44 protein-coding genes, 2 tRNA genes, 1 rRNA gene and 1 riboswitch (1 of these 48 running past the window's edge) are annotated in these 57,671 nt (G+C 50.1%); of the genes, 36 read left to right on the top strand and 11 right to left on the bottom strand.

The window, feature by feature from the left end; all coding sequences use genetic code 11:
* From GON22_RS15310 to GON22_RS15325, 4 genes are all read left to right on the top strand, one after another.
* Positions 1–124, top strand: a 23S ribosomal RNA gene (locus GON22_RS15310); the annotation flags it as partial.
* A 100-nt stretch (positions 125–224) separates the two neighbouring features.
* Positions 225–299: transfer RNA gene (locus GON22_RS15315), tRNA-Glu, on the top strand.
* Between the two features lie 7 nt (positions 300–306).
* A tRNA-Met gene (locus GON22_RS15320) sits at positions 307–383 on the top strand.
* Positions 384–552: 169 nt separating this feature from the next.
* Positions 553–1,812 (top strand): MFS transporter, encoded by a 1,260-nt coding sequence (locus GON22_RS15325; RefSeq protein ID WP_160396974.1) that lies wholly within the window; start codon positions 553–555, stop codon positions 1,810–1,812.
* A gap of 153 nt (positions 1,813–1,965) precedes the next feature.
* Here the strand turns inward: GON22_RS15325 and GON22_RS15330 are convergent, their stop codons facing one another.
* Positions 1,966–2,988 (bottom strand): lipoate--protein ligase, encoded by a 1,023-nt coding sequence (locus GON22_RS15330; RefSeq protein WP_160396975.1) that lies wholly within the window; start codon positions 2,986–2,988, stop codon positions 1,966–1,968.
* A gap of 190 nt (positions 2,989–3,178) precedes the next feature.
* Between GON22_RS15330 and GON22_RS15335 the strand changes: the two genes are divergently transcribed.
* From GON22_RS15335 to GON22_RS15360, 6 genes are all read left to right on the top strand, one after another.
* Complete coding sequence (locus GON22_RS15335) at positions 3,179–4,018, top strand: AraC family transcriptional regulator (RefSeq protein WP_160396976.1); 840 nt, start codon at positions 3,179–3,181, stop codon at positions 4,016–4,018.
* A gap of 73 nt (positions 4,019–4,091) precedes the next feature.
* The gene (locus tag GON22_RS15340; RefSeq protein WP_237179179.1) at positions 4,092–5,855 is read left to right on the top strand and encodes a sensor histidine kinase; all 1,764 of its coding nucleotides are present in this window, start codon (positions 4,092–4,094) and stop codon (positions 5,853–5,855) included.
* Position 5,856: 1 nt separating this feature from the next.
* A complete protein-coding gene (locus GON22_RS15345; protein ID WP_336604321.1) occupies positions 5,857–7,401 on the top strand; it encodes a response regulator transcription factor in 1,545 nt (514 codons plus the stop codon).
* Between the two features lie 285 nt (positions 7,402–7,686).
* Positions 7,687–8,628: an ABC transporter permease gene (locus GON22_RS15350; protein ID WP_237179184.1), complete on the top strand. Its 942-nt coding sequence runs from the start codon at positions 7,687–7,689 to the stop codon at positions 8,626–8,628.
* A gap of 15 nt (positions 8,629–8,643) precedes the next feature.
* A complete protein-coding gene (locus tag GON22_RS15355; RefSeq protein WP_160396980.1) occupies positions 8,644–9,549 on the top strand; it encodes a carbohydrate ABC transporter permease in 906 nt (301 codons plus the stop codon).
* Between the two features lie 90 nt (positions 9,550–9,639).
* A complete protein-coding gene (locus GON22_RS15360; RefSeq protein WP_160396981.1) occupies positions 9,640–11,364 on the top strand; it encodes an ABC transporter substrate-binding protein in 1,725 nt (574 codons plus the stop codon).
* A gap of 295 nt (positions 11,365–11,659) precedes the next feature.
* Here GON22_RS15360 and GON22_RS15365 read toward each other — a convergent pair whose 3' ends face one another.
* A complete protein-coding gene (locus GON22_RS15365; protein WP_160396982.1) occupies positions 11,660–12,502 on the bottom strand; it encodes a hypothetical protein in 843 nt (280 codons plus the stop codon).
* Between the two features lie 194 nt (positions 12,503–12,696).
* Between GON22_RS15365 and GON22_RS15370 the strand changes: the two genes are divergently transcribed.
* Both GON22_RS15370 and GON22_RS15375 read left to right on the top strand, forming a co-directional pair.
* Positions 12,697–15,120: an S-layer homology domain-containing protein gene (locus GON22_RS15370; protein ID WP_160396983.1), complete on the top strand. Its 2,424-nt coding sequence runs from the start codon at positions 12,697–12,699 to the stop codon at positions 15,118–15,120.
* A gap of 517 nt (positions 15,121–15,637) precedes the next feature.
* The gene (locus GON22_RS15375) at positions 15,638–16,951 is read left to right on the top strand and encodes a homocysteine synthase (protein ID WP_160396984.1); all 1,314 of its coding nucleotides are present in this window, start codon (positions 15,638–15,640) and stop codon (positions 16,949–16,951) included.
* Positions 16,952–17,226: 275 nt separating this feature from the next.
* On the opposite strand, the gene GON22_RS15380 is transcribed toward GON22_RS15375, so the two are convergent.
* Positions 17,227–17,811, bottom strand: a complete 585-nt coding sequence (locus GON22_RS15380) for a thioredoxin family protein (RefSeq protein ID WP_160396985.1) — start codon at positions 17,809–17,811, stop codon at positions 17,227–17,229.
* Between the two features lie 236 nt (positions 17,812–18,047).
* On the opposite strand from GON22_RS15380, the gene GON22_RS15385 reads away from it, so the two are divergent.
* From GON22_RS15385 to GON22_RS15400, 4 genes are all read left to right on the top strand, one after another.
* A complete protein-coding gene (locus GON22_RS15385) occupies positions 18,048–19,484 on the top strand; it encodes an HNH endonuclease (RefSeq protein WP_160396986.1) in 1,437 nt (478 codons plus the stop codon).
* Positions 19,485–19,609: 125 nt separating this feature from the next.
* Positions 19,610–20,299 carry a response regulator transcription factor gene (locus GON22_RS15390; protein ID WP_160396987.1) on the top strand — a complete coding sequence of 230 codons (690 nt, stop codon included), beginning with the start codon at positions 19,610–19,612 and terminating at the stop codon, positions 20,297–20,299.
* A complete protein-coding gene (locus GON22_RS15395; RefSeq protein WP_160396988.1) occupies positions 20,296–21,726 on the top strand; it encodes a sensor histidine kinase in 1,431 nt (476 codons plus the stop codon). Before GON22_RS15390 ends, GON22_RS15395 begins: the two co-directional genes overlap by 4 nt.
* A gap of 113 nt (positions 21,727–21,839) precedes the next feature.
* Positions 21,840–22,991, top strand: coding sequence for an LpqB family beta-propeller domain-containing protein (locus GON22_RS15400; RefSeq protein WP_160396989.1), 1,152 nt, complete (start codon positions 21,840–21,842; stop codon positions 22,989–22,991).
* A 145-nt stretch (positions 22,992–23,136) separates the two neighbouring features.
* Here GON22_RS15400 and GON22_RS15405 read toward each other — a convergent pair whose 3' ends face one another.
* Positions 23,137–24,117 (bottom strand): aldo/keto reductase, encoded by a 981-nt coding sequence (locus tag GON22_RS15405; RefSeq protein WP_160396990.1) that lies wholly within the window; start codon positions 24,115–24,117, stop codon positions 23,137–23,139.
* A gap of 280 nt (positions 24,118–24,397) precedes the next feature.
* Between GON22_RS15405 and GON22_RS15410 the strand changes: the two genes are divergently transcribed.
* The 17 genes from GON22_RS15410 (at position 24,398) to GON22_RS15490 (ending at position 46,353) form a co-directional block, all read left to right on the top strand.
* Positions 24,398–26,017, top strand: coding sequence for an ABC transporter ATP-binding protein (locus tag GON22_RS15410; protein WP_160396991.1), 1,620 nt, complete (start codon positions 24,398–24,400; stop codon positions 26,015–26,017).
* Positions 26,017–27,120, top strand: a complete 1,104-nt coding sequence (locus tag GON22_RS15415; protein WP_160396992.1) for an ABC transporter permease — start codon at positions 26,017–26,019, stop codon at positions 27,118–27,120. The genes GON22_RS15410 and GON22_RS15415 overlap by 1 nt, the downstream gene beginning before the upstream one ends.
* A 1-nt stretch (position 27,121) precedes the next feature.
* The gene (locus tag GON22_RS15420; RefSeq protein ID WP_160396993.1) at positions 27,122–28,051 is read left to right on the top strand and encodes an ABC transporter permease subunit; all 930 of its coding nucleotides are present in this window, start codon (positions 27,122–27,124) and stop codon (positions 28,049–28,051) included.
* A 275-nt stretch (positions 28,052–28,326) separates the two neighbouring features.
* The gene (locus GON22_RS15425) at positions 28,327–31,185 is read left to right on the top strand and encodes a DNRLRE domain-containing protein (protein ID WP_160396994.1); all 2,859 of its coding nucleotides are present in this window, start codon (positions 28,327–28,329) and stop codon (positions 31,183–31,185) included.
* A gap of 123 nt (positions 31,186–31,308) precedes the next feature.
* Positions 31,309–36,177 carry an RHS repeat-associated core domain-containing protein gene (locus tag GON22_RS26580; protein WP_160396995.1) on the top strand — a complete coding sequence of 1,623 codons (4,869 nt, stop codon included), beginning with the start codon at positions 31,309–31,311 and terminating at the stop codon, positions 36,175–36,177.
* Positions 36,178–36,188: 11 nt separating this feature from the next.
* Positions 36,189–36,509, top strand: coding sequence for a hypothetical protein (locus tag GON22_RS15435; RefSeq protein ID WP_160396996.1), 321 nt, complete (start codon positions 36,189–36,191; stop codon positions 36,507–36,509).
* Positions 36,510–36,853: 344 nt separating this feature from the next.
* Complete coding sequence (locus GON22_RS15440; RefSeq protein WP_160396997.1) at positions 36,854–37,171, top strand: hypothetical protein; 318 nt, start codon at positions 36,854–36,856, stop codon at positions 37,169–37,171.
* Positions 37,168–37,476, top strand: coding sequence for a hypothetical protein (locus tag GON22_RS15445; RefSeq protein ID WP_160396998.1), 309 nt, complete (start codon positions 37,168–37,170; stop codon positions 37,474–37,476). Before GON22_RS15440 ends, GON22_RS15445 begins: the two co-directional genes overlap by 4 nt.
* Positions 37,477–37,612: 136 nt before the next feature.
* Positions 37,613–38,089, top strand: coding sequence for a hypothetical protein (locus GON22_RS15450; protein ID WP_160396999.1), 477 nt, complete (start codon positions 37,613–37,615; stop codon positions 38,087–38,089).
* A 16-nt stretch (positions 38,090–38,105) separates the two neighbouring features.
* The gene (locus GON22_RS15455) at positions 38,106–38,279 is read left to right on the top strand and encodes a hypothetical protein (protein ID WP_160397000.1); all 174 of its coding nucleotides are present in this window, start codon (positions 38,106–38,108) and stop codon (positions 38,277–38,279) included.
* A 301-nt stretch (positions 38,280–38,580) separates the two neighbouring features.
* Complete coding sequence (locus tag GON22_RS15460) at positions 38,581–38,871, top strand: hypothetical protein (protein WP_160397001.1); 291 nt, start codon at positions 38,581–38,583, stop codon at positions 38,869–38,871.
* 723 nt (positions 38,872–39,594) lie between these two features.
* On the top strand, positions 39,595–39,972 hold the full coding sequence (locus tag GON22_RS15465) for a hypothetical protein (protein WP_237179180.1): 378 nt from the start codon (positions 39,595–39,597) through the stop codon (positions 39,970–39,972).
* A 156-nt stretch (positions 39,973–40,128) separates the two neighbouring features.
* Entirely contained in the window at positions 40,129–41,160 is a 1,032-nt protein-coding gene (locus GON22_RS15470; RefSeq protein ID WP_160397003.1) for a hypothetical protein, read from the top strand.
* Between the two features lie 21 nt (positions 41,161–41,181).
* Positions 41,182–42,324 carry a hypothetical protein gene (locus GON22_RS15475; protein ID WP_160397004.1) on the top strand — a complete coding sequence of 381 codons (1,143 nt, stop codon included), beginning with the start codon at positions 41,182–41,184 and terminating at the stop codon, positions 42,322–42,324.
* Between the two features lie 3 nt (positions 42,325–42,327).
* Entirely contained in the window at positions 42,328–43,200 is an 873-nt protein-coding gene (locus GON22_RS15480) for an ABC transporter ATP-binding protein (protein ID WP_160397005.1), read from the top strand.
* 5 nt (positions 43,201–43,205) lie between these two features.
* Positions 43,206–44,459, top strand: a complete 1,254-nt coding sequence (locus GON22_RS15485) for a hypothetical protein (RefSeq protein ID WP_160397006.1) — start codon at positions 43,206–43,208, stop codon at positions 44,457–44,459.
* A gap of 1 nt (position 44,460) precedes the next feature.
* A complete protein-coding gene (locus GON22_RS15490; RefSeq protein WP_160397007.1) occupies positions 44,461–46,353 on the top strand; it encodes an ABC transporter permease in 1,893 nt (630 codons plus the stop codon).
* An 87-nt stretch (positions 46,354–46,440) separates the two neighbouring features.
* Here GON22_RS15490 and GON22_RS15495 read toward each other — a convergent pair whose 3' ends face one another.
* The 3 genes from GON22_RS15495 to GON22_RS15505 form a co-directional block, all read right to left on the bottom strand.
* On the bottom strand, positions 46,441–47,937 hold the full coding sequence (locus GON22_RS15495) for a methyl-accepting chemotaxis protein (protein WP_160397008.1): 1,497 nt from the start codon (positions 47,935–47,937) through the stop codon (positions 46,441–46,443).
* A gap of 44 nt (positions 47,938–47,981) precedes the next feature.
* Positions 47,982–48,545 (bottom strand): GNAT family N-acetyltransferase, encoded by a 564-nt coding sequence (locus GON22_RS15500; RefSeq protein ID WP_160397009.1) that lies wholly within the window; start codon positions 48,543–48,545, stop codon positions 47,982–47,984.
* Between the two features lie 400 nt (positions 48,546–48,945).
* Positions 48,946–49,572 (bottom strand): DUF1796 family putative cysteine peptidase, encoded by a 627-nt coding sequence (locus tag GON22_RS15505; protein ID WP_160397010.1) that lies wholly within the window; start codon positions 49,570–49,572, stop codon positions 48,946–48,948.
* Between the two features lie 142 nt (positions 49,573–49,714).
* Between GON22_RS15505 and GON22_RS15510 the strand changes: the two genes are divergently transcribed.
* From GON22_RS15510 to GON22_RS15520, 3 genes are all read left to right on the top strand, one after another.
* Positions 49,715–50,098: a hypothetical protein gene (locus GON22_RS15510; RefSeq protein WP_160397011.1), complete on the top strand. Its 384-nt coding sequence runs from the start codon at positions 49,715–49,717 to the stop codon at positions 50,096–50,098.
* A 33-nt stretch (positions 50,099–50,131) separates the two neighbouring features.
* Positions 50,132–50,911, top strand: coding sequence for an FkbM family methyltransferase (locus GON22_RS15515; protein WP_160397012.1), 780 nt, complete (start codon positions 50,132–50,134; stop codon positions 50,909–50,911).
* A gap of 165 nt (positions 50,912–51,076) precedes the next feature.
* Complete coding sequence (locus GON22_RS15520) at positions 51,077–51,742, top strand: CAP domain-containing protein (RefSeq protein WP_160397013.1); 666 nt, start codon at positions 51,077–51,079, stop codon at positions 51,740–51,742.
* A gap of 115 nt (positions 51,743–51,857) precedes the next feature.
* Here GON22_RS15520 and GON22_RS15525 read toward each other — a convergent pair whose 3' ends face one another.
* The 4 genes from GON22_RS15525 to GON22_RS15540 are packed head-to-tail and all read right to left on the bottom strand — an operon-like array spanning position 51,858 to position 57,407.
* Positions 51,858–53,195 (bottom strand): glycosyltransferase family 4 protein, encoded by a 1,338-nt coding sequence (locus GON22_RS15525; protein WP_160397014.1) that lies wholly within the window; start codon positions 53,193–53,195, stop codon positions 51,858–51,860.
* Positions 53,192–55,366 (bottom strand): glycosyltransferase, encoded by a 2,175-nt coding sequence (locus tag GON22_RS15530; RefSeq protein ID WP_160397015.1) that lies wholly within the window; start codon positions 55,364–55,366, stop codon positions 53,192–53,194. Before GON22_RS15530 ends, GON22_RS15525 begins: the two co-directional genes overlap by 4 nt.
* Before the next feature lie 44 nt (positions 55,367–55,410).
* Positions 55,411–56,364: a GDP-mannose 4,6-dehydratase gene (locus GON22_RS15535; protein WP_160397016.1), complete on the bottom strand. Its 954-nt coding sequence runs from the start codon at positions 56,362–56,364 to the stop codon at positions 55,411–55,413.
* A gap of 8 nt (positions 56,365–56,372) precedes the next feature.
* A complete protein-coding gene (locus GON22_RS15540; RefSeq protein ID WP_202113257.1) occupies positions 56,373–57,407 on the bottom strand; it encodes a mannose-1-phosphate guanylyltransferase in 1,035 nt (344 codons plus the stop codon).
* Positions 57,408–57,600: 193 nt separating this feature from the next.
* Positions 57,601–57,671: riboswitch (cyclic di-AMP (ydaO/yuaA leader) on the top strand (it continues 111 nt past the right edge of the window).

A 57,671-nucleotide genomic window follows, 5' to 3' on the forward strand; every position in this document is an offset into this window, starting at 1 on the left:
CCCCCTCAAGATGAGATTTCCCAATTCGTAAGACCCCTGGAAGACGACCAGGTTGATAGGCTCGAGGTGGAAGCGCAGCAATGCGTGCAGCTGACGGGTACTAATAGGTCGAGGGCTTATCCTAAGCGTTTTGGCGAATGCCAATATCGCAACTTCGTGAGCAAGACAAAGCTAAGGATTCATCATTCGCATCCAGTTTTGAAGGTGTAACCTTTTTACATCTGGGCCCGTTGGTCAAGGGGTTAAGACACCTCCCTTTCACGGAGGTAACAGGGGTTCGAATCCCCTACGGGTCACCATTATTGACGCGGGGTGGAGCAGTTCGGTAGCTCGTCGGGCTCATAACCCGAAGGTCACAGGTTCAAATCCTGTCTCCGCAACCAATTCATAAATGACAAGTCGCCTAATTGGCGGCTTTTTTTGTTGTCATAATCGCATAAGCGTTGGTCAATATATGCTATTGACCCTGTAAGGGAGTAGGGCTACACTAACGAGAGAAAATGATAATGGATGGCATGGAAGCCAATTGCCCGAAGAGAGGAACCGATCACCATGAAACAACAAGAGTCGAGCCGGCGTCATGACAACGTTGTAAAATTCGGCTTGGCAATGACGGCACGTGTTTGGTATAATGCGCGGATCGATTTTGGAGCCTCTATGTTATTCGCAATTTTCAATGTCGTGTTAAACCAATTTTTTATGCCATTTGCGATACGTGAAGGGGCTTCAAATTTGCAGGTCGGATTATTATCTGCGTCACCTGCAATTGGGTTAATCTTCTCGCCATTGTGGGCGAGCTTAATTGAACGAAGAGGGAAACCACGGCCATTCTTTTTTATACCGAATACGATTGGCAGGCTGTTGCTCGTTTTGCCGGCGCTAATGCCCCATCCATCTGTGTATGTCATCACAGCGATAGCGTTTCAATTGTTAATGGGCATCCAGGCTCCTGCGTATGCGACGCTAATCTCCCGTATGTACCCAGGTGAAGTTAGAGGGCGCTTAATGGGCTATGTACGTGTGGCAATGGGAGCATTAATGATTCCATTAGCATATGTGGTGGGCAGTTGGTCAGATGCAGCTGGACCTACGGGACCGTTGCTAACGGCTGCATTGTTTGGAGCGGTATCGATTGTGATCTTCAGTACGATCCGACTGCCTAAGCAAGCACCGGTGGCTGTAACTATGCAGGAACAGAGCAAGCCAGCAGCCAAGTTCTCGATTTCGGAGCAGTGGAAGCTTGTGAGGGGAAACCGGATATTGGCTGTTTTTCTGCTGGCGACATCGTTCGCGGGGTTTGGCAATATGCTTGCTAATCCGCTCTATCAGATCATTCAAGTTGATGAGCTAGCGCTGACGAATGTGCAGATTGCTTTTGCTCGAATCGCTTATTATATTGCACTGTTGTTCACTTATTTGTTCGCTGGATGGATGATTGACCGGTTTGATATCCGTTATACGTTAATGGCCGGGATATGTGCCTATGCGATTGTTCCAATGTTGTATGGGCTGTGGGGGACGTATAGTGCTGTCATTATCGGCAATGGCGTTCAAGGCATGGGTGAAGCAATTTGGGATATAGGGATTTTGTCATTTATTTTCAGGCTAGTGCCGGGGCGTGAAGCGACTGTGTTCGGGCTTCATCTAATGTTATTCGGATTTAGGGGCACAATCGGCCCTCTTCTAAGCGCAGGGTTATCGGAATCAGTCTCGTTGACAGGGTTGCTGGTGGCAGCATCAATTTGCGGCTGGATTGGGACGATGTTATTCATTCTAGGCAGCAGGGGGAAAAGATTAAAAGCTAGTGGATAAGGTGATGGATACTGTGTTTGCTTGCGTTGGTTAAGGAAGAGCCAAATCTAGCAGTGAGCGTGTTGAATAGCCTTTAGCTGTTGTAAAAGCGGCGCAATGTTTGGCGAGATATCGCCTTGCATTGCGCCGCTTTTTTGACGGGGTGAAATGTAGTTAGCCAACAGTCACTTCAGGTTGCTCTTTGAGCAATAGGAGGTCGATCAACTGCTGTTTGGACACATTGCCGAAATAGTGAGTGGTGTCAATCGATTCGAGTGCAGCGGATAACGCGGATTCCTCATACCGGGTTCCTTGCAGCAGTTGCTCGACTTCCCCAACGTCGCCGACGCCGAAGTAATCTCCGAATATGCGAAGAGTGGCAATAAGCCCATCTTCGACATCTAGCCGAACATCGAGAATGCCAGCCTGGAATTTATAAGCATTTTGAATATTGCATTTGGGCGAGCGTCCATAGTTCCAATCCCAGTTGCGGTATTGGTTGTCAGCTAGTTCATGGACGGCCTTCCAATCGGCTTCTGTGAGCTCATATTGAGGAACGGATGCAACATCTGTGCCAAAAATATGGTTGAGCAGCTCGCTTCGGAATTGCTCAATCGTCATCGGCTCATGCAAAAACTCGGTGATGTTCGCAACGCGTGAACGAACAGATTTTGTCGCTTTGGAGGCGACTTTGATCGGCTTCACCTTCAGCGCGGAGGCAACATGGTCCATCTCCGATTGGAAAAGCAGTGTTCCATGGCTGAATAGCCTGCCGCGTGTTGCGAACATGGCATTGCCGGACACTTTGCGCTCTCCGATCTGAATGTCGTTACGCCCTGTAAGCTCCGCATTCACGCCGAGGCTCTGAAGCGCATCAATGATGGGCTGCGTAAATTTTCGGAAGTTATGAAAGGACTGGCCGTCATCTTTGGTCAAAAAGCTGAAGTTGAGGTTGCCTGTATCGTGATAGACGGCCCCACCTCCAGATAAACGGCGAACGACATGAATGCCGTGCTTTTCTACATATTCGGCATTGATTTCTTCGATCGTGTTCTGGTTTTTGCCGATGATGATGGACGGTTCGTTGATATAAAATAGCAGGTAGCTGTCAGTCATAGGCAGTTGCTTGAGGACATACTCCTCAAGGGCTAAATTAATGGCTGGATCAGTGATGCCGCGATTATCGATGAATAACATGGGTTCCCTCCTTGAATGTAATCGATAAGACGATGGTATCACATTCTGGGAAGAGGAGCGAATTATACAGGCCACTCCGCATCTAGTCATAGGAGCACGGGGTGACGTTTCGCGTGAAGCATAAGCAGTGGAAGGTGACTGTAGGAGTTAAACAACCAAATATGATATGCTAGGCAGCGGAGGGGTCCAGATGAATCGATCCGAAAAACAAAAACGGCATTTTTTGTTCGCAGGAGCTGAGCCGTCGCTGCCGATCTTTGTCGAGAGCATTGGTTATAATCCGACCCAGGAGACGTTGGAACGCAAGGATGGCTATCCTTGTTTCCATTGGTTGCAGACGGTGCAAGGTGAAGGGGTTATTGAGGTTGCAGGCCAAAAGCTTGCGCTGCCGGTTAACACAGGCATACTGCTTTTTCCGCATGTGAAGCATTATTACGCCTCTTCGAGCGATGAATTGTGGTCTACGGTGTATGTAACGTTCGAAGGGCCACAAGCGGCCGCTTTTGTAACGAAGCTGGGGTTCCGCCATTCCGAGTGGTTTCGATGGGACGAAGGCAATGAGCTGGGCGCCCATCTTGAAGGCATGCTCACTGCGATGCAACAGGCAGATGACCGGTCGGGGCTGGATGCGTCAAGCGGGCTTTACCGCTTTCTTATTCTATTAAAAAAATATGGTCAAATTCGGACAGGAGCTTCGCTGTTCCAGCATATGGAGAAGTTAAATCCGCTCTTGCAATGGCTCGACGGGCACTTTCATGATCCAGCGCTAGGGCTGCCGGAGATGGCGGAATGCCTAGGCGTAAGCGCACGATATTTGAATGTGCTGTTCCGGCGAGCATTTGGCATGACAGCGTATACATACTTGATCCGTCTCCGCTTGACGAAGGCCAAGGAGCTGATAAGCGGACCGGAACGCAAGTCCATTACCCAGATTGCACAACTTGTTGGGTATCGGGATGTTAGCCATTTTATCGCGGTATTCGGCAAAACAGAAGGCATGACACCGGAGCAGTTTCGTAAGCTTCATTAAGCTCTTAATCCGAACTCGAATAGGCAGGTTACCTCATATGCGTATGCTCCCAGTGTCTAAATGGCTTAATAATATGAAAATCAGGTCGAAGCTGTTTCTGTCGCTTGTATTGGTCATAGCGGTTCCAGTGCTCATTGTTGGGCTGATTCTAACGACACAGTTCCGTGAGAAAGCGCTGGACGACGCGGTTGCGCAATCGTTGAACAATGTTGACCGCATTAAACAACGGACGTCGGATCTGCTCACTATTCCAATTGATGTGTCTAATAGCCTGATGTATGATGAACAGCTTAAACGAATCGTGAATACATCGTTTATGAGCTCGGTAGATGTTTTTCGCGCCTATCGGGATTTTACGGCATTTCACAGCGCGATGGATTTGCATACAGAGATCAAGAGCATCCGGTTCTATATCGATAATCCGACGCTGCTCAACAACTGGGAGTTTATGCAGGCAGATGCGCCGGTACAGCAACAATTTTGGTACAAATCGGCGCTAGACCATTCGCTTGCCCAGTGGTTTTATTTTGATGATGAAACGACGGGCGGCACTAAATATTTAAGCTTAGTGAGGCGCGTAGATTTTTTGGAATACCGGACCAGCGGCGTTTTAATTATTTCGCTCAATCGAACGGAATTGACATCGATGCTTATGAATGAGCCGTTCGATACGATGATTATGGACGAGAACAACTATATCGTGGCATCGACTCGCCCCTCGGATGAGGGCTTGAAGCTGGCTGACGCTAATATTTGGAAAGTGCTTGGCTCTTATAAAGATGGCACCTATGATACGGAAGTAGAAGGCAAGCGATCGAAGGTCGTCGTGAAATCGTTGCATCCATCTTCAAGCCGCAATGGGCTGCGAATCGTTTCGGTGATTCATATTGATGGCATCGTCAAGGATGCGAACCGAATCGGCATGCTCGGGTTCATCATTATGTCTATTGGCTTCATTATTGCCGTTATCATTATTTCGCTAGTTTCGAAGCTGTTGTCTAATCGCCTGCTTGTGCTAAGCAGAGAGATGAACAAGGTGACGACTGGCAACCTGAACGTATCGTTGCGTATCGATGGGAACGATGAGGTGGGCCAGCTGTCGCGCCAGTTCAACGGCATGATGCATAGCATTCGCGATTTGATGGAGGAAGTGAAAGAGTCGAATCGCCAAAAAAATATGCTGGAGATCAAACAAAAAGAAATTAAGCTGCGAATGATGGCCAGCCAGATTAATCCGCATTTCCTGTTTAATGCGCTTGAATCGATTCGCATGAAGGCCCATATGAACAAGCAGACGGAAATCGCACAGACGGTGAAGCTGCTCGGGACGCTTATGCGCAAAAACCTCGAAATTGGCGGATCGAGCATCTTGCTAAGCGACGAAATCGAAATTGTGCGTTGCTATCTGGAGATCCAGCGATTCCGATTCGGCGAACGGCTAGCATTTGAGCTTGATATCGATCCATCGTCGTTATCTATGAGAGTGCCGCCGCTCATCGTACAGCCACTGGTGGAGAATGCGGTAGTTCATGGGTTGGAATGCAAAGAGGAAGGCGGCTGCGTCCTTATTCGAACGCATGTGTCAGAGGATGGAGAAACGCTTCTGCTAGAAATAAAAGATAACGGGCAAGGAATGGACGAGCAGCGGAAACAGCAATTGCTTGCTTCCCTCGAAGATATGGAGGATCGTGAAGGATATCGGATCGGCATGCGAAATGTCCATCAGCGATTAGTGTTAACCTATGGAGAGGCTTATCAGATGACACTAGAGACCGATCCCGTGAACGGGACTTACATTGGGCTGATGCTGCCAACGGGGAGGGATTCCTTTGTATAAAGTGTTAATCGTAGATGATGAGCCGGCGATTCGGGAAGGAATGACGACGCTCATTACTTGGGAAAACTATGGATTCGAGGTGTGCGGCACGGCTGCTAACGGTCGTGAGGCGCTGGAGAAAGCAAATCGCCTAGAGCCTGATTTGATGCTGGTCGATATCCGGATGCCGGGCATGACAGGCCTTGAGCTTATTGAACAGCTTCGGGAAAAGGACGGCCAATGCCACATCCTCATACTTAGCGGGTACTCTGATTTTGATTATGCCCGGAAAGCCATTGGCTATCGCGTTGACGGATATATGTTGAAGCCGGTCGATGAGGATGAGCTATGCGAGAATTTAGAGCGGATTCGTGACAGCCTTATTACAGAGAAAGAGCAGCTGCGCCGGCATGAGGCAGATATGGCTTGGCGGAACGAACAAATCATCCAATCTGTCGTAACCGGAACGTCTGGCGAGACGTTGGATGAAGCGATATGGCATTCGATTGCGAAGCGGCTGGGTTTGGAGGGGGATAGCTTTCAAGTGGTGCTGGCAGAGCCGGATATCGATGAGGATGGCGATCTGGGGCGCATCGGATTGTTGAAACGCAAGTGGAGCAGGGAGTTAAAAGCGAACAATCAGGGCTTCGTGTTCGGCATGGAACCCTATATCGGCATACTCATGCGATATGATGCCGAAGCTGGTGTTGGCCGCCAATTGCCGATTCGGCCGGACGACGGCGAAGATTTTACCGTATTTATATCCGTTGGGGAACCGGCAGCATCCTTCCAGCAAATCCATCATTCCTATGAGACAGCATTGGCAGGGCTTAAACGCCGTTTCGCGCTTGGTTCAGGTATCGTTTATGCGGCAGATAGCAACGGCATTCATAAGCAGCGGTTACAGGAGGATAACGTCCAGCAAGAGCTGCCGCTAGAGGAGCAAGCGGACCAGCTGTTCTACGCGCTCGATATCGGAAGCAAAGACAACGCGGAGCGGACGGTGATGGCAGTGGCCCAGTGGATGAAAGAAGCACGGTTGGATGAGGAGTATGTGAAGTCGTATTTTGCACAAATGATGTCGGCAGCGTTCGGGAAGCTCGCGCTCGCGAATCCGAAAACCTATACGTCTGTCCAATCTTTCGCGCCTGCGATTTCGGATATTTTCCGGCAGAAAAGTTTATCGGCTCTCGTTGAATATTTGAATCGAACGATGGAGCAGACCGTTCGTTACGCGGCAGAGCGAAGCCCCGAGACGATCGTCAAGCAGATGGAAGAATTCATGCGCCGCAACTTTAGCGAGAACCTGAAGCTGGAGACGATGGCCGAGCTATTCAATTACAATAGCGGTTACTTAGGCAAGCTGTTCAAGACGCATACGGGCGATTATTTCAATACGTACTTGGATAAGGTTAGGATTGAGAAAGCGAAGGAGCTGCTGGCGCAAGGGCTTAAAGTGCATCAAGCGGCAGAGAAGGTTGGCTATGCAAGCGTTGATTATTTTCACACGAAGTTCAAAAAATATGAGGGTGCATCGCCCTCGGCGTTCAAGGGGCGCCCGTCGTAGCCTTACCGAACGTCCTGATTTTCATTCATGTTTAGCCGCTTCGGCATTCCATCGCGAATGTTGGGGCGGTTTTTTGCATATCTAGAATCTCTAATTTGTACGGTATTTCATGCCGTATTTGTCGGGTAGGTTTAGAAGCAGACCATAGTGTACCATTAGGTTACAAGCTAATGAAATCGCTTACAGGAAAGTCAACTGAGGCGGATGCCATAATAATGGCCCTCAACACACAATCGAGTAACTTGGGAAATATAGAGAAGGAGGGCTAGCATGGAAGCGATAACAATGAACGAGAAGAAGCCTGCAGGATCGAAAAATAAAGGCTTTTGGTTCAGAATGGTGCAGCAAAAGTATTTGTATTTCATGACCATTCCATTCGTCATTTGGGTATTCGTATTTAGTTATCTGCCGATTTGGGGCTGGACGATGGCGTTTCAGAAGTTCAGGCCAGCACGGTCATTCTGGGATCAGGATTGGGTAGGCTTCAAGCATTTCGTGGACTTATTTAACGATGATCGATTTTACCTCGTTATGCGCAATACGCTGGCAATGAGCTTTATGAGCTTGATTGCAGGGTTCACGATACCGATCTTATTCGCCGTATTGCTGAATGAATTGCGCAATCAAGTGTTCAAGCGCTTCGTGCAGACGATATCTTATCTTCCCCACTTCGTTTCGTGGGTCGTCGTCGCCGGCATTGTTACGAAAATGCTTTCGATCGACGGGGGCGTCATCAACGACATGCTCGTCGGGCTTCATATCATCGATAAACCGATCGTGTTCATGGGCGAGGGCAAGTACTTCTGGACGATCGTTACTTCTTCAGATGTATGGAAAGAAATGGGATGGAACACGATTATCTATCTCGCAGCCATCACGGGGATTGACCCGGAGCAGTATGAAGCAGCGCGCGTCGACGGCGCAGGCCGCTGGCGCCAGATTTGGCATATCACGCTGCCGGGCATTCGGACGACGATCTCGGTATTGCTCATTATGTCGATCGGCCATTTGATCCAGATCGGTTTCGAGAAGCAGTTCCTGCTCGGCAATCCGCGAGTCATCGACTACTCGGAAGTATTGGATCTCTATGCACTGAATAACGGATTGGCGCTGAATCGATTCTCATTCGGTACGGCGATCAGCATCTTTAACTCCGTCGTAAGTGTCATCTTGCTGTTCGTTGCCAACAGCATATTCAAGCGTGTGACGAAAGAAAGCATCATGTAAAGGAGGATGCCATCTATGGGCAAGCCCAAAAATAATTACTTCAATGCGACGCTCAGCGATAAGCTGTTTGATGCAGCAAACGTCCTCGTGATGTGTGTCGTGCTCGTCGTAACGCTTTACCCGTTCCTGAACGTGCTGGCAATCTCATTCAATGACTCGAACGATACGGTTCGCGGCGGATTAACGATATTCCCGCGTGAATTCACACTTAAAAATTATGAAACGATTTTTGCTTATCAGGGCTTGGTTACGGGTTTCTGGAACTCGGTGCTACGGACAGTAATCGGTACGCTGCTTGGTTTGCTTAGCGGTTCGATGTTAGCGTACTGTCTCGCTCGTCCCGACTTCCAAGCCCGCAAGTTCGTATCGACCTTCTTGGCCCTGACGATGTATGTAACGGGCGGCCTTATCCCAGTCTACATCCTGATGCGTGACCTGCACCTGATGAATTCATTCGGTGTGTATGTCCTGCCAGGACTCGTAAGCGCGTTCAACGTATTCGTCATCCGGTCGTTTATCGACGGGCTGCCGTATGCGCTGCAAGAGTCAGCGAAGATAGATGGCGCAACGGATTTCAGAATTTATTGGCAGGTGATCCTGCCGCTCTGCAAACCGGTGCTCGCAACGATCGCGCTGTTCTTGGCGGTAGGGCAATGGAATTCTTGGTTCGATACGTATCTCTACAATGGCGGTACACCGAGTCTCACTACACTGCAATATGAACTGACGAAGGTGCTTCAATCGACGACGAACCAGTCGGACATTCGAGGCAAAAACATAACGGATCTCGTCACGAGCGTTTCGCCGGAATCGATCAAAATGGCGATTACAATCGTCGTATCGCTTCCAATACTCGTCATCTATCCGTTCCTGCAGCGCTACTTTGTTAAAGGGATGACGCTCGGCGCGGTCAAGTCGTAAGCCTAGATTAATTGGGCTCGCTTCGCTCACATTGGTATCAACAGGTTTCCTGTTATACAATAGATGAATTACCTCAGGGAGGGTTCTTGAATGAAAGGTAAGGTCTTGAAGGGAACAAGCTTATTGCTTGCAAGCGTTATGCTCGTCGGATCACTCGCAGCTTGCTCGTCCAAAGAGGAAGATAAAAAACCGGCGGACGAAACGGACAAGACGAACACGGCAGAAAATACGGCGGAAACGCCAACAGCGGACAAATCGCCAATCACCTACACCATGCTGGCTGCTGACCCGAGCCCGGACTGGAACCAAATGCAGGATGAGGTCGGCAAGAGGATTACAGAAAAAACAGGCATTACGCTCAAAATGGACTTCGCAACCGATGCAAACAAAGTAGCACTCGTTGCAGCGAGCGGCGAATATCCCGATATTATTTCTGCAAAAGGCAGCTCGAACTTGTTCGTCGATGCTGGCGCAGTGCTTGACCTGACTGATCTTATCGACCAATACGGCCCGAATCTGAAGAAAGTGTACGGCGACTACTGGAACCGCCTGAAGTGGAGCAATGATGATCGAGGCATCTACGTTATTCCAACCTATGATGGCGTAGGCAACACGTACTTCGATGCAGGCGGCGCATTCAGCTTGCAGCACCAGGCAGTCGAAGAAGCGGGCTTCCCGCAAATCAAAACGGTAAAAGACTATGAGAAAGTAATCGCCGATTATGTAGCGAAACATCCTACTACGGCAGACGGCAAGAAAACGCTTGGCTTGTCGCTGCTTGCAGACGACTGGCGCATCATGATTTCCGTTACGAATCCGGCTTTCCAAGCTACGGGCGCATCGGATGACGGCGAAATCTATATTGATCCCAAAACGTACCAAGCAACGTTCCACTACCGCCGCCTAGAAGAGAAGGAATATTTCCGCTGGCTGAACCATATGAACGACATCGGCCTAATTGACCCCGAATCGTTCGTGCAAAAAGAAGACCAATACAAAGCAAAAATCGCGCAAGGCCGCGTTGTCGGCGTAATCGACCAGAAGTGGGGCTTCCAATCTTCGATCGATTCGCTGAAGAAAGAAGGCAAAAACGCAGCAACCTACGGCTTCTATTCCGTTCAAATGGACGACAAAACGGTTGACCATACGTTCGAACCTACGGGCTTCATGGGCGGCTACGGCCTGATGGTGTCTAAGGACGCGAAAAACCCTGAGCGCATTATCCAAATGCTCGACTACCTCGCTTCCGATGAAGGGCAAGTGCTCGTTAACTGGGGGATCGAAGGCAAGCATTACAACGTAGAAAACGGCAAACGTGTCATTCCGCAAGCGGTGCAAGACCAAAAAACGAATGATGCATCGAACTTCCATAAAGCAACGGGCATCGGCTTGTACAACAATTACGGTCCGCACTATGGCGATGGCGTGCAAGATTCGACGGGCAATTACTTTACGACGAACTTCCCTGAGCAGATCCAGAAAACGTATTCGGAAGAAGACAAGAAAGTACTGGCTGCTTACGGCAAAACAACGTGGAAAGACTTCTATCCGTCGGAGAAGGAATTCGAAGCGAAGCCTTGGGGCGCAGCATGGAACCTGCCGGTTCCAAGCGATTCCGATGCGAATATCATCTACAACAAGCTGACGCCTATCGTTCGCAAACGCATTCCAGAAATCATCTTGTCCAAGCCGTCCGAATTTGACGCGAAATGGGATGCATTCATGGCAGAGCTCGATAAAAACGACGTGAAGAAATACGAAGAAGAGTACACGAAGTATATTCAAGAGCGCGTTAACCTGTGGAGCGGCAAATAAGCTTACGCTGGTAGCGTATCGCATAATGCGAAAAAGGGTTATCCCGAAAGCCAGTTGGCTTAGGGATGGCCCTTTTTGTAATGTGTTAGCGTAAAAGATATATGTGAGCGAGTACGAACTGGCACACGTCCCGTCCGCAGGGGCTCCGCCCACTCGTCCGTGTTATCTAGCTTGGCGCAACCCAGCATACCCCCTCATCTTAGGTGAGGGGGTTGATTGTCATTGTATAGATTGCAATAGTACGCAATAAGCAAGGTTATTTTCTCGATTGAAGACCGTTAGTGGAAGCAGAGAGCTACGACTCGCCCGGTGTCTTCTGCAGCTTCGATGGATTATTGATTTTGTAAGGGACAGGATGTTTCGTCAGCTTCTTCGCTGCGACCTTGGCCTCGAAAGTCAACACGTCGCCGACTTCCAGCTCCAATTTCTTAAGCGTCGCGCTATGGCTGGACCATGCATCGCCAATCTCAAGCGCAGGCTCTAGAATGGCAACTGCTTCATAGATAATGACCTCGTCATCCTCATCCGCAAAATGGTTAGGCACCGTCGTAAACTCCTTGACGGTCGCCGTCATTTTGACTTTCGCCTCTGGCAATTCAAGCTTCGGCGCTCTGCCCTTCTTCTCCTTGGCCTTCGGAAGCGGGGCAGGCTCATTTGGGGCCTCGGTGGTGGGCTCAGTTTCTTGGAGAGATGGCACAGGCAATTCTGCTATCTCATTCGCCACAGCTTCAGGGGAAGAGGAGTCTCCGGCTGCTGCTGTTGCTGTTGTAGGAGTCTCTCCGGCCGATTCAGCTTCAACGGACGTTGTGGAGCTTACAGCGTCGGCTACTGGTTCAGCAGCTTCCTCTAGGGAAGCCGACGAATTGCGTTGCCCGAACTGGGCGGCTTGCATCTCCTTCAAGTAGGAGGGATGAATGCAATGGCGCTGCTGGTTGTCCAGCTCAATGACGGCAGTGATGTCATCCACGTAGCCGATAATTGTGCATGGCAGGTGGTTGCCGTTCTTTTTATACACATACACCTTCGATTTAGAAGCTTTCTCCGATAGGAGCCCCCATTGCTTGCACATGTCCATCTGGTCCGCTTCGCTAGCGAAGGCGGTAAAGGTGCCGGGATCAATGACAAAAGTATAGTCCATTCGTTTGTTCGCCGCCTCTCTGATTCTATAGCTGTATTTTACCACAATCCTTGGCTAGATTCTTATGGCGAGAAATGTAGGGATGCACGCAACGTAATAGGTCAAAAGTTTTATTTAATATTACTAAAATATGGTTTGTGAGGGCAAAAGCACCTCTCTATAATAGGAAAGTAGACTGATAGAGAGGTGAACGGATGAAACGATTGATTATGGCGATGCTTGCCCTAACCTTGGCAACAGGGGGGGGAGCCTATCCGCAGAAGGGCGCAACGGCTTATGCTGCCAGCACAAGCACAACGCCTTCTGCTACAACAGGGCTGAAGGACATTAGCAAGCACTGGGCAAAGCTGAGCATTGAGAAGCTCATTGGGCAAGGAATCGTGTCGGGTTATGAGGATGGAACCTATAAGCCGGACAAAGTCGTTAGCCGGGAGGAGTTTTTGTCGCTTGTCGTCCGAGCGAAGAAATACGCCGTATCGGATGTGGCGCGCCAATTGTTTGACGACGTCGCGAATGGGCGCTGGTCTGCTCCATTTATCCAGGCGGCACTTCAGGCGAATGTAATTGCAGCCAAGGATTATGGCGCTAAGTTCCAGCCTACGGGCATTATTAACCGCGTCGAGATGGCAGGCATGCTGGCGCATGCGCTTCAGCTTGATGATGCGAGCAACGTTTCCTTCAAGGATGCCGCGTTATTCGCAGGCAAGAAGGGGATGGTGGCGGCAGTTGCTGGCGCAGGCCTCATTACGGGATATCCAGACGGCACCTTTAAGCCAGATGGCCAGCTGACAAGGGCGGAAGCAGCGGTCGTTATCGTGAGGCTAATGGAATATAAGCGGGAAGATAAAGATTTTGTCACCTATTCGGACAACGTGAATCCAGTGACAGAGAAGTCGCCGATTGCGGGGTATACCGTCAGTGGCAATACGGTTACGTTTAGCAGCTCACAGGCGGGGGATCTGAAGGCGGGGCAAATTATTTTGCTAGCGCCATCTAAGCTGTATCCGTTCGGCGCTGCCAAACGAGTGGATAGCGTGAGCGTAAACGGCAGCCAGGCTGTTCTCGCAACGTCCGAGCCAGAATTGCAGGACGTGCTGAGGGAGCTTGACGTGACGAAGGATGTGCCAATAACAGCAAGCCAGTTCGAGATCGATCCGCAATTTGCGGGCCAAGGGGTCTCCTACTCGCTTCCGTCCCCGAAAGCGAAAGCTGGAGTGGGCCAGCCGCTCGCGCTTTCAGGCCGAGTGAAGGTGAACGTGAGTACGGATGATGGGCTCAAGTTATCATTTGACGACATGGAAATCGAGTTGGATGGCCAGCCAATCGAGCTGGAAGGCTCTATGACGATGCGCAATCCGGTGTTTCATTCCGATGTCAAATGGGGTTGGCTCGGCTTGAAGCGATTTAACAGCTCGATGTCGTATTCCTTGGAAAATGAGCTGACCGTGTCCGTTCCGGTGGACGGGGTTGAAGGCAGCATCAAGGGTGGCGCGGCTATCGTTGAATCGAACGGAGCTGCGGGGGGAGCAGGCGCTATTGCGAAAGCAAAGCGGGTTGGAACCAATGGCAAGCCCCATAAGCTGACGCTTGGCAAATTGACGGTACCGGTATATGGCCCTCTGGGCGTTGTGGTCGAGGTACATTTGGTCATCGAAGGCGATATGACCGTCGGGCTTACCTTCAAAATGGAAGCAGAAGCAGTCAGGACGATCGGGCTTGAATATACGAAGCCAGGGTTCATGATCACGGATGAGGTCACGAATGTTGATTTTGATTCCGAATTGACAGCCGATGCGGAGATTGGGCTTCATGCTGGAGCAGGCGTAGGCATTTTGCTCGGCTTGTTCAATTATGGTTTAGGCGGCGTTGAAGGGGAGGCAGGTTTAGCGGGAGAAGCTGGTGCGCATCTGAATGTCACCGATCCTACGCAAAGCTGCTACGACTTCAAGCTGGAAACTTATGCGAAGGCGAATGCTGTACTCGATTTCCCGAAATTTTTCTTCATTGATGATATTACATACACGCTAGCGGAAAAGCGCTGGCCGATCTGGGACAAGACCAACTGCAAGCCGCTTGGCAATGCAGATACGAAAGATAGCCCGGCTAAGGAAGGCGAACAGGCCAAGCCGGATACGGGCACAGCCAAACCAGAAGATAGCACTAGCCAATCGACTCCAGTAGGCGAAACAAAAACCGTACACGTGCCAGCAGCGGGCAATCCGAACAAGAACAACTGGACGGCTACCGGCATAACCATTAAGCAGGGCGGCATGCTCATGGTCAACGCAGCAGGCACGGGAGATTACAATGCCCATAACTATTATTTGACCGATCCGGACGGAAGGCAGCTCGACATTAACACGCTTGAGGACCTTGGGGTCAAAATGGATGGAAACGCTGTGTTCAGCAGCTATCCGATTGGCGCGCTCGTTGGCGTCATTCGGAGCGCGGACGGTACACTAAGCGAGCCATTCATGCTTGGCAAGCATGTAAGCGTAATAGCGCCGGCAACTGGAGAATTGCTGCTCGCTTATAATGATTCGTCGACAGCTGGCGATGATGGTTATTTGAACAATTCCGGCGGCTACGCGGTGATGGTTACGGTCGTGTCGCAATGATTGGCGTTTAACTTAACGCGGCAAGGCAGGAATAAGCCCTGGCAGGAGTGCAGCTTTGTTGCTCTTTGCCGGGGCTTTAATTGTGCAAGGGCATATTTGATGCCTAAATATTAAGTTATCCAGTCGGAATTTAAGGAGAAATGAGCACTTCATTCCGCTGTTAGGAATAGAATGCTTCTAAAGCAGGGAAAGAGACGCCTAGCAAGGGCTTGACAGAACGAATGATTATGCAGGAGAATATTGGTAGAAGCATTGGCAGGCGCTCCGCGTAAGCCATATATCCCGTTAACCGGTCGAACTGGAGACGAAATCGATGATAGCCTTTTGGAGGTTTGAAACGGTTTCGTTTTTTATTTTGCAGGTTAACATTCGCCAAAAACGAAGCGGATGCTTCCCGGTCTTATCGGAATCATATCGCAAAAACAAGGCGAATGCTTTCGAAGCGGCTTTTGCTGCTCGACAATCCACTCAACGTGGCTTGCCTGCATATCGCAAAAACTTTAGGAGGTTTTCCACCATGTCCAATGAGCAAAAACAATGGCGTCCCGAGACGCAAGCGGTACACGCAGGCCAAGAGATCGATCCAACTACATTCTCACGGGCGGTGCCGATCTACCAGACGACCTCCTACGGGTTCCGTGACACGGAGCATGCTGCTAACTTGTTCGGGCTAAAAGAGTTCGGCAACATCTATACACGCATTATGAATCCGACGAGCGATGTGTTCGAGAAGCGGATTGCTGCACTCGAAGGCGGCGCTGCCGCGCTTGCTGTGGCGTCTGGCCAAGCGGCGATCAGCTACTCGATCTTCAATATTGCCGGAGCGGGCGATGAAATCGTATCGGCAGCCAGCCTATATGGCGGCACGTACAATTTGTTCTCGACAACGCTTCCGAAGCTGGGCATTCACGTAAACTTCGTTGATCCTTCCGATCCGGAGAACTTCCGTGCGGCGATTACGCCGAAGACCAAAGCGATCTTCGCCGAGTCAATCGGCAACCCGAAAGGCGACGTGCTCGATATCGAAGCGGTAGCTGCGATAGCGCATGAGAATGGCATTCCGCTCATCATCGACAACACGTTCCCTAGCCCTTACTTGCTTCGTCCAATCGAATTCGGCGCAGATATCGTCATTCATTCCGCGACCAAATTCATCGGCGGACACGGTACGTCCATTGGCGGCATCATCGTCGACAGCGGCAAGTTTGACTGGGCAGCGAGCGACAAATTCCCTGGCCTGACAGAGCCGGACCCGAGCTACCATGGTGTCGTTTACACAGAAGCAGTGGGGCCAATCGCGTATATTATTAAAGCTCGCGTACAATTGCTCCGCGATCTCGGCGCTGCGATTGCGCCATTCAACTCCTTCTTGCTGCTGCAAGGCCTTGAGACGCTGCATCTTCGCATGGAGCGCCACAGCTCCAATGCATTGGCGGTTGCGAAATACCTTGAAGCGCATGATTCGGTCGAATGGGTAAGCTACGCTGGGCTTGAGAGCCACCCGTCGTATGAGCTGGGCCAAAAATATTTGCCGCGCGGCCAAGGCGCCATTCTAACATTCGGCATTCGCGGCGGGCTGGAAGCGGGACGCAAGCTGATCGATTCCGTGCAGCTGTTCTCGCACTTGGCGAACGTTGGCGATTCCAAGTCGCTGATCATTCACCCTGCAAGCACAACGCATCAACAGCTGTCCGAGGCTGAGCAACTGGCGGCTGGCGTGTCGCCGGGCTTGATTCGCCTGTCGATTGGCACGGAAGCGATCGAGGATATTCTCGATGATCTGGGCCAAGCGATTCGCTCGGCTGTGACAGCATCGGGCTCGTCTGTTTAAGGGGGATTTTCTAACGGACCAGAGAGCCGTTATATCGCTCCAGACGTGGCAGTTGCAACTGTAACGGACCTCATGGCCGTTATTTCGCCATTTTGATGCCACGTGGGGACGAAATAGGCCAAATAGCGTCTGCTGGGTCCGTTAGCGCAAAAATGCGGCTGATTTTGGGCAAATAAGGTCCGCTGGGTCCGTTAGCACACATTTGATGGGTTACAAATAGAAGAAGGGTGTCCCGCGGTTGCGCTTGTGGGATACCCTTCTTTTATTTGCTGCTATTAAAGCACGAGGTCGCAAGCCTCTATTGGCATCCAATGCTCATCTTGTCCGTCCCACTTCACATTGCATCCGATCGGATTCGTCAGCGGAACCGCAATCGGCTGGCCGCTAAGATGTTCGTGAAGCGCGTTTTCGAGGTTATTTACCGTCATCAAGCTAGTATCGCGCGGATAGTCGACCCCACGCCCGGTGTAAATCAGCTTGCGATCACGATCGAATATGAAAAAATGCGGTGTACGCAGTGCGCCATATGCTCTTGCGACCGCTTGCGAATCGTCACGGACGTACACCCAAGGGAACTTATGCGTCCGCATGCGCGTCTCCATATGCTCAAACGAATCGAGTGGCTTCGTTGCCACGCTGTTGCTGTTGATGCCGACGAATTGAACGCCGCGGCTTGCGAAACGCTCTGCTGTCTCACGAGTGACTTCATCGGAACCAATAACATAGGGACAGTGATTGCAGGTGAAGAAGATGACGAGCGTATCGCTCTCAGCAAAATCTGCAAGCGAATACGTTCGGCCGTCCGTTGCAGGCAGCGAGAAGCCTGGTGCTTGCTGCCCGAGCTGGAGCGTGAATGACATGGGTAAATCCCTCCTTTTACCATAAGTATAAGGGGAGGAGGTTTACCGTTCAATATGGAAGGTGGTATGAAAAGTTGGGAATTTACGTCGCATGATAAAAATATCTATCCATTCCACGGTGAACATTCCCAGCGCTTCCTTGCGATGTCATCGGATTTTGGTTAACATGAAGGAAAGGTTGCATGGGTCGGGTCGATGGCGGATGCTGCACAATGGGGAACGGAGCGGGAAATGGCATGGATATGAAACAATGCGAAGGCTGCGGCGCCGATAAGCCGCTCGAAGCTTACCCGAAGCGGTCGGGGCGCAGCGCGAGGCGAGGCATGTGCCGTGCATGTTTGCGAACGCGCAAACGGGTGAATGCGCTTCACCGGCAGCAAGCAGCAGCATCGGCGGAAGATGGCTTGGAGCCGCAGCTTGGCCGCGAGACGGTGTTGGCTGCTAATGGGCAAAACAAAAGCGAAAGCTTATCTATAGAAGGGCAGTCCGGGGAAGCGCAGGAAACGGGACCGGCGAAGCGGAAGCGCAATCGCAAGCGCGGCCGTCGCAAGAAAACGCAAGCCGTATCGGAAGCTGTGGCAGGAGTGAAAGTTGAGTCTGTCCAATTGCAGCAGCTGGCGGATCTGGCAGGCCCTGAGGAAGCAGAAGAAAAGGCGGCATTCGAATCTATTCACTCACGCGATGATCTTGCAGATGCTGGGGATGTCCCAGCGAAGAAACGCAAGCGTAAACGCAAGCGTGGACGTGGCCGGAGGAAGGGGAAATTAGATTCGGCTGTTAGTGGCAGCGAGCTGGTTAGCGAAGCGGCAACGGATCCGAATCGGGATACAGATAATGAGCTATACAACGAACCGGAAGCGGTTGCATTCACTTTCGCGATGGAGGAGAGCGGCGATTCAATTAAGCGCCCGAAGAAGCGGAAACGGAAGCGGCGGCGGAATAAATCGAAGCAGGTGGCGACATCTGCATTAACGAATGAGCCGGGCGGAGAGCCTGCCGTAGGCAGTGCAGTGCAACACGGAATGCCAGAATCGGAATTGGAGCAGGAGCAGCTTGTATCGTTAATTGGAATGGAAGGCGATACGGCAAACGAGAAGCTAGACGAAGCGCTGGAAGGGGAGCGGCCGCTGCGCAAACGCAAGCGGAAACGGCGGAGACGGAAGAAGAAGCAGGAGGAAGTGGCGGAATCGGCGGCTTCCGATACCGAGCCAATAACTGAACCGAAACCGCGTCCCGTTCGTCCGCCGGACAAGTGGATCGTACCGTTTCAAGGCCCGTTTTCGTATAATGCAGCCATTCTGAACGATAAGGGAACCGGGATGATCCGGCTTCGGGGCCGCCGTGAGACCGGCAAGCGCTGGCATACGGAAATCGAGAAGGAGATTGCGGTTCGCATGGTCAAGGAGGGCGCTGCGGGGATCGTTCATCCGCGGCTCATTCATAAGCTGTATACCAAAAGCGATTTTCGACTGTTGGTATTGCAACGGGACAACTATATTTGCCGCTATTGCGGAAAATATGGCGACACGATTGACCATGTGATGCCCAAGTCCAAGGGGGGCTTGTCCTCCCCGATGAATTGCGTGTGCGCATGCAGCGAGTGCAATTTGCTGAAAGCAGATAAACTGGACTTTCCATTCCCGGATGATGGGGATGAATACGAGGTCGAGTAACGCCTAATTGAAATGAGAAATGTGGTAGTATATTCGATACGAGGCAAGCGAGTGAATGAAAATGGACGACGATGGCCCGTGACAACGGACAGCCAGCGTCGTTTTTTGCTAGGGGGATGACAGAGATGGCCAAACGAATTTTGATTGCGGACGATGAGCCTGGCATTGCAAGCGCAATTGCTTATGCGTTTCGGCGCGAGGGCTTTGAAGTAACAGTCGCTTCAGATGGGGAGGAAGCGCTGGCTGCCGTGGCGGCGTTCCAGCCTCATGTACTGCTGCTCGACGTGATGATGCCCAAGCTAAATGGATTCGACGTATGCCGAAGGCTGCCGGCAGCGGGGCGTCCGGGCGTCATTCTGTTGACGGTGAAAAATGATATCGTCGATAAAGTGCTGGGGCTAGAACTCGGTGCGGATGATTATTTGACGAAGCCATTCGATATTCGGGAACTGCTGGCGAGAACGAATGCGCTGCTCCGCAGGCTCGAATCGGGCAAAGCTGCCGATCATGCACCAGGCATAGAAATTGGCGGGCTTCTTATTCGGACGGATAGCCGTACGGTGGCGATCGGCGGCGCCCCAATCGAGTTGACGCCCAAAGAGTTTGACCTGCTAGTGCTGCTGCTCGGCAAACCGGACCGCGTGTTCACACGGGATGAGCTGCTGGAGCTTGTATGGGGAATCGATTATGATGGCGGCACACGCACGGTTGATATCCATGTACAACGGCTGCGCAAAAAACTAGGGCCCCAGCATGCTGCGCTTCTGCAGACTGTATTCGGCGTAGGCTACAAAGGGACGGCGAGCTTAACATGAGAATCGGCATCCGCTGGAAGCTTGGCTTATTCATGGCGGGCTTGCTCGTTCTGACTGTCGCAGCGCTCAGCATGCTTGTGCTGGAGGGCATAGAACGAAAGCAGCAGCGTGACATGGAAGCCCAATTGGCCCAGCGCAGCGCGCTCGCAGAGATGCGCGTGCGGCAAACGTACGTGACAGGCGAACGGCTGGAGCCGCTCACCTTTATGCGGCGGCAGGGCGCTTCACTCGCGGCTGAATTAGGGCAGATGCTGGGCACGCAGATCGTGCTGTATGACCGCAACGGCCAAGTGGTTGGCAACTCCGTGCCCCGAAACAGCAGCCTTCCGGCGCCGGACGTTTCAGACACGCTTGCTTATGCGTTGGATGGGCAGACCGCTTATGAGAAAACGGGTGTGACGGTCCGTTACTTTACGCCCCTTCAAGGGCCGGATGGCCGTCTGGGCATCGTGCAGGTGAATGCTTCGATCGCCTCGGACCGTGCTTTTCTGACAGATATCCGAACGCTCATCTGGCGGGCGGGCGGAGTGGCGCTGCTCGCCAGCGTGTTGCTTGGGCTAGTGTATTTTACACGGTTCGCCCGTGCGATTCGCAAGCTGACGGCAGATGCGGACGCGATTCGAACGGGGCGTTATTTGGCGAAGCCGACGCTTAGGCGGCGCGACGAGATTGGCAGCTTAAGCGACGGCATCTATTATATGAGCAAGGAAATCGAGCGGAATTTCGGGCGCCAGAAACATTTTATTAACAACATCAGCCATGAATTCAAGACGCCGCTCACCTCGATGCTAGCGTATGCTGATCTGCTGGAGATGTATGCGGAGGACGAGGCGATGGTTCGCGATGCTTCCAGCCATATTCGCCGGGAATCCGAGCGGCTGTACAGCATGGTCGAGCATGTGCTGCAGCTGTCTGCGCTAGAGCGGTATGAGCAATGGAGCGACTCGGCTGAGCCGGTAAAGCTGCATGAGCTTCTAGCTGGGCGCATCGAACAGATGCAGGCGCTTGCTGCGAAGGCAGAGGTCACGCTTAACGGCAGCAGCAGTGCGTTGCAACACGCGGTCGTGTGGGCGGAACGGGACAGCCTTGTCCATCTGTTTACGAACCTGATCGACAATGCGATCAAGTATAACGTGCTGGGCGGGAAGGTGGATATCAGCCTTCACATTGAGGATAGGTATGCTGCCGTTCGCATTCGGGACACCGGCATTGGCATACCGGAAGAAGCGAGAGAGCAGCTATTCGAGCCGTTCTATACAGTTAGCCCGGATCGATCAAGGCGAACTGGCGGCACGGGATTGGGATTGTCGATTGTGCAAGAGATCGTCACCCGGCAGGGAGGGACGATTGACTGGCAAGCTAACGCGGATGACGCCAATGCCAATGCTGGCGTGACGTTTATCGTTAAGCTGCCTTTGCTGGATTGAGATGTCGAAGGAAGAGGCAATAAGTTTACATTTTGGAAACATGGCGAGATGAGGACGAAACAACCGCCCCCTATAATCAGCTTATAACGTTCAATAAGCAGGAGGAATGCACAATGAAGCTGCATCGTAAGGTTAGGGATTGGGGATTCACTCGGGGGTCAGTGGGTGGCCAGCGAAGCGCGGTAATGCTACTGGCATCCGGCATTGCGATTAGTTTGCTGGCGGGCTGCAGCTCATCGGCAAGCGAGGAGCGTGTCGTCATTCAGAAGCCAGATAAGGAGATCAACGTCATAACTCCCGAGAAGAAACCGGTGGAGGAAGCTGTCGAGGTTGAGCGAATTGACAAGTTCGAAGGCGTTCGGGGCATGGACTGGCTGACGGAATCCGAGATCGTTATTTCCCGGGAAAACAAAGAACGGCCGCCGATCACGGTGGAAGGCGAGAAGCGTTACCCGCTGAATCTGTTTGCATACGACCTGAACACAGGCAAGGAACGGCTGCTGGCTGCTGATGAGGGCAATAAGCATGCGAACTTCGCAGTATTGTCACCAAGCAAAACGTATATGTTCTACAAGATGAATATTGAGGAGTCGGCGTATGCTTACATCCTCAATCTGAAGACCGGGGAGAAAAAGCAGGTCAGCGAGGAACTCGTCCCTATCCGTGATGGCGTGTGGGATGGCGATGACACGGTTGTGTTCGCCGGCATACCGGGGCAAGTGTTCGCGGCCCATCCTGATCGCGATACGGAGAAGCTGTTAACTGACGCAGGCAGAGCGATGAACCCTGTTATGAGCAATGGCATCCTCTATTACACCGATATGCTGACGTTAAAGGCTTACGATTCAGCAAGCGGCAAGACGATCGCGATTAGCCCAAAAGTAGAGAATGTGATTCCATCGCCAGACGGAAAGCAGCTTGCAATCGTAAAGATGACAGGCGACACGGAGCGTACGCTCGTTATTACGGATCTCAAAGGCAACGCAAAGAAAACGCTGTCCAAAGGAACGCAGATTTTCGGATTGAGCTGGTCGCCAGACGGTTCGAAGCTAGCGTATAACCTCATCGATGAGGGCGAAAACGGCGTGAAAGGAATCGTCGTTGCGAATGCATCGACAGGCAAAACGGCGTTCGCTACAATTGATGTCCCTTATGCAAGCGATCCGGTTGCTTGGAGCCCTTCGGGCAAGAAGCTGGTGGCATCGACATTCATTAATGATGACAAGGGCAACCATGCTGTGACGTTTGTGATTAAGCTGAAATAATGGATCCGTTATGAAAAAATGAGAAACCCTCCCCGATTGCCGCCGCTTAGCGAGCTGCAATCGGGGAGGGTTTCTTCGTGCGGGTAAGGGCGTGAAGCTAGCCTAGCGTACGCCAAATGCTTCGCACACTGAACTTAACTTCGTTTTAGCTAAGCCGATACACAGCGAATGGCTCGCCGTGCCGGAACGAAACGCTCAGCTCGTCGAGCTGCTGGAGCATGGATTCGCTTAGCCGAAGCTCAACGCTCGCGAGATTAGCCTCCAGCTGCTCCGCGCTAGTGGCACCGACGATGACTGTCGCTACGGCAGGGCGCTGCATCAGCCAGCTGAGCGATAGCACCGCCGGAGTACAGCCAGCTTCTTCAGCTAATGCAGCTACCTGCTCGCCGAACGCGATTCGTTGTTCGCTTAGAAATCTTGCGAAGCTAGGGTCCGTATCGACACGCGATCCAGCAGGCGCGGCTGCGCCAGATTTCGACGTGTATTTGCCGGTTAGGATGCCGCCCGCAAGCGGGAAGTAAGGGATGATGCCGACGCCTTGGTCGAGGCAAAGCGGCACAAGCTCCGTCTCGGGCGTACGGTCGGCGAGCGAATAGCTTGCTTGGGTCGCAACGAAACGGTTCAAGCCGAGCCGCTCACTTATGCCAAGCGCCTTCATCAGCTCCCAAGCGGCGTAGTTGGAAGCGCCGATATAACGGACTTTGCCGGCGCGCACCATGTCGTCCAGCGCCCGCAGCGTTTCTTCCAGCGGCGTGTTCGGATCGAACGTATGGATCTGGTACAGGTCGACGTAATCGGTTTGCAGCCGTTTCAGGCTGCTCTCCAATTCGCGCATCAGATGATGGCGCGACGAGCCGCGGTCATGCGTGCCAGGCCCGCAGGGCAGCCCGGCTTTGGTCGCCAATATCGCTTCCGGCCGCCTGCCTCGTAGCGCTTGACCGATGATTCGTTCGGACTCAGTTCCGGCATAAATGTTCGCCGTGTCGATGAAGTTGATGCCGCGGTCGAGCGCCAGATGGATGATAGCTTCCGAAGCGGCAGCGTCCGCTCGCTTGCCGAACGCGTTCGTGCCAAGGCCAAGCGCAGACACTTTCAGTCCGCTCCCGCCCAAATAACGGTTGTTCATAGGGAAACCCTCCTCGTTAAGAAGCTGCTAGTCGCTGTTAGTATTTGTCCTATTATAGCGGGGTGATGCCGTAGGGACAACCCTGCAAGCTGTTGCTGAACGAAGAGGCTCAATCTGCTGAATCGGTAAGTTATTGGTTCACGTTCATCTAAGTTTGTGGCGTATGCACAACGGCGCGTATTTCTTTTGTACGAGACGATAAAAATGATCGCGGCGCATTGAGCAGCCTAGGTGCAGCAACTATACTATCTGTAAAATCGCGAAGGCGCGGGTGAGGCTCATGTCAGGCAAAACGTATGCTGCAAGTGTAGTGCGGGCCGCTGTCCTCGAACCGGGAACCCCTCATGCGAACGGGGATACGGCTGTGGAGCTGATCGGCATTCGCAAAAGCTTCGGGGATGCCATCGCTTTGGGCGGCGTGGATTTATTGGTCGAGAAAGGCGAAATTCATGCGCTCCTTGGGGAAAATGGCGCTGGCAAAAGCACGCTGATGAGCGTGCTTTTTGGCATCTATAAGGCGGATAGCGGGACGGTAAAGCTATATGGGCAGGAAGCGCGAATTCGTTCGCCCAAGGAAGCGGCTGCTTATGGCATCGGCATGGTGCATCAACACTTTCGGCTTGTGCCGTCGATGACAGCGCTGGAGAACATCGTGCTTGGAGAGGCGGGAGGGATCGCAGGTTTTTGGCGCGGCAGCGGCTGGAAGCGGCGCAAATCGGCGGAAATCACAGCGTTATGCGACCGTTACCAGCTCCGTTTTCCGCTTGATCGGCCCGTGTGGCAGCTATCGGTCGGCGAACAGCAGCGCATCGAAATCATGAAGGCGTTATATCGGCAATGCAGCATCATCGTGCTGGATGAGCCGACGGCCGTGCTGACGCCGCATGAGGCAGAGGGGCTGTTGGCAACGCTGGGCGAGCTGAAGAAGGATGGCAAGACGGTCATTCTCACAACGCATAAACTGCGTGAAGTAATGGCGTCATGTGACCGGATATCTGTGATGCGCAAAGGGATGTTGGTGCGAACCATTCGCACCTCCGATACGAATGAGCAGCAACTGGCGGAGTGGATCATTGGGCGCGAGCCAGCCAGCAGCAGCTTGAAAGCTGAACGCGAGCCAACCGGGAAACGCCTGCTATTGCAGCTGGCAGGCATTACCGCGTTAGGCGATCATGGCGAGCTAGCGCTGCAAGGGTTTGATCTGACTGTGAACCGTGGCGAAATCGTAGGGGTTGCAGGTGTGGCGGGCAATGGGCAGAAGGAGCTATCCGAGGTGATCGCGGGGAGCCACGAGCGGACCGGAGGCAGCGTGATGTTCAATGGCGAGAGGCTGCAAGGGATGACGATTCGGGGCATGATCATGCGCGGCGTCGCCCATGTGCCGGAGAACCGAATGAAGTCCGGGATGGCGGGCGGGCTGAATGCCATCGATAATTTGCTGATGAAATCGTATGGCAGCCGTGAGCGCTCTAAGTTTGGCTTCATGCGCCGGCGAGCCAATGAGGAGTGGGCGAAGGCGATCATCGAGCAGTTCGAGGTGCGAACGCCAGCGCTTGGAACGCCTGTGCGGATGCTGTCTGGCGGCAATCAGCAGAAGCTGCTTTTTGCCCGTGAGCTGCAGCAGCATCCCTTGCTCTTGGTGGCGGTTCATCCGACGCAAGGCCTTGATGTTGGCGCATCCGAGACCGTCCATCAATGGCTATTGAAGCTGCGCAATGAAGGCAGCGGGGTGCTGCTTATTTCAGAGGATTTGGACGAAATGATGAAGCTGTCCGACCGCATCGTCGTGGCGTATAACGGCGCCTCGCAAGGCGAGTTTGATCCTGCGGTTGACTCGCGCACGGCAATTGGCTTATCGATGGCAGGAAGCGGACCCAAAGGCAAAGGAGGTGGAGGCTGATGAATGGCAAAGCGGTTAATTTGCCCGGCGGGAAGTATCGGGTAGTGATGCGGAAGCAGGCGATGGCTGCCTCGGCAAGCTCAGGTTTATGGGTACCTGTCTTATCAGTTGTGCTTGCGCTGCTATTCAGCAGCCTGTTCATTGCGATCAACGGCATCAATCCGGTCCCCGTGTTCCGCACGATGGCAGTGGGCGCATTCGGTTCAATGAATGGGATTAGCGAGACGCTGGTCAAAGCGATTCCGCTCCTGTTATGCGGGCTTGGCGTCTCGTTTGCCTACCGGATTTCGATCTGGAACATCGGGGCGGAAGGGCAATTCATCGTTGGCGCAATCGCCGCAACGGCGGTTACGGTTTATCTGCCTGGCTTGCCGCACTGGTCCTATTTGCCGCTCATGCTCCTTGCCGGCGCAGTTGCTGGCGGGCTGTGGGGACTGATGGCAGCGGTGCCACGCACCCATTTTCAAGTGAATGAATTGATTACGTCCTTGATGCTGAACTATATCGCACTGCTGCTGCTTAACTATGTGGTGTTCGGTCCGTGGAAGGATCCGCAAGGGTTTAATTTTCCGGGAACGCCTGTGTTTGAAACGTGGATGCAACTGGCGACAATTGGCTCAGGGCGGCTCCACCTGGGGTTATTCTTGGGACTAGGCGCTGTGCTGCTCTATGCGCTCATCATGAACCGGATGAAATGGGGATATGAGCTGCGGCTGCTCGGCGCAAACCCAGAGGCGGCGCGGCAATCAGGCATCTCCGTCACGAAGCAAATCTGGCTTGTTATGCTCATCAGCGGCGGATTAGCCGGCGTAGCGGGCATGGCTGAGGTGTCGGGCGTGTCCCATCGGCTCATGTACGCGATTTCTCCTGGCTACGGCTATACAGCTATTATCGTTGCTTGGCTGGCGAAGCTGAATCCGTGGGGGTTAATCGTTTCATCCGTGTTATGCGGCGCGGTTATTGTTGGGGGCTATAGCGTCCAAATGATCGGTTTGCCGTCCTCGATGTCACTGATTCTGCAAGGGGCGATTTTGCTGTTCCTAATCGGCGGCGAGCAACTGCGCGGCTATCGGCTGCAATGGCACCGGACTGGAGGGGAGTAGCGTGGACTTCACGTCAGCCCTTCTCGTTGCTGCGCTGTCTGCGGGCACCCCGTTATTATTCGCTGCGCTCGGCGGCATTCTTTCGGAGCGTTGCGGCGTTATTTTTCTCGGAACGGAAGGTGTCATGCTGATGGGGGCTGTCGTCTCGATCATTACGCTGTCCCGAACGGGCAGTTGGCAGCTTGCTGTAATTGCTTCTATGGCCGTTGGCGCTTCATTGGGGCTAATCCATGCGTTGCTGTGCGTAACGTTGAAGGCGAACCAGACCGTGTCAGGCATGGCAATTACCTTGTTCGGGACTGGCTTAAGCGCCTTTCTCGGCAAACCCTATGCAGGGCTGCCGGTCCCATCCGGCGTCCCCAAGCTAGAGCTGGCTTGGCTGGAACCGTTCCCCGTCCTCGGTGACTTATTCGCATTTCAAAATGTGCTCGTCTGGGCAAGCTTCCTGCTCGTCGCGCTGCTTCAGCTCTATATCCATCGCACGTCTTGGGGGCTAAAGCTGCGTGCCGTCGGCGACAGCCCTTCGGCAGCAGACGCGATGGGCGTCCGCGTAGCCCTTGTCCGCTACGGGCATATCGTTGCCGGTGCGATGCTCATGGGCGCGGCGGGTGCTTACCTCGTGCTTGTTTTCTCGCCGAACTGGATCGAAGGCATGACAGCCGGCTGTGGCTGGATCGCGGTCGCGCTCGTCATCTTCGCCCGCTGGAATCCCGTTCGAGCACTGCTCGGCGCATACTTGTTCGGAGCGTTCGAAGCGCTAGGGTACCGAATTCAGACGGTGACGGATGCGGTTCCGCCGTATTTTCTTAAGATGCTGCCGTACATCATTACGATCGTTGTGCTTATGTTCCTCGGTTGGAAAAACCGTCGTAAGCCGTCCGGCCAGCCGCAGGCGCTGGGTGTCCCGTATTATCGGGAGGAGCGGGTTTAGGTTGGAATGGGGCGATGAAGATAGAGACGGGAGCCTGCTCTTGAGGGAGCGGGCTTTTTTGTCATGAAAGGAGTTGGAATGACATTTAAAGTGAAAATGTTACAAAATAACCCTCTTTAACTGAGGGGACAAATTTTTCATAATAATCTCGGAATTGTAATTTAATAGATTAAATGTTAGGTGGAGGAGATCGCGATATGAATAAATAGCGAATTGGAAATTAATCTGGTTTTATTGATTGGCAAAATAAATCTATGAAAAGAGGTTTAGAAAACATGCAAACTGTAATTAAGAGAGTACTGCTCAGTGGCTTATTGCTCTCATTGTGTTGTCCAATTATGTCAGTTCAAGCTGCAACATCGAATAAGAAGCCAAATATTGAAAATGTCTCAAGCGCTTCAGAGCCTGCGCAAACTTCAAGCATCGAGGAGAGTGCACCATCTGAAGGAACGGATTCTGTTATTGTTGCCGATGAACCGGACACTACGCTAGTACCCGAGGAAGTGATGGCTAAAGCCGAAGCACAAAATAAAACCGTCGTTCGGGAAGCCACAGGATTTAGAAATGCAAACAGCAGACACTATCAATTATCAGATGGCTCTTATCTAGCGAGTATTACATTAGGTGATCAGAATTATATGGATGATACGGGAACGTGGCAGCCGATACAGACTCGATTAGTTGACGAAGCTGATCTCGATAGTATGAACATGCCACTCTCTCAGGCGTCTTCCACGGATTTGAGAACGATCATGAAAACGAATAAAGAACTTCGCAAAGAGAAGAAAATCGATAAAACTAACACGGATTATCGGGCGCCACAAGTTCCGTTTGATGTGAAAATCCCTAAGAAAATCAATAAAGGATACTCCATCGGCAAAGGCGCAGAGAAACTATCCTTTTACCCGCTAGGAGCTAATTCAGTAACGGGCTCGGTGTATGGGAATAAAGTAAACTATAACGAAGCGTGGACGAACACGGATCTACAGCTGGAAGTCCTTGACTCGGGATTGAAAGAAACGATTATTCTGAAAAACAACCAGGCTCCAACAACCTTTCAATTTCAGATCACTAGTGGAGATTTGAACAACTTAACGAACTTTACCTTGCAAGCGCCTTGGCTTGTGGATGCAGTAGGGACTAAAAAAGATGTCCAGCAAACGATTCGTGTGCAAGACGGGAAGCAGTTCATCGAACTTAAGGTTGATCCAACAGGATTAGAATATCCAATTATTATAGATCCTTCTGTATTAACTAAAGTGGCTTCTCAGGATGCAAGTTGTGATTACGATGCATTTTGCAGTAGCTCTTCGCAGTATACTTCTACTCTCACCTTGGGTTCAAATGATTATTATTACAACGCGAATAGCATCTACGCACAATTTGATACTTCTTCCATCCCATTAAACAGTTTAATCAGCAGCGCAACCATGAAATTATATATTGAATTTGGCTATGACGATAATTCCTATAATGGTTCGGCTTATTTAATTACGTCTCCTTGGAATGAGAATACGTTGAATATACAAACAAGACCAACATATGATTCTGCCAATCCTGTTCCTTATAGCACGGGATGGTATGGCGCAGTGCTCTCATCTGGATATCCCAAGCCAGGATGGATGCAAGTTGATGTAAAGCCATTCGTACAATCGTGGAGCACGGGGACAGCTAATAACGGGGTTTTGTTGACTTTAAATGGGTATCAGAGTACGAAATTCATATACAGCAAAGAATATGAATACTCCACCTATCGGCCACAACTCATCGTCAACTACGAAAGTCCTCCCATACAGCCTACTATACTAACTCCGAACGGCGGAGAAACGATCGACACCACGTACAACATAAGCTGGAGCCCGGCTACCGACCCAGACACTGTTCAGTCCCAATTGAAATATCAGGTTCAACTAACACAAGATGGAGGGGCAAGTTGGACAGACATAGTAGCTTTAACTACAGCAGGCCAAATCCAATTAAATTATGACTTTTCAACCAAACCGAATTCCACCAATAATCTTATCCGCGTTAGAGCCTATGATGGCGTGCAGTATGGAGCGTGGGATGCATCGAACAGTGTATTCACGATTAAGCATAACCAAGCTCCGGCTGCCCCAACAACCCTAACTCCAGGTTCTACGTCGTCTTCCACCTCTGTAATTACTATAGGCAGCCCTACGCTTACTTGGACCTTTACTGATCCAGATAGCGGTGACACGCAGACAGCGTATCAGATTCAAATTTACAATGGCACAACGCTTGTGAAGGATTCCGGTTGGATTTCTTCAGCTTTGACTTCGTACTCCGTACCAGCAGGAACATTAGCAAGAAACACAACCTATAACTGGAAAGTGCGAACAAAGGATAATGCAGGTGCTATTTCCGCGTTCTCCCCGCTTTACTATGTCAAGGCGAATGCTCTTCCTACGGCAGCCATTACTTCCTATAGCGATGGGCAGCAGATGGCGGATAACGTTCTCACGTTCACATGGAACTATAACGACGCTAATGGACAAGCGCAATCAAATTACCAGATCCTTGGAAGCCAAAACAATTGGGCAACAATCACATATAACTCGGGTGTGCTTAATGGAACTGCTACGTCATTTACGACAGCCCCTTTGGCAAGCGGGACTTGGAGCTTCAAGATTCTAGTGAAGGATGGAATGGAGTGGTCGGGTGAGGCCTATCGGAACAATCTCACTCTTCCGAATGCATTCGAGCCTAATGATACGAGCGCTCAAGCGTTTCCGATCAACTACAACCAAAATTATACATCATTAATAAATTCAAGCACGGATATTGATTTCTATAAATTCACGGCTACAGCTAATGAAATTGATCGATTTGTATTGAATGTGCCAGCCGGATTGAATTATGACGTGTACGTCTACGATTCAACCATGAAGCTAGTTACTGCTGGCATTCAAAGCACAGGAATCGCAGAGAACGTGTTGTTCGACGTGAAAGCAGGAAGTGTGTATTACGTCAAAATTGTTGGAGTTGGAGGCAATAACAGTACTTCTGTGCCTTACAGCTTCATACTCGCACCAGCCACCATGCAATTCCAAACGATCTATCAGTACGATAGCAATGGGAATATCATCTCTAAAACAACAACAACGACTTCATAAAACGCAAAGGCTTAGCCTGAATGACGTAAAAGAGCGGTCGGCTGCAGAAGTAGTCGACCCTTCTAAACGGATACTAGCGTTCCACTCGTGCCATTGTTCGTAATTCCGAAGGAGGATATTCTTGTGCGTAATTTATTGATGAAGTCTATAATCATGACTGTAATCCTCTCTATGCTGATTTCTGATGTGCAATATACAGGCTTGGCAAGCTATGCGCAGGCAACCGGAATAGATCATTCCACTTCCGTTGCGATGACTGACACCCCTAGAAAGCTGTTAAGCCAAACGTCATCATTCTCAGAGCGTGCTATTCAGAATGTGCTTAATCAAGGCTATTCGATAGAGGACGTAAGGAAAGCAATAAAGCAGCAACAGTCTGCTGGTGGGTCATTGGATAAGAGTCTGCAACAGGTGAAGCCACAGCCGATCAATCGTTCGCAGCAGGTAAAGAGCAGCATTTCAAGTGAGATATCAAGTGAAGTGGCAGCGAGGAGCTTAGCTGCGGCTACCTCTGCCCAAGCCTCTACTCCTGACTATAGCTACGTGAAAACCAAACCGGATGAAGCGCCATTTACCGTTCGGCTCGATAACGAAAATATCTCCACCCTGTCTGGCGCACTTTCCTTGCATAATTCGGACCTCTCGCTTCCGGGACGCAATGGGCTTGGTTTTACATTATCGCGGAGCTATGACAGCGGCTCGTCGCAATTTGACCAAATGGGAATTAGCTACCAAATGGGGGTTGGCAGCAGTTCTAATATACTCGAACCGTTGCTTGAAGAGAAGCGGTTTCCAATTGGGAAGGGTTGGAGCTGGAATATCTCTTTTCTCGAGATCAAAGGGACAGATAAATACCTTCACTTAGCAGGCTCGGGCGTCTTCAAAATTGATGATTCTAACACGTTGGTAGGCTATCCGTGGAAGGATCTCACTTTTGCAGCGGATACAAGCGTTACGGTGAATGGCGTTGGATCGGCTTATGTCGTCAAATCCATACAGCATACGAATCAATACTTTAATGGGGATGGCCAATTGATCCAAATAACCGATGCCTATAATAACAAAATAACGTTTAGTTATGTTATGGATGGCTACTACGGTTCTGTATTAAGCGCAATTACAGATTCGATTGGCAATACGATCAACATCGTCTACAACACGACATCGGTTGTGCTCACCTCGGGATCGAGAAGCGTCACCTATTACAAAACTTATCAAAACGGCAAAGAGCTTCTAAGCCAAGTTGTTGATGAGCTGGGAAGAACAACAACCTACGATTACAGCATCAAGAACGCGCAGTTCAACCTGCTGGGAACAACGCCCTCCATGAATAATCCTTATGCCTTAATTACAGGTGTTACCTATCCGACCGGCGCGAAGAGCGTGTACGCCTACGAGGACACGCCTATAACCCGATATATTCAAGATAATGCGGTGAACCAAGTGTATCGCGTGAAGTCGCGTGAGGATCAAATGCTGTTAGCGGACAGCTCGATTAGTCATATGAATCATAAAGATATTACGTATCCTAGCGGAGATATCGGCAGCTCCAACGATGCAGACTTGACGTTCTCTGTGCAGATTGATGACGGCGCCATCAAGACAATCTTTACGAACGACAAAGACTATATCGATAGCTCGACTTCCCCAGTGTTCTATAACACATCGATCGTGGCCAAGGTCGTGTATCTCGCAAAAAACTATACGAACACGACAGAATTTACCTACGACCGGGCTAGAAAATGGCCGGTGCCCATCAACACGAAAACGACACGTTCCGTCTCGGGATCATCTACGACGTTCATTACCACTAATTCTGCGCTTTACGATGATTACGGGAATATTATTTACGCAACGGACCCGATGGGAACCGTTACCCGGAATACATTCGATACCTCCACACATTTGCTGCAGTCGGTCGCAACCCAAATAAACGGAACACAAAAATGGAAGTATACCGTCTTTACACGAAATGCTTTAGGAACAGTAACACTGGAGCAGGTTTATGCCGGAGATAGCAACAGCTATACGGGAAGCCCACTGCGCGAAACTTATTATGAGAATATCGATGCAGCAACAGGCAACGTCGGACAAGTCAGAACGAAGAATGGGTCGCCGAATGATACAACAACCGTAATTGAATATGCTGCGGCCTATCAATATGCGTATCCTACGAAGACGACAACATCGGTACATGATAGTGATGGTAACTTATCAACGGTAACCAAGCAGTATCAATACGATATGGCAACCGGACGACTTCTCAAATACACAGATGGCAATGCCAATCAAACGAGCTATACCTACGATGCTCTGGGACGTGTGTTGAAAGCTACGCAAATGGGAGATAACAGTGCGATTACAATCAGCTACAATGACGCACTTAACCAACTGACGGCCACGGATCAAGCTGGAATCAAAACGGTAACCAAATGGAATCCGCTCGGATGGAAGACGGAATCTGGCCTCATTGACCATAATGTGTACAAAGCGAAGTCGAAGTATGGGTATGATGCTAGCGGTCGGTTGTCTTGGACGGAGGATGCGGTTGGCAACCGTGTACAATATGGCTACGACCAGTGGAATCGTCAGAATCTTACCGCCTATCCAGATGGCGGTCCGAACTCGACCATCGTCATCGATGACATCGCCAATACCAAAACAAGTACAGATCCAGAAGGCTATTCGCTGCGAGAATCCTACGATAAACTTGGCAGAACGATCAAAACGGAAGAAATTAAAAGCGGCGGGCAACCAGCATTGCTGATGTCGTATAGCTTCGACAATGCGGGGAGTATGCTCACCGCAACCGATAATGTTACTCCTGCCAACACGACCACCTATGCTTATGATGTGCTTGGGCAGCTAGGAAGCGTTACGAGTGTGGTGAATGGCGTCAGCCAAACGACATCTTATGCTTATGATTTAGTAGGCAATATGACGCTCATCACGAATGCGGATAACACCACAACAACTAAGAAGTATGATGAACTGGGACGGCTCGTACAAAATTCAGAAGCTTTGGTTAGCGGCAAGAATAACGTCGAGAAGTTTTACTATGATGCTAACAACAATCAAACCAGGCTCATCGACCGTAATGGATCACGGTTTAAGTACACCTACGATAGCCGTAATTTCTTGAAGAAGAAGGAAATTGTTGATACGGGCTGGAATGCTATTGCAGGAGAAGAAACGATCTCCTTCGTTTACGATTTGGCAGGCAAAAGAACCAGTCTGACGGACCAGACCGGAACAACCAGCTACGCTTACAATCCGGCTGACGGGCTGCTTGCCAGCGTAACGTATCCAGATAACAAAGTTATGAAGTATGCGTACGATGAGAACAGCAACCGGCAAGCGTTGATCGATCCATTCGGGGCGACCTCGTATTATCATTACGATGCGCGCAATCGCTTGGACGCTGTTGGACCATCGAGTGATTTCACCAACGATTACGATGCGAAATACGATTACTATCAAGATAATCTGCTTCGCCAGATCACCCAGCGCAATGGCGTCACGTCCTCGTATACGTACGATGGCAAAAACCTGAATACGCTGATAGAGCGCAAAGCGGACGGCACGGCATTAAACAGCTATCAATATACGTACACCGCTAACGGAAACATCAAATCGAAAACCGAGAACGGGACTACGAATAATTTTGGGTACGATGAGTTAAGCCGAATAAAGACATCATCCCAGTATAATGAAACTTACACGTACGACGTTCGCGGGAATCGCGCTAGCATGAAGACGAACCATCCGTTTGACCGTCCGGATCAGGCCACCACATTCGATAAACGCGATCGATTAACGAGTGTTACGACAGCAAGCGGGTCGAATGTCACCTATCGGTATAACGGGGATGGCCAGCTGTGGGAGCGAACGGAGAATGGCCAGACGACGCGGTATTATTGGGATGGCGATCAGATCCAAGCGGAAGCAACCGTCGTCAGCGGCGTTGCAACGTTCAAAGCCCGTTACATTCGAGGGCAGGGGCTTGTCGCGAGAGAGGATAACCAGACCAAAGCGTATTACGTGGCGAACGGCCACGGCGACGTGACCGACCTCATGGATCGCAGTGGGATGACTCGTTTGAACCAGTACAACTACGATATATTTGGTAACATTGCTTCGCAGACGGAGACCATTGCACAACCGTTCAAATACTCGGGGGAAATGCAAGATAGTACGACAACCTTGCAGTACCTGAGAGCAAGATGGTATGACCCGAGTGTGGGGCGGTTTATGAGTGAGGATACGTATGAGGGAAGCATAACGAATCCGTTGACGTTGAATTTGTATTCGTATGTAAGTAATAACCCACTCACCCATATTGATCCAAGCGGACATGAAGCCGTTCCAAATATTGATTGGGGAGAACTTTACAAAACCTCATTAAAAGTTATTGAAGGAGGTGCGAAAGGAGCTCAAAAAGGGAAAAAAGGTGGAATAGCTGGCGCTGTGGGAGGGGCGATACTTGGTGCACTCTTCCTTGCCCCTGATCATGCAGGTGAAAGTCAAGAAGATATTAATAGAGAAAAGGCAAAAGTATTAGGGCTGCCATTAATTACTACGGAACAATTAGAGAAATATAAAAAAGATAATAACAAGGTAATTGTTTATAGGGGAATGAATCAAACAGATGCAGTAATGGTGCAGTCTGGTCAAGGTGTTTTAGCTAAAAATCCAATAGGCGACTGGTCGCAGGAAGATCATATATTGTTGGGTTCTGATCCTGACGCTGAAGACCATGATCCATGGATATCTACAACTGCTGTTGTATCAATAGCTCTGGATAGATTTAATGGAAGGAACAATGGAGTATTAATTATAGATATTAGTCAAATACCAAAAAATAAAGTACACTTTCCGATTCTTGAACTAAAGACTGGATCTACGGCTCAACGATTAGCAGTTGCCGATGCTGAAATTTTGATTAAGTATTCTATCCCTCAATCGGCAATCTTAGGTGTTTATTTTGGGTGAAGAGGTGAGATATGGATTGCGAATTAAAACGGATTGAAGAAGAGATAGAACGGCTTGCAACAGAAATTATCGTTCCACTACGAGGGAAGGAAATTAATGAAACAGCCTTTCAACGACTATTCCAACTAGTCGGACTATTAATCATTTCCATTGAAGATAATGAATATGTCCTACGCAAAACAGCGGGGTTGCTATTCTTCATTTACTCGCAGTTGGAAACTCAAGAGAGTTATGCTACTGGTTCTCAAGTTGAACAAATACGCAAGAAGAAAGCAAAGTTACTGACTTTACTTCGTAAATTTTTTGGGGATGTCCATCGCCAGAACACATAGAAATTGAAGAGTTTGATAGGCACGGGGGTGAGATAAATGATTTATGATTGAAAATTCTTTTGCCGAATTACTTATAAAGATCATTATTGAAGAAATAAAATAAACAGGGTTTTGATATTTTGAAAACTAGCCTAGCGCCACATTCGAATGTGATAACTCGATGTGGCTTTTCTTGTTTGATGTAATCCGGTAAACATTCGTTAGCACGTGTATGGCGTCTTATTCCTCCAGTTAGCGGCAAGAATAACGTCGAGAAGTTCTACTATGGTGCTAACAATAATCAAATTAGGCTCATCGATCGGAACGGTTCACGGTTTAAGTACACGTACGATAGCTGCAATTTTTTGAAGAAGAAGGAAATCGTTGAAGTTAGCTGGAATTTGGCAGGCAAAAGAACCAGTCTGACGGACCAGACCGGAACAACCAGCTACGCTTACAATACTACAACTAGCCTCGAAGTAGCGAAAAGGTTTGACAGTGGATATGGTATCGTTGCAATTGATCTGAATTTAGTTAATTCCGAAAAGAAAGTGCCTATGTATGAATTTTGGGGGAGTTCTGATTATGAAGGTGAAATTGCATATGCTTATGGTGTTGCTGAACAAGAGATTTCGGTCTACAAATATATACCGTCTAGTGCGATTGTGGGGTATATTCCATGAAAAATCGAGTATATGAACTAGAAGAGCTAATTGGTGAAAAGTTGATAATTCTTCTACCAGCCCTAAAGGTAAGAAAAGAGATTTTATGGAATGAGTTTGATGATTTGTTTGTTTATTTAGAAGAAGTTAAAGAACTGACTAACGGAAAAGAAACCATTACAAGAAGTTTAGCTTATAAACTGTTTCAGTGTTATTTCGAGGTAGACAGACAGTTCAACTTGATTGAAAATGAACAAAAGAAGGATTTACAATCACGATTATTTATGAGTATTGTATCTATCCTTAATGATCATCAGTTCTATTGATTCCTGATTAACTACATGGAGTATCGCCACTTCATGTGGTTTTTTATATTTCTTCAAATATGTAATAATAATATAGTAAATTAAGGTAAATATTATGAAAATAAGTCTAAACAAAGCAGGAGGGGCGCTGTCTTGTTTGTTATCAGGTAGAACGATGAACTATAAGGGCGAAATTATGATGAATGATCAGTTGATCAAAACCGAAATGCTTCGTGAGATGGGTTGGTATATTGGAGAAGGTGTCGAAGAACGTAGGTCTTTTTTTGGTAAGGCAAAAGGAAAAACCATCACAGAGCAATTGCAGGTCAATCAGAATAAACAATATATATCAAAACAATTGATAGAAATATTTGCACTTTCTCCTTCTCGTCTTGATAGGGAGATGAAATATATAAGTAATGAGCGTTGGAATGCTTCAGCAGCAATAGGCCTGGCATCTGGTAAACGCATATTTTGCTTCCCTTGGTTGGATGACTCGGTGAATGAAATAATTAGAGCAAGACTACAACTGTGTAGTAATGTGCTTAAAAAAAATAATTGTATTTTAATCATTCCTATTCAAAGTGAATCGATCGTAGAGGGTTTTGCTGACGAGATTATATATCTGAAATGATTATGGAGGGATTCGAATGGTAGAAGAAATACCTGTAGAAGATATTATATATAGTTATTTAAGTATAGAAGAAACTTACATTCAGCCGCATAATATGAAAACACTCGAGTATCCCTTTGAAATTACATCAGACGATTATCTGAACTTTTCAAGAAACGATTTAATTTCTGGTGATATAACGGAACTTTGAATGCATTATCAAATATAAAAAGAGCATTAGAATCTCGAATAGATAGTATCCTGCATATATACGGGATTAAAAAGGTAAAACAAAAAATATATAATTTAAGTTCGTTCTCTCAGAAGGTAGATTTATTGAAAGAGCTGGGTATTGTAGCACCGGAGATTATGAAAAAGATTAACACAGTTAGGAACCGTATGGAGCATGACTATATTGAGCCAAAGCAAGATTTGGTATGTGACTTTATTTTTAAATTACTGGATTGGTCTGCAGTCTAGTTCTCCTAATAAGATTGTGGTGGTGAAATAAAGTGAGTAAACTCGTGTCGGCAAAAATTAATTGGGTTCCAACTGAGTGCGGAGGGAAAAAGAGATTTCCGTTGCGTGAATACTCAACTGCTGCACATTTTCATGCTGATGAAGCGGATAGAGACTGGAGTGTAGTACTGATCATGAGAGAACATTTAGATAATTATGAAATGATTTGTGATCTGGCTTTTTTATTTGAGGATGCAGAAAGCTCCTGCCTTATATATGTTGGCAGCACTTTTGAACTCTATGAGTCCAAGAAAGTTGCAGATGGGATCATTATTCAATGCTAGATTACGCAATAGATACTATAGAAGGATGTAAGAATCAATTGTAGCCCCGTTAATGCCGATTTATTGCTACTAATACCGTGTACAAGCGGATCGAATGTTTTGTTACCTTTCGGTGTAACGGGGACGCAATCTGTCAACAAAATGTGTTGGCCATACGAAAAGTTTAATTGTACGTCCTTAATGTTAAGCAGCGGAAAATTCAATTGAAGACGCCCCGGAAGAACGTGATGAATTAGATGCTGCAACTAATAAATTAAACTTCAAATTTCGTATTAAATTCTAGTGATGAAATTAAGATTTCAGCAGCTTGGGTCGGTAGAAAATAAGTGAATAAATAGCAAGAATAAGAGGCAGCCCCCGAAGCAAAATAGCTCGGGGGCTGTTTACTGTGGAGCAACTGTTGACTTCACAACCATTAACAGCGCAGTCTAGAGGTTTAGGTTGCAAGGTGAAGTGGAAAAGGATCACTACCATTTTCAATAGATAAAAAGTCTCTAGTATTAAGTGCTTTATTACTATTGAAAATGAATGGAGTGAGAAGAAAGAATTGAAACTCTATGAAAAGTGAAATGAATGATTGACATCTTTTTGTTTGTTTTATACTATGTTAGAAGAGATGGGAAAAACAGTAATATAAGTTAACTTCTTGGATAAGTCAAAATGATGAGAGGGTGTAATTTTAAGTAATATAGAGAGCCTAATATGAGATTGAGAGGATGAAGTATGATGAAAAAATTGAATTTGAAAGTACTAGGTATCGCGACAGCTATCTTTGCACTAGTTTCCGGAGGGGCATCTGCTGCTTCAATTAGCACAACGGAGTTTGGTACATTTACGTATACGCTGTCGAAAAGTGGTTCAACAGTGACGGCGTCGACGTCTATTACATCGTTTACCTCAACGACAAAAGTCATTACTGCGCTTGAGGTACAGGAGAATTCAACAGGTACGATGTTAGCCAAACTCACTAAAACAACTACGGGTGGAAGCAGTTCTGCAGTTAGCGCCGCTAATTTGACTTCTACGACGTTGGCAGCATTCAGCTCTCACGAAGCAAGAGGCAACTCCAGCACTGTCAAATATTTGTCCAGCACATTCTAATATAATTTATAACCCGATCCATAGCATTGTAATCGCGGCAACGAATATTACTTAATTATTGCACCGTATAGCATGACCGAGGGAGAGTAGGCCACTCCCACGGTCATGCTAGTTTTCGTAATAGAGCAGTTTACTATATTTAACAAAGGAGTAGTTATGAGGAATAATATTAAAGTGATAGCAGTTTTAGCAAGCCTATGCTTGCTGTTAGCCGGTTGCTTTGAGTCGAAAGAAACCCCCGGAAGCGATTTGCCGGACAAGCCGGGAGCGGCGGCCAAGATTTTTGAAGAAGAGGGTTCGTCTAGCGTTGGTATGGGCATGTTCAGCTTTGGCATTGTAGCGCCGAATGCAGACCGTCAAGTGTACGCGTACACGGGCCAAGATCTCCATATCCCGTTCAAAGTAACTGGATTAGACAAGGACCGAACATCTGACTTCGGATTACTAGTTTATGTGGATGGGCTTCCACAGCCATATTCGATCGAGCAAAAGGGAGGCAGTGGCGAAGAAACAGCCATTATGCATCAATTTTCCTTGAAAAATGAGGAGACGAAGGAGTTCGAGCTCGTCTTTACGCCTGTCGCGGGGAAGAAGGGCGACCGAATCGGTGTCGTGTTCGCCGCTATTTTGCAACCGGATTATAAGTCTGAGAATGCGAGCAAGCCGAATTACGGCATCTATCACAGCCTGAGCGCGACAGTGCCACAGGAGATTGTGATGCAGAGCGATGCGCCTGCCGCGAAACCGCTGCAAGCTTATACGAAAGCGGAGGTTGTGGATATTCCGCAAGCAGCCAAAGATCAAGCGGGAGTGTTCGTGACAGATGGAAGCACGGACTCTCTGGATGAGAGCGTCACGGTCGGACTGGTTCCCGAGGGCGCAGATCAATCGTATATTTCCGCTGTAAATGGCAAGGCCAAGTTCCGGTTTCAAATCTATGGCGGCGTTGAGGCGACGTATCATACGACCATATATGTGAATCACAAGCCTGTTCGAATTAATGGCTCGGATTATATCGTGACGAAAACTCCGAAAGGAAAGATGAGTACGGTCGAGATTGAACTGGATACGAGCAGTTTTGAGAAATGGAATACTGTTTATGCGGTGTCTGCTGCAGCTGGGCGGGATTATTTGACGGCTACCGACTCACCGGTCAAAACAAAGTCCATGTCTCTTCGAAATGAGTAATGGAGTTGAAGGGAGAAAAACATGAATCGAAAATGGCTTGCTTCGCTCGTTCTGCTATGCGTTGTTCTATTGCTTGCCGCCTGTTTCCAGCGAAATGAGACGAAGGTTGATGGGCAAGGAGAAGTGGCCCCAGGGCAAGGTGTTAACAAAGGCACAGAAAAATTAACCGAAGAAGGGAACACGCCCCTATATGATTTGAAATTCGACCTCGAGAAGAACAGCTTAATATTATCTGACCTAACAGCTAACCAAGAGGTGAAAACAGAGAAGTTGGATGCAAACAGCTTCGCCAAAAACATTTTCCGCATCGATAAGGGATTTGCAGTTGAAGTATTTGCTGCCGATGAGCCTGTTAAAGTATCGAAAGGTGCAGGCGTTGAGATGATTAATTATCCGCAAAATTTCACGAAAATCACCTACCGCCTGTACAGCGAGCAGTTAGAGCTTCGGAAGGAAGCCGATCTTACAAGCAAGCTTCCGGTGCAGCTGAAGGATGTGAACGCGCTAAAAGCGGTGTCGGCGGATGGCAATCGTTTTCTATGGACTAGCGTTACTGGATTATACCAATACGATGCCACTGCGGGGCAATTCAGTGAAGTGCTGAACGATGCAAACAATACGATCGTGTTCGTAAAAGCAACCTATGCCCCAGATAACAAGAGGGTTGTGTATTACGGCAGCCAGGTGGGGGATGAGGAGGATGTTCTCAGTTACGGCCTGGTCGATCTTGCGTCTAAGCAGGTTACGGTGCATAAGGAGAAGCAGTATCTAGCTAACGAAATCGCCGTATCAAACCGTTATGCGAGCATTACGGATACGATGGCGCCGCGAAGCAATACATCCAGTGGGAAAGTGCTTATGCTGGATATGGACACTGAAGATGCGTTCTCCGTTGCGGTGGACGGACTGGAGAGCGTGATGGCGAGGGTGACAGGAGATGGGAAAGCCCTGCTTGCTGTAAAAGAAGAGAAGGGCGGCAGTTACCGGATACGCCAATATGCGATTCCGAGCGGCAAGGCTGTAAAGGAAGAAACCTTCGAATTAGACAAACAGCCAAGCACGATCCGCCGTATCACGGAAACAGCTCAGCCAACTCTTTATAATTTTGTAGTACTTGATAACGACGGACAATTCAGTATTCACCCTTTTACATGCGAGGAGTAGCCTATGGAGTTGCGATTGGAGAAGATCGATAAATGTTATGGAAAGAATCAGGCGCTTAGCGAGTTCAACGCGACACTAACGGAAGGCGTTTACGGGCTGCTCGGCCCGAATGGGGCTGGCAAAACGACGCTCATCAGCATTCTGATCGGCATCATGGATGCAACCAAAGGAACAATTATGCTCGATGGGACCGATATCCGGCAGATGGGAACAAAATATTTGGAGCGAATCGGTTATTTGCCGCAATATCCGCTATTTTATAAAAATTTTCGGTGCGATGAATTTCTATCTTACATGTGCGTTCTCAAAGGGATACCGAAGAAAGAGGCCAAAGCCCGCATACAGGAAGTGCTGGAGCTCGTTAATTTAACCGATGCCAGCCGCAAAAAGGTTGGCGCGCTTTCGGGCGGCATGCGGCAACGGCTCGGCATTGCGCAGGCCATTCTAAACCGGCCGAATATTCTAGTGCTGGATGAGCCTACAGCAGGGCTTGACCCTGGTGAGCGGATCCGCTTTAGAAACATTATTTCGAGGCTGGCCAAAGACAAGCTCGTACTATTAGCGACTCATATCGTGTCGGATGTCGAATCGATTGCGAAGGAAATATTGATTTTGAAGCAAGGCCGCCTTATTATGCAAGGCTCCCCGGAAGCGCTTGAAGCGCGTGTCGAAGGTAAGGTATGGAATGTGCTTGTCGGTGAGGAAGAAGTAGAACAGTGGATAGACACCTATCAGGTGCGAAATGTAAAGCGGCAGGATAACGGGTTCCTGCTGCGTGTAGTAAGCGCAGAGCGCCCACAGGGCAATGCAGAGCCGGCTAGCGCTTCATTGGAAGATGTGTTTTTATCGATATTTCAACAAGAAAGCCAGGAGTAGCGGTTATGCTAAAGCTCATTTATTTTGAATTGCGCAAACATGTGTTGAGGCGTCAGGTGATAGCGGCAATTGCACTGCTTCTCTGTCTTAATATCGCAGTCATCTATAAAGATTATTTGTCCGGGGACGGCCTTATGGGGTATTTTATGCCGCATTCGAAGGAAACCAAGGTTGAGTGGGCGTTTTATCGCGATATGCATGCGAAGCTGGATGGGCCGATTACGGCGGAGAAGGCGAGATTCGTTACGGACGAAAATAACAGGCTGAATGCACTAGTTGCGGATAAGACGTTCAGCAGAGAGCATCAACCGGGAACTTATACAGGCTATATTTGGAACGACTATGCGATGTTTTTTAAATATTTTTATGAGCCGATGAAATATGCTGCGAAGTACGAAGTGAACATGAGCCAAACCGTCCAGAAGGCGAAAGAGAACGTTTCATTCTATAGCGATTATCACAATGCTTACGAGGTTTCCCGAAACGAATATATCGTAGACCATTATGAGGGGCGAAAGATCTCCCTCTTTTACGACGGTAAACCATGGGGGCTGATGTTTGGCTACCATTTTTCGGATCTGCTTATTATGCTGCTCCTGTTGCTTGTCCTTGTTCCGTTGTATGTTCACGAGAAGGAAACCAATATGAATGAGCTTATTCTCACTTGCAAGCGAGGGCGCAGCAATATGGGGATGGCGAAGGTGGCGGCGATGGCGCTGTTCACTGGTTTTTTGGTTGTTGCATTCGCATGTGTGAATGTGGCGGCTTTCGGCAGCCTTTATCGGCTCGGAGGTTACGATATGCCGTTGTATGCGCTAGATTCCTACCAGAATACGCCGCTGTCGATATCCGTTCTTTCCTTCTATGGTTTGTTGGTGTTGTACAAGTTCGGAGGCGCTGTTGTCATCGGGCTCTGGCTGAGCCTGCTGTCCACCTTGTTTCAACGCGTTATCTATCCCTACATGCTAAGCGTATTGCTCATTGCCGCCGGATTGTATGCTAGCGGTTTTCTGGCGTCCGTAGAGCTTGGCAAAACGATTGTTGCACTTGCGAGCCCTTTCACGCTGCTAAAAGCGGATTCGTTGCACATGGAGTTGCTTGGGATGAAGGTGGGAAATAGGTTTATCCTGAGATCCATCGCAGGGCTTGCCGTGCAGGGTTTGATTGGGACCGTGCTCTGCTTCGCAATCCGTCGATACGGTTCATCAAGAAGGGTGAAGCGCAGCAGGTTAATGAATCCAATAAAGGCAGGTGCGTAACATGTGGTCTGCCGAGTGGAAAAAACTGCTCATCAAGCAGAAGGGCTTGATCGTTATCGCTTTGATGGTCCTGCTCAAAATTGCCTTCACCGTTCAACTGGGCTACGATTCTGACATGATCATTAATAAGAACCCTGAAGGGTATGCAAGCTATATTCGTTTGTTTGAAGGGCAACTGACGGAGGAAACGGAGCAGCGGCTGAAAGAAGAATATCGTGAGGTTACTGAGGCGCCGGCCCAGTTGGAACAGCTCGCTAATCGTTGGAAGGATGGGAAGATTGATCGGGCAGCGTATGAGGAAGGCAGCAAGGCGTATTATGAAAGGATGAAGAACAGCGCTGTATTTAATGCGGTTTATAACCAATATTTTTATGCCAAGGATGCCCCCACCGAACGATATATGATGGATGACCGGGGGTGGCGCACGCTGCTTGCTGATGGAAAGCCGGATTTTATCCTTCTGTTTGGTTTAATTCTCGTATTGGTGCCACTGTTTTGTTATGAGTATGAGAGCGGGATGGACGTTTTGCTTCTGTCTAGTGCAAAAGGGAAGTATCAAGCGGGAGTGGCCAAGCTCTGTATTGGCAGCATACTGGCGGTTATTGTGACAGCGTCGTTTACGATTATCGAATGGTTATGCTTGGATGGGATGGTTGGCATGAAGCATGGCGGTTATCCGCTCCAGAGCATCGCGTTTTTCGCGAGCAGTGCGTATCATGTCACCTTGAATAACGCGTTGCTTATTATGCTGCTCTGCCAGGCGCTTGGCGCTGTGCTGCTGGCCTGTATAATTGCAGTGGCTGGCATGCTTTGCAAGAAATCCATTCTAACGTTGTTTGCCAGCAGCGCGATTATGTTTTTGCCGTATATGCTGTTCGGTGGCAAGGCAGTGCTGTATGATCTCCCATTGCCTTCAGGGCTTCTTGAAGGTTCTGGTTATTTGTGGGGGACGACGTATATTAGCGGGTTTAACGAGCAAGGGATGATGGAGAAGACTGTTCAATTTCAGGCTGTAGATAAAGGAACGTTTATTGTGCTGCTGCTCATCTACGCCTTAGAGATCGGGCTGCTGTTCCTTTATGGGCTTAAGAAGTACGCTAGGCATTCGATTTTCAAACGCCGGTTACGATGGAGAGCGATTAACGCCCTTTCAATAATAGGGTTGATGGCCGCATGCGCGGTACTGCTGTCAGGTTGCCAAGCGAGTAGAGGGGAGCGGGACAACTTTACTTTCCATGCGCGGGATGGGGCGAACAGTGGAGAAACGAATGGGTTCGACGTGAGCTTGAATGTGGAGAACAACACTATAACGGCGAAATACGTAAAAACAGGCAAGGTGCTGACACTTACGAGAGACCCATTTGAAAAGGCGGATACAATTTCGGCGCTGTTCGTTCGCGACGGCTGGTGCTACTATGCTGTGCGGGATTCAGAGGTAGAGGGCTTTCGCATCTATGGCATTGATATGAGCGATTTTAGCCAGAAGCTTATTTATAATAGCGTGAAGGAAAACCATGAGGATTTTTACGGGATGATATCCGAGCAGGAAGGGATTGAGGAGGCGTTGGCGAGGCAGGCTCGTATTGACTGCTTCTTCCTTAATCAAACATCGATTTATTATGCAACAGGACCAGATCTTGTGAGGATAAGCCGAAAATCAGGCCGGGAGACGGTTGTGGCCAGAGATGTTAAAGCAAGCTCATCACTTGCCTACCATAATGGCGACATCTATTATGTGGATTCGCAATACCGGCTTAGCCGGTATACAGAGAAAGAAGGGGAGTCGCATCCTGTGGAAGCGATCTATACAGATAGCTTTACTATTAAGGATAATAAAGTGACCTATCGAAATTTATTAAACAACAAAGAAGTCCAGACATACCGGATTGGTTAACCGGACAAGAAGAGGGTGATTTTCGGGCGATGACATGCCCGAAAATCACCCTTTTCTGCTTCCGCTGTCAATGCTTAAAATGCAGTGCTACCCGCGCTTCCCGCGCTTATCCGCCATAACCGTTAATTCATTCACGAGTGCATCCAGTTCGGCATACCCATCCACGATCTGTCCGATCTTGCCGTCCTGATGCTCCATGCTGGCGGATACCTCTTCGACCGATGCCATGTTCTCTTCCGTCGTTGCTGCGATTTGAACGACCTGAGAAGCCATGCGGCCGTATTCCTCCTGCAGTGCGGTGGAGGAGCTGTTCATTGCAGTAGATTGCTGCTTGACGATATTGGAGTTCTCGCCGACCTTCCGGATGATGTCCTCGACCTGCTGGGACGCCTCATAGCTGGCAGAGACTGCGGTTTGGCCAAGATGAATCTGCTGGCCAACCACTTCGATCTGCGTGCGGATCGCGCCGAGGATTCGGGTCACTTCATCCGTCGCGCGGCGGGAGTTGTCAGCTAGCTTGCGAACTTCGCCGGACACGACAGCAAATCCTTTGCCATGCTCGCCGGCCCGTGCGGCTTCAATTGCAGCATTAAGGGCAAGCAGGTTCGTTTGTTCCGAGATGTCGTTAATTGTGCTTACGATATCGCTGACGCGTTCGTTATGGGCGGTGAGCTGATCCATCATAACGACGGTTTCGTGGACGATAGTATGTACGACGCCCATTTCTTCGGTTAAACGCCCAATTTGGGCTGCGCCATTGGTAGACAGCATTGCGGTATCTGTCGACCGCAGCGCAAGCTCCGATGCGCTATTTACGACGGTTTGAACCGATTGTTCGATATCTTGAATCGATTCGCTGATAAGGAGGACGGTATTCGTCTGTTCCTCGATGGAACGCGTCATCTCTGCGAAGGTGGTCGTTACCTCACGCGAGATTTGGCCAGTAACTTGTACGTTCTCCTTCTGCTCGCTGCTGAACTTGTTAAGGCGCAGAATGGAGTGCTTGAGCTTATCGACGAGCTGCTCTGCCAGCTCCTTCGCCTCCAGTGCCTCTTGCTGCTCGCGTGTTACTTGGCGCTGCAGCCTTGCGCTAAAGTTGGCCGATACCGCAAGCGCGACCGTCGCGAAGATGAGGTACATGTACACGTACAGGAGTGAGTCGCTAGGGCTGAACAGCTTCGAACGCAGCGTATCGTCCATGAAGACGTAGGTGCTGACGCCCATTCCTAGCACGCCTGCTAGTATGATCGGTTTGTAGTTGGCGTAGAGTGTGATTACAGCAATGTTCACATAGACAAGAAAATATGTGCTGATGACCGGATTAGGGTCAGAGACAATTAGAATGAATGTTATCGATGTCATTACGATCGGCACGAGATACATGATGTAGGAGACGAGAATGCGCCGGTAGGTCATGAAAGTCGTGATGCCGCATGTGACTAGCCCAACACCGAGGAATAGCTCAATTAATTTCCAACTAAGCCCGGCGGCCAGATCGCCTACGAATCCAAGGGCGAGCAGCCCCCATAAAATTTTGACGAAAAGGCGGTTGCGCTTGTCCAATACGAGTTGCTCTGTATGCATATGTTCTCAACCTCGACTTCTCTGCTTAGTCTAGGATTGAACGGTTACTTGCCTGCCAATGCGTTGCCAGCTTTTGTCGGTAGGGATAGCCAGTCGTATCGATGCGCATTTTTGTAAACCTGTTCCATGTCGAATACGATTGGGACGACGAAGTCGCCTTTGTAATAGGTTTTGTCTGCAATCTGCTCCATCGGGAGGCGGAAAGAGACGCGGAGTGCTCGGGCGAATACGGGCTCAAGCAGCGTGATGAAGTAACGAAGCCCTAACTGCTCAGCGCAATGGACAGCGGTCGAGACGAGCTCGCCTGAGTAACGAAGCCCGCGAAACGGCTTGAGCAAGGCGAATTTATCCAGTTCGGCTACTTTCCCGGGATTCGCTAGAATAGCGGGATGGTCGGCGAATGGCGCAATTTCATCGATAAGGCTGCTGCCTGCCTCGTAGGGTTTAACCTCCGAGGTGCCTACATATTCTCCTTCAGGTGTGATGACGACATAACGGGCTAGCGTATGACGGGCATATTCCAATTCATATCCTTTTTCTTGCCATACGGAGACCCACACATTGTTAAACATGGTTAGGTCATGCTGGTCTTCTACTTGTCTGTACATCGGATCATTCACTCCTATTCCTATCTTTAGTTTCATTCCCCGGGACTTACTAGAATATGAATGTCCCTCCTTTGTTACTGTTAATAACACCAATCGTACCAATTATTGGGGAGAAATCAGATAGGCCATAAGTCCGATTGTTTGCTAGAGGCAAGCAGAATCGGTACACTACGCACCGTATAGACCATAATATCGACAAAAATATGTATATAGTTTAGATAGATGGCGATATATCTATTTGATATACGGTTCATTTTCTGATTAAACATATAAGAATTATAAGAAATAAGATATCCGCCGAAAGGTTGAGGGGACCTTAGGTGGTGTTGTGCGCCTATCGGCGGATATTAGGCGATGGATTGTCGGATAGCGCTGTCATCTCATGTCGAGATGCAAATGGTCATCCTGTGTAGTGAACATGCTGAAGCAGCAGCTTCCAGTAAGCGTCATTCGCGTTCCAAATGTCGGGCTGCTCTGGAAGCGTAACCGCGCATACATGCTTATGCGGCCAATGGTCTTCGATTAATGTGGGCACTGGATTGTGGTTGACCAGCAGCACATGAAACTCGCCTTTGACGGTCTTCTTGAGCGCTTGCTCCAGCGCTAACGCTTCGTCGGGCAGCCCGCCCGTCCGGATGAATAAGATACGTCGGCAGCTTGCCATTTTGTTCAAAAACCGTTCGATTCTTCGATCCATCTTCGTGCGGAATGCGTCGTAATCCGGCCAATAGCCTGCGCTGTTGCGGCTTAGAGGGAAGTCGTGCACGATGATCATGCCGTTGGCGACATCGCGCAGCAGCAGGAAGTAGCCTGCCGTACCATGATAAACGAGGTTGTGGCGGAGCCCAAAATCGCTGAATCGATTGTTAATCATCCGATTCACATCGGATAGGCGGATGACCTCTACCCAGTCCAATACGCCGGTGTAGGGCCGAATGCCATTGCGCTCAAGCTGGATCGCTGGCAAGCAGTTCAGGCCTAGGCTGAATATCGCGTCATATTGGCCGGATATCTCTTTTAGTTCCATTCGAATGTCCTCGCTTTCCATCTAGCAGTTACCCTATTCTATGTGCGCGATTGTTCGCCCGTACGGGCTGCCTTGACCAAGCATAAGATAGAGGGAGTAACAACCGGAAGATGGATGGAATGATAGGAGGCTTTCATAGACGATGATGGAAGAGGCGGCATTCAAGCTAGACAAAAGCCAAGTCGTCCCTTTTTTGCTTACGGATTGGGAGGTGCCGGCCGCGACGCTTACGCTGAAGACGCAGCGGCGGAACACGCGCATCCGCCTTACCTTTGAAATTGGATGGAGCAAGCCAGTGACAGCTGATTTAGGAGAGTTCGAGGTTATCATTCGGGAAGGTTCCTCTACCGGCAGAGAGGTGTTTCGAGGCTCGGAGATGTGCCATTGGAATGCGCTCATGCAGATGGACTGCGAGCTAGTCGCTCCAGTTGCCGGAGAACATTCTTATTGGTTGAATGTGATGTCTGACGGGCGGCGTGCTATTATCAACGGCCCGATCGTGTTTCATGCCGCTACGGTATCCTAACTTCGGAGTCTAACATATTGGAGGAGGTTCTCTATGAATACGAAAACGACGGTTTTAAGGCTGCCAAACTACCCGCATCCTTATGCGATCAGCTCGAACTCAGCGGATATGATACTGGCGGGCATCGAGAAAAACGGCGGTTATTATGAACCGCACATCATGAATGTGCTTCGCCATATCGTAAAGCCGGATAGCGTGTGCCTTGACATTGGAGCCAACATTGGCGCGATATCGCTTGGCATGAGCACTTATGCGCCGCAAGGCCGTATTTTTGCATTCGAGCCATCAGCGGTGAATTTCAACTACTTGTCCCATAATGTGCAGCAGAATGGGATTCGCACCGTGGAGCCGGTGCAGCTTGGCGTATATGATCGCAACACAAAGCTGCAGTTTTCTTATATTGATTTTGGCGGCGGTTGGTCGCATATTACGACGGAGCATGCGGAGCGCGGCATTCAAGAGACGGTCCAATGCGTTCGCATTGACGATTGGGCGAAGAAGCGGGGGCTTTCGCGCGTGGATCTGATTAAACTCGATGTGGAAGGGGCTGAAGTGCCTGCACTGCATGGCATGGCCGGAACGATCGGGAAGTTTAAGCCAGATCTGATTGTGGAATTCAATCCTGGCGCCCAGCAAGTCATTTTTCAAGAAAATCCACAAATTCTCTATAATACGCTATGTGGATTGTATCCTAATTTGTATATTATTGACTTTGATTATACCGTTCCGCGTTTAGTTTCCTTCGAGCAGCTCATGAGCTTGTTCCATAGCGGGCGTGAAGTTGTCGATATTTATTGCACATTCAAGGGTTGAATCATTTGAGAATGATGAGAAAACGTCTGAGAATGCTCTAATCTTTTCCAAAAACTGATCTGTGAATTTACAAGTCCCCCCGTGTTACGATGTTGGCGTCGAAGAGAACGGATGGCACGAGCTTCCATTCGAACGGCCAAATAACCGGATACGGGGAGGATGTACATGAAAAACATGCTACTGGTTCGCAAAACGGCAGCAGTTGCACTTATCGCAGGAATGGCGTTCACGGGAATTGGGGCAGCAGCCCACACCGCTTCGGCGGCGGTGCCAGTGACGGCTTCATATAAAACCATCACGATTGGCAGCCCGGCCCAATTGCAGCAGATAGCCGCACAATTCGGCATTACGCTCGACTGGAACCAGATCTGGAACGGGGGAGGCGCCGTCACCGTGACGAAGCCAAGCACCGGGACGAGTACGGGGACGAAACCGAGTACAGGAACAAGCACAACGACGAATGCGAGCGCATTTGCGCAGCAGGTTGTAACATTAGTCAATCAGGAGCGCGCTAAGGCCGGTCTGGCTGCTTTATCGACGGATTCCTTGCTGGCAACGGTCGCAACGGACAAAGCGAAGGATATGTACAATAACAACTACTTCAGCCACACGTCGCCAACTTACGGCTCTCCATTCGATATGATGCGGGCCTACGGCGTAAGCTATTCGTATGCTGGCGAGAATATCGCGAAGGGTCAGCGCACACCGCAGGAAGTTATGGCGGCTTGGATGAACAGTGCTGGCCATAAAGCGAATATTTTGAGCAAAAATTTCAAAAAAATCGGCGTTGCGTATTACAATGGCGAATGGGTACAAGAATTTACGGGTTAACATCAAACTTAGCCTAGCCCGAGCCCGTTAATTGAAATGGCCTATTAACCAAAAGAGTTAAGCTTCAGCAAGCGCTATGCGCGATCTATATGCTGAAGCTTAACTCTTTTTTTATTTAGGATAACAGCCCTAACATCTGTAGGCGCTGCCTCATCGCATGGCCAGTGCTAAGCGGATGGAAACGGACACTCAAGGAATGGGCGGCCATCGCGCCAAGCCGCTCGCATGCGGCTCGGTCGCTTGCAAGCCTGTGCATGAGCTCTGCTGCGTGGCCGATGTCAGGCTCAGCCCAATAATTGCCGGCTTCGTAAGGGCCAATCGTACGTGTAATGGGCGTAAGCGTGTAGCGAACAGGGCAACCGGCACCATGCTGGACCAGCTCTGTGCTGCCGGACCAATCGGTTGCGATGGCGGGCTTTCCTCGTGCCATGGCTTCCGCGATGCCGAGCCCGAATCCCTCTGCCCGATGCAGCGACACATAAGCATTGCACGCCGCTAGCAAGCCGCCTGTTTCCTGGCGGGTCATTCCGGCTTCAATATAATAGACGTTGCTGCTGCCGAGCATCCGTTGCTTGAGCCGTTCGAGCTCAGCGCTGCTGTTATGCGCGTTATTGACTTTGATGACAAGCCCGACGGAAGGGTTGTGGCGGCCGAACGCTTGCAAGAACGCCTCCAGTGTGCCAAGCGGGTTTTTGCGTTCAATAAAGCTGTACGTATCAAACATGGTGGCAAATAGGAAAGGCTCTTGCGGCAGGCCGTAATAGAAACGCCCGGGACGGAAGCCATCATCGGGCATGCAGCCATAAGGCATCGTGATGACGGGGAGAGGGCTTTTCGCTGCGATGGCTTCTCGGACGAAAGCGGACGGCGTCCAGATTTCTTGAAAGTATGGCCAGTAATTCGCCCACTCGTCTGGAATCGCATTAAGCTCCCAATGCCAATAGCCGACCGTATATTTACGCTCGACTAGGCGATGGCCGTACCTCGCGAATACGTGAGGAAGCATATCTGGATTGAATTGCAGGATGGAGCAGCGGTGCAACGGCTCTGATTGTTCAAGCGACACGGTGGAGAGGTCGGTTGTACGGTTCAATGAGAGCGCATCACAGGAAACGATCGAAGTGGGGACGTTGGCCGCAAGAAGCGAAGCGGCTTGCAGCCGGCACGCTTCTCCGACGCCGGACTCAGCTCGGCTGAAACCAATAAGCTGAACGCCGGGCATCCCTTCATAGAAGGGAGCCGGCGGAGGCTCTATCGGCTGCTGGAGAGCCGAAGCCGGTTTCCGCTGCTGCAACCGCGCCTGCTTCCGCAGGCGATGGCTGCGCTTGGAGCCAGCATGGCGCCGTCGAACAAGCTTTAGTGAGCCTCCCGTACGCGAACGCTTTGCCCGGCCATTCCCATTCCGTTTGCTTGTGGAAGCCAGCGGGTGCTGCTTTCGGCGATGCGCCCTCATAGCCCTGCAAGGCGGCCTTTCATTCGAGCTGCCGAATGATCCCACGTAAACTGTGACTGCATATCAATTGCCGCGCGCCGTCCTCTCTCCGCAGCTTCTTCGCGATTGGCAACGACATGCTGCATCAAATGGGCAAGATGCTCGGCGTCCGGCTGCGCCCAGTTGAAACCATGGTAGTAGACACAGCGCGCTTCGGCTGGAATTAATCGTTCAACACGGAGCGGATAGGCGTTCGATTCATTTATAAACTCGGTCTGGGCGCTCCAGTTCGTCGCAATGACGGGCAGGCCGCATGCCATAGCTTCCATGATTGGCATCCCCCAGCCTTCCCCGCGAGTAGGAAGTACGAAGCAGTCGGCTGAACGGTATAAGCTGCCCATCCAAGCGGATGGGATTTTATCATTATGAAGGACGAGAATCCGCTCGGCGGCTGCCCCTAGTTTGAGCTTGCGTATTTCGGTTGGAACGTCAAAGCTCGGATCATTGTTAATGATTTTGCATACGAGCAATACATCGTCCCGGTGGGCGAATACCCGGGAGAACGTCTCCAGCAGCAGCTCAGGCGCTTTGCGCTCTCCCCATTCGAACACGGAAAGGAACGTGAATTTGTCCGAGAACCGTTTGCTGCGAATGCCCGGATGGAAATAATTTGTGTCTACGCCCAACGGCATCACATGGATCGGAACGGTAACGCCGCTGTTTCGGAACGTTTGCGCATTGAAATGCGAAGGGACCCATACTTCATTCATGCTGTTGCTTTGGGCGACCCAGTCATGCGGCAGGCCATCCACTTCGAGCATCGTATAGCCGATTTTATAGCGGCCTTTATTTTTATAGAAAACGTCGCCTTGCCCGTATACGACCTCGACAGCCTCAGGCGATTGGGTACGCTGCTTGAACAGGTTGACCCGCATATCAGGGCCAGTCTCAGGCTCTTCGAACGGCATAGGCGTGCCAGGACCATAGACATACTCGTAGTTGACCTTCAGATGCTGCCGCTCCAGGCCAAGCATTAAGTTTTTGGATGTCTCCGTATAGCCGTACAGCGGCAAATGAACAACGGAACGCCAATTGAGCGGCCGTTCGTATCTCATTTGAAGCAGGTTTTGCCATTTGCTCCGGAAAACCTCACGCGATTTATTGTACATGTCCCAGAAGTCCACGCCGTTCACGCGTGTTGAAGTATTGTGGTAATGATGAAGGGTGACGCGGCCGTCATTGACGACACGGTAGCCAGCCATGATCGCTTTTAGGCAATAGTCTGTATCCTCAAAATAGGAGAAGTAGTCTTGATCGAGGAAGCCGATGCGCTGGATCAATTCCCGCTTCAGGTAAGCGCAGGCGAATACGATGCCCTGAACATCGCGCACGCCGTTATATTGGCGCACGTCTGGTTCTTCTCCGCCGATCTGCTGCCCGCTTAAATTGTCAGGCAAAATGTACGTGCCTGCATGATGAAGTGAGCCATCAGGCCCGCGTAGCCGCGCACCGACGATGCCGATATCGCGTGAGCGATAGGCGGTCTCCTGCAGCTTGGACAGCCAGTCGCCTTGTTCTGTTAGGATATCGTTGTTGAGCAGCACGATATCGCTGTCGGGGCGTGCATAAGGCAGTGCAGCGTGGTTGCCAGCGACAAAGCCGATATTCGTCGGGTTAAACAGGGGGCGAATCCACGGAATCGTGCGCAAGTACTCCACTGTTCCATCGGTGCTGCCATTATCGAACACGATCACATCAACTAAGCCGGGCTCCAGCGTTGGGGCCAGATGCTCGAAGCATTTGCGCGTGTAGTCAAGACCGTTCCACGTCAAAATAATAATCGTTACGGGGCGGCTGAGCGGCCGCCTGTCGATCGCGGGAGGATCAACCTCGGTATGGCCGGGGTTGAAGGTTCCGTATTGCGGGTCGCTCTCATACCGGTCCCAGTGGTGGACATGGACAGGGGGCGCTGTTTTTCTCCGCCTCGCATCACGGCGTCTCCTGGCCAGCAAGGCGGCCCTTTTTTTGGATAGCTTCTTCGAAGCGAGCCTTCTCCGCTTGCCCGTAACGCTCGTGCGCGATTTTTTTAATCGCCGTTTGGCGGTCGTGAACCGTTTATGATTGCCCGAGGAGCCGCGCCGTCTTTTCGCTCGGCTCGATTTGCTCCGGCTTAATGCCGTGCTGCTGGTCATGGTCGTCTCTTGCCTCCTTAGCGGGCGCTACTAATCAGGAGAGGTTAGGCTAGTTTGGCGCGCCAATAGTCGAGAAGATCCTGCATCGTTTGTTCAAATGGCACTTCCGGCTTCCATCCGGTGTGCGCCATAAATTTGCTTGCATCGCCGAGCAAAATTTCAACGTCGGATGGCCGCATCCGGGCAGGATCCTGCTCAACAGTTACTTGGACCGATGATAGGGAGAGCAGCAATTGGAGCATCTCATCAATCGTAACGCAACTGCCGGAGGCGATGTTGTAGCATTCGCCTGGCGTTCCTTTCTCAAGGGCTAGCCAGTAGGCGCGCACGACGTCGCGAACATCTGTGAAGTCGCGTTTGGCCTCCAAATTGCCGACGTGGATAACAGGTGGGCGAAGCCCTTTTTCGATTTCGGCGATTTGCTTGGCAAAGTTGGAGGTGACGAAGTTTTCTCCCCTGCGCGGCCCCGTGTGGTTGAACGTGCGGGTACGTACGACGGGGATGCCATAGCTGCGGTAATATTGGTAGCCCAGGTAGTCTTGCGCGACCTTGCTTACGGCATAAGGGCTGAGCGGCCGGATTGGATTTTCTTCCCGAATCGGCACTTCATGTGGATGGACTTCGCCGTACTCCTCACTGGAGCAAGCGATTTGGACTTTGGTGGGGAGGTTGAACCGGCGGATCGCTTCGAATAGATGGATTTGGCCGACGACATTGTTGTGAATGGTGTCGATGGGGGAGTTCCATGATGTTGGGACGAAGCTTTGCGCGGCAAGATGAAATACATAATCAGGGCGTTCCTTCTCCATGAGCTGTTCGACGGAAAGCGGGTCGCGCAGTTCACATTCGACCAGATGGATATCCTTCTGAATATGGGCAATGTGGTCCATGCGGCTTCGCTGGCGAATTGTACCGACGACTTCAACGCCCTCTGCCAGCAAAAATTCCGCCATATGACTGCCAACAAAGCCGCTGATGCCGGTAATTAAAGCTTTCAACTTGACGATCACCTCGAAATAGTAGTAAGCCACTGCTTGAGCCGTGGCTCTTCAGAGCGATGGCACACAAGAAGGCCATAAGGGGTAGAAACGACAATGAGGTCTTGCACGCCGATGAGCAGCGTCTCCGTCTCGGCGTATACCGTATTGCCATCGCTCTCAAGCAAATGAACAGGGCCGTGGGCGACGTTGCCTCGCGAATCCTGCAAGAAATGGCGGCGAAAGGCCGCCCAGGAGCCGATATCGTCCCAGCCGCAGTCTACGGGGACGCAGCGAATCTCGCTCGCTTTTTCCATTACGGCGTAATCAATGGATAACTTCGGCATGCCTGCGTAAGCGGCAGCGATGTTATCGGGGAACTGCTCGAGTTGCTGCCATAGCTTCGGAACAGATGAGGCCATATGGTAAGCAATCGAAGAGGGTTTCCAAATAAAAATGCCGCTGTTCCAATACACGTGAGGCTGCTTAAGGAGCTCGATTGCTTTCTGCGCATCTGGCTTCTCGAGAAAGCGGGCAACCCGGTGCGCGTGGGAAGGTTCGGGTGTGCTGCTTGAGGTGGAGGCCAAAGCGTGCCCTTCTTCTTCCATTGCTAGCTCAATATAGCCATATCCAGTGTCAGGGCGGGTGGGCTGTATCCCGAGCGTTGCAATTGCGCGTGGTTGGCGGGCAGCCTCAGCTGCATGAGCAATGGCTGTAAGAAAGCTAGTTTCGTCAGTGATCCATTGATCGGCGGGAACGAACACGATTGGCCGGTCGTCACCAAAGAGAAGCATGCGATGGGCAACGTAAGCGATGCAGGCCGCAGTATCCTTTTGCTCCGGCTCGACGAAGGCTTGCTCAGGCGGAAGTGCGGGAAGCTGCTCATAAACGAGCGGCATGTAGGCGAGCGGCGCCGCGACAAACAGCTGGTCAACAGCGGTTAATTGGCGAAAACGGTCGTATGTTTGCTGAATGAGCGTAGGCCCGGTGCCGAAGGAGAGAAATTGCTTTGGCATCGACTGTACGCTCCTCGGCCAAAATCGGGTCCCTTTGCCGCCGGCCATAATTACGACGTTTATCGTGATGAGACAACACCTCCAATCGAGGGCATTCGAATAAAACAGTATTCATGCAAATGTTATGCCATTGTATTCAATTGGCATTCGGTCCTGTAACGGCATTTGTACGGGCAGGCGAAGCGCGGGGGCGGCATAAGCCATGATTTACCGGTTTCGGCACTAGGTGCATTGTGTTAATCTATAACGCGAGCCGAAACTAATCGTGCGGGGGAGATTTTTGGAAAAAACGCAGCGTTGATCTGCGTCGTT

Source organism: Paenibacillus sp. MMS18-CY102, from assembly GCF_009789195.1.
Taxonomy (GTDB): Bacteria; Bacillota; Bacilli; order Paenibacillales; family Paenibacillaceae; genus Paenibacillus_T.

Excerpts from the sequence above, each read along its gene's own strand:
- GON22_RS15480 (WP_160397005.1), top strand. The coding sequence starts at position 42,328 with ATGGAGTTGCGATTGGAGAAGATCGATAAATGTTATGGAAAGAATCAG.
- GON22_RS15390 (WP_160396987.1), top strand. The coding sequence starts at position 19,610 with ATGGCCAAACGAATTTTGATTGCGGACGATGAGCCTGGCATTGCAAGC.
- GON22_RS15360 (WP_160396981.1), top strand. The coding sequence starts at position 9,640 with ATGAAAGGTAAGGTCTTGAAGGGAACAAGCTTATTGCTTGCAAGCGTT.
- GON22_RS15500 (WP_160397009.1), bottom strand. The coding sequence starts at position 48,545 with ATGTACAGACAAGTAGAAGACCAGCATGACCTAACCATGTTTAACAAT.
- GON22_RS15455 (WP_160397000.1), top strand. The coding sequence starts at position 38,106 with ATGGTAGAAGAAATACCTGTAGAAGATATTATATATAGTTATTTAAGT.
- GON22_RS15335 (WP_160396976.1), top strand. The coding sequence starts at position 3,179 with ATGAATCGATCCGAAAAACAAAAACGGCATTTTTTGTTCGCAGGAGCT.
- GON22_RS15425 (WP_160396994.1), top strand. The coding sequence starts at position 28,327 with ATGCAAACTGTAATTAAGAGAGTACTGCTCAGTGGCTTATTGCTCTCA.
- GON22_RS15445 (WP_160396998.1), top strand. The coding sequence starts at position 37,168 with ATGAAAAATCGAGTATATGAACTAGAAGAGCTAATTGGTGAAAAGTTG.
- GON22_RS15485 (WP_160397006.1), top strand. The coding sequence starts at position 43,206 with ATGCTAAAGCTCATTTATTTTGAATTGCGCAAACATGTGTTGAGGCGT.
- GON22_RS15465 (WP_237179180.1), top strand. The coding sequence starts at position 39,595 with ATGATGAAAAAATTGAATTTGAAAGTACTAGGTATCGCGACAGCTATC.
- GON22_RS15380 (WP_160396985.1), bottom strand. The coding sequence starts at position 17,811 with ATGTCATTCACGCTCCAGCTCGGGCAGCAAGCACCAGGCTTCTCGCTG.
- GON22_RS15505 (WP_160397010.1), bottom strand. The coding sequence starts at position 49,572 with ATGGAACTAAAAGAGATATCCGGCCAATATGACGCGATATTCAGCCTA.
- GON22_RS15375 (WP_160396984.1), top strand. The coding sequence starts at position 15,638 with ATGTCCAATGAGCAAAAACAATGGCGTCCCGAGACGCAAGCGGTACAC.
- GON22_RS15395 (WP_160396988.1), top strand. The coding sequence starts at position 20,296 with ATGAGAATCGGCATCCGCTGGAAGCTTGGCTTATTCATGGCGGGCTTG.
- GON22_RS15385 (WP_160396986.1), top strand. The coding sequence starts at position 18,048 with ATGGATATGAAACAATGCGAAGGCTGCGGCGCCGATAAGCCGCTCGAA.
- GON22_RS15365 (WP_160396982.1), bottom strand. The coding sequence starts at position 12,502 with ATGGACTATACTTTTGTCATTGATCCCGGCACCTTTACCGCCTTCGCT.
- GON22_RS15325 (WP_160396974.1), top strand. The coding sequence starts at position 553 with ATGAAACAACAAGAGTCGAGCCGGCGTCATGACAACGTTGTAAAATTC.
- GON22_RS15400 (WP_160396989.1), top strand. The coding sequence starts at position 21,840 with ATGAAGCTGCATCGTAAGGTTAGGGATTGGGGATTCACTCGGGGGTCA.
- GON22_RS15520 (WP_160397013.1), top strand. The coding sequence starts at position 51,077 with ATGAAAAACATGCTACTGGTTCGCAAAACGGCAGCAGTTGCACTTATC.
- GON22_RS15370 (WP_160396983.1), top strand. The coding sequence starts at position 12,697 with ATGAAACGATTGATTATGGCGATGCTTGCCCTAACCTTGGCAACAGGG.
- GON22_RS15495 (WP_160397008.1), bottom strand. The coding sequence starts at position 47,937 with ATGCATACAGAGCAACTCGTATTGGACAAGCGCAACCGCCTTTTCGTC.
- GON22_RS15405 (WP_160396990.1), bottom strand. The coding sequence starts at position 24,117 with ATGAACAACCGTTATTTGGGCGGGAGCGGACTGAAAGTGTCTGCGCTT.
- GON22_RS15410 (WP_160396991.1), top strand. The coding sequence starts at position 24,398 with ATGTCAGGCAAAACGTATGCTGCAAGTGTAGTGCGGGCCGCTGTCCTC.
- GON22_RS15510 (WP_160397011.1), top strand. The coding sequence starts at position 49,715 with ATGATGGAAGAGGCGGCATTCAAGCTAGACAAAAGCCAAGTCGTCCCT.
- GON22_RS15515 (WP_160397012.1), top strand. The coding sequence starts at position 50,132 with ATGAATACGAAAACGACGGTTTTAAGGCTGCCAAACTACCCGCATCCT.
- GON22_RS15330 (WP_160396975.1), bottom strand. The coding sequence starts at position 2,988 with ATGTTATTCATCGATAATCGCGGCATCACTGATCCAGCCATTAATTTA.
- GON22_RS15415 (WP_160396992.1), top strand. The coding sequence starts at position 26,017 with ATGAATGGCAAAGCGGTTAATTTGCCCGGCGGGAAGTATCGGGTAGTG.
- GON22_RS15435 (WP_160396996.1), top strand. The coding sequence starts at position 36,189 with ATGGATTGCGAATTAAAACGGATTGAAGAAGAGATAGAACGGCTTGCA.
- GON22_RS15355 (WP_160396980.1), top strand. The coding sequence starts at position 8,644 with ATGGGCAAGCCCAAAAATAATTACTTCAATGCGACGCTCAGCGATAAG.
- GON22_RS15530 (WP_160397015.1), bottom strand. The coding sequence starts at position 55,366 with ATGACCAGCAGCACGGCATTAAGCCGGAGCAAATCGAGCCGAGCGAAA.
- GON22_RS15525 (WP_160397014.1), bottom strand. The coding sequence starts at position 53,195 with ATGAGGGCGCATCGCCGAAAGCAGCACCCGCTGGCTTCCACAAGCAAA.
- GON22_RS15470 (WP_160397003.1), top strand. The coding sequence starts at position 40,129 with ATGAGGAATAATATTAAAGTGATAGCAGTTTTAGCAAGCCTATGCTTG.
- GON22_RS15475 (WP_160397004.1), top strand. The coding sequence starts at position 41,182 with ATGAATCGAAAATGGCTTGCTTCGCTCGTTCTGCTATGCGTTGTTCTA.
- GON22_RS15340 (WP_237179179.1), top strand. The coding sequence starts at position 4,092 with ATGAAAATCAGGTCGAAGCTGTTTCTGTCGCTTGTATTGGTCATAGCG.
- GON22_RS15350 (WP_237179184.1), top strand. The coding sequence starts at position 7,687 with ATGAACGAGAAGAAGCCTGCAGGATCGAAAAATAAAGGCTTTTGGTTC.
- GON22_RS15490 (WP_160397007.1), top strand. The coding sequence starts at position 44,461 with ATGTGGTCTGCCGAGTGGAAAAAACTGCTCATCAAGCAGAAGGGCTTG.
- GON22_RS15540 (WP_202113257.1), bottom strand. The coding sequence starts at position 57,407 with ATGGCCGGCGGCAAAGGGACCCGATTTTGGCCGAGGAGCGTACAGTCG.